This is a genomic window from Bittarella sp. HCP28S3_D9 (assembly GCF_052065655.1).
GTDB lineage: Bacteria > Bacillota > Clostridia > Oscillospirales > Ruminococcaceae > Bittarella > Bittarella massiliensis.
Genome location: NZ_JBQHTP010000017.1, coordinates 1 through 56,830 on the forward strand (window position 1 = coordinate 1; position 56,830 = coordinate 56,830).

Annotated in this window: 50 protein-coding genes, 2 tRNA genes and 1 pseudogene (1 of these 53 cut by a window edge); 22 read left to right on the top strand and 31 right to left on the bottom strand. The window is 63.2% G+C overall.

The window, feature by feature from the left end; genetic code table 11:
- Positions 1-459 precede the first annotated feature (459 nt).
- Positions 460-1,389, top strand: coding sequence for a homoserine O-acetyltransferase MetA (gene metA, locus ACTNAU_RS09480; protein ID WP_441098270.1), 930 nt, complete (start codon positions 460-462; stop codon positions 1,387-1,389).
- An 88-nt stretch (positions 1,390-1,477) separates the two neighbouring features.
- Here the strand turns inward: metA and ACTNAU_RS09485 are convergent, their stop codons facing one another.
- Positions 1,478-1,795: a hypothetical protein gene (locus tag ACTNAU_RS09485; RefSeq protein ID WP_441098271.1), complete on the bottom strand. Its 318-nt coding sequence runs from the start codon at positions 1,793-1,795 to the stop codon at positions 1,478-1,480.
- Positions 1,796-1,970: 175 nt separating this feature from the next.
- Here ACTNAU_RS09485 and ACTNAU_RS09490 point away from each other — a divergent pair, with 175 nt between their 5' ends.
- Both ACTNAU_RS09490 and ACTNAU_RS09495 read left to right on the top strand, forming a co-directional pair.
- A complete protein-coding gene (locus ACTNAU_RS09490) occupies positions 1,971-2,165 on the top strand; it encodes a hypothetical protein (protein WP_441098272.1) in 195 nt (64 codons plus the stop codon).
- Positions 2,166-2,553: 388 nt separating this feature from the next.
- On the top strand, positions 2,554-2,982 hold the full coding sequence (locus ACTNAU_RS09495) for a hypothetical protein (protein WP_441098273.1): 429 nt from the start codon (positions 2,554-2,556) through the stop codon (positions 2,980-2,982).
- Positions 2,983-3,058: 76 nt separating this feature from the next.
- Here ACTNAU_RS09495 and ACTNAU_RS09500 read toward each other — a convergent pair whose 3' ends face one another.
- The 3 genes from ACTNAU_RS09500 to ACTNAU_RS09510 are packed head-to-tail and all read right to left on the bottom strand — an operon-like array spanning position 3,059 to position 4,458.
- Positions 3,059-3,730 (bottom strand): sigma-70 family RNA polymerase sigma factor, encoded by a 672-nt coding sequence (locus ACTNAU_RS09500; RefSeq protein ID WP_192926571.1) that lies wholly within the window; start codon positions 3,728-3,730, stop codon positions 3,059-3,061.
- A complete protein-coding gene (gene spoIIAB, locus ACTNAU_RS09505) occupies positions 3,696-4,136 on the bottom strand; it encodes an anti-sigma F factor (RefSeq protein WP_044993271.1) in 441 nt (146 codons plus the stop codon). Before spoIIAB ends, ACTNAU_RS09500 begins: the two co-directional genes overlap by 35 nt.
- Positions 4,137-4,152: 16 nt before the next feature.
- On the bottom strand, positions 4,153-4,458 hold the full coding sequence (locus tag ACTNAU_RS09510; RefSeq protein ID WP_185916636.1) for an STAS domain-containing protein: 306 nt from the start codon (positions 4,456-4,458) through the stop codon (positions 4,153-4,155).
- 324 nt (positions 4,459-4,782) lie between these two features.
- On the opposite strand from ACTNAU_RS09510, the gene ACTNAU_RS09515 reads away from it, so the two are divergent.
- On the top strand, positions 4,783-5,640 hold the full coding sequence (locus tag ACTNAU_RS09515) for an effector binding domain-containing protein (protein ID WP_441098275.1): 858 nt from the start codon (positions 4,783-4,785) through the stop codon (positions 5,638-5,640).
- A 431-nt stretch (positions 5,641-6,071) separates the two neighbouring features.
- Here the strand turns inward: ACTNAU_RS09515 and ACTNAU_RS09520 are convergent, their stop codons facing one another.
- The 3 genes from ACTNAU_RS09520 to ACTNAU_RS09530 all read right to left on the bottom strand — a co-directional run bounded on the left by ACTNAU_RS09520 (position 6,072) and on the right by ACTNAU_RS09530 (position 11,771).
- Positions 6,072-7,373 carry a bifunctional folylpolyglutamate synthase/dihydrofolate synthase gene (locus ACTNAU_RS09520; RefSeq protein ID WP_441098276.1) on the bottom strand — a complete coding sequence of 434 codons (1,302 nt, stop codon included), beginning with the start codon at positions 7,371-7,373 and terminating at the stop codon, positions 6,072-6,074.
- A 126-nt stretch (positions 7,374-7,499) separates the two neighbouring features.
- Complete coding sequence (locus tag ACTNAU_RS09525; protein ID WP_441098277.1) at positions 7,500-10,115, bottom strand: valine--tRNA ligase; 2,616 nt, start codon at positions 10,113-10,115, stop codon at positions 7,500-7,502.
- Positions 10,116-10,265: 150 nt separating this feature from the next.
- Complete coding sequence (locus tag ACTNAU_RS09530) at positions 10,266-11,771, bottom strand: FAD-dependent oxidoreductase (RefSeq protein WP_441098279.1); 1,506 nt, start codon at positions 11,769-11,771, stop codon at positions 10,266-10,268.
- 409 nt (positions 11,772-12,180) lie between these two features.
- Between ACTNAU_RS09530 and ACTNAU_RS09535 the strand changes: the two genes are divergently transcribed.
- The 18 genes and pseudogenes from ACTNAU_RS09535 to ACTNAU_RS09620 all read left to right on the top strand — a co-directional run bounded on the left by ACTNAU_RS09535 (position 12,181) and on the right by ACTNAU_RS09620 (position 32,035).
- Positions 12,181-12,257: transfer RNA gene (locus ACTNAU_RS09535), tRNA-Pro, on the top strand.
- Positions 12,258-12,754: 497 nt separating this feature from the next.
- The gene (locus tag ACTNAU_RS09540) at positions 12,755-13,213 is read left to right on the top strand and encodes a MarR family winged helix-turn-helix transcriptional regulator (protein WP_441098280.1); all 459 of its coding nucleotides are present in this window, start codon (positions 12,755-12,757) and stop codon (positions 13,211-13,213) included.
- Between the two features lie 23 nt (positions 13,214-13,236).
- Positions 13,237-13,872 (top strand): nitroreductase family protein, encoded by a 636-nt coding sequence (locus ACTNAU_RS09545; RefSeq protein ID WP_441098281.1) that lies wholly within the window; start codon positions 13,237-13,239, stop codon positions 13,870-13,872.
- 12 nt (positions 13,873-13,884) lie between these two features.
- A complete protein-coding gene (locus ACTNAU_RS09550; RefSeq protein WP_185916628.1) occupies positions 13,885-14,484 on the top strand; it encodes a nitroreductase family protein in 600 nt (199 codons plus the stop codon).
- Positions 14,485-14,507: 23 nt separating this feature from the next.
- Entirely contained in the window at positions 14,508-15,398 is an 891-nt protein-coding gene (locus tag ACTNAU_RS09555) for a radical SAM mobile pair protein B (protein ID WP_441098282.1), read from the top strand.
- A pseudogene (locus ACTNAU_RS09560) lies at positions 15,391-15,584 on the top strand (DNA-formamidopyrimidine glycosylase family protein); the annotation flags it as partial. The gene ACTNAU_RS09555 and the pseudogene ACTNAU_RS09560, both read left to right, overlap by 8 nt.
- Positions 15,585-15,621: 37 nt before the next feature.
- On the top strand, positions 15,622-16,146 hold the full coding sequence (locus ACTNAU_RS09565) for a zinc finger domain-containing protein (protein ID WP_441098284.1): 525 nt from the start codon (positions 15,622-15,624) through the stop codon (positions 16,144-16,146).
- 873 nt (positions 16,147-17,019) lie between these two features.
- The gene (locus ACTNAU_RS09570; RefSeq protein WP_441098286.1) at positions 17,020-17,616 is read left to right on the top strand and encodes a TetR/AcrR family transcriptional regulator C-terminal domain-containing protein; all 597 of its coding nucleotides are present in this window, start codon (positions 17,020-17,022) and stop codon (positions 17,614-17,616) included.
- 138 nt (positions 17,617-17,754) lie between these two features.
- Positions 17,755-18,900 (top strand): lactaldehyde reductase, encoded by a 1,146-nt coding sequence (gene fucO / locus ACTNAU_RS09575; RefSeq protein ID WP_256136207.1) that lies wholly within the window; start codon positions 17,755-17,757, stop codon positions 18,898-18,900.
- A 201-nt stretch (positions 18,901-19,101) separates the two neighbouring features.
- Positions 19,102-21,798 (top strand): EAL domain-containing protein, encoded by a 2,697-nt coding sequence (locus ACTNAU_RS09580; RefSeq protein ID WP_441098288.1) that lies wholly within the window; start codon positions 19,102-19,104, stop codon positions 21,796-21,798.
- 248 nt (positions 21,799-22,046) lie between these two features.
- Entirely contained in the window at positions 22,047-22,826 is a 780-nt protein-coding gene (locus ACTNAU_RS09585) for an SDR family NAD(P)-dependent oxidoreductase (protein WP_044992937.1), read from the top strand.
- Positions 22,827-23,553: 727 nt separating this feature from the next.
- Positions 23,554-23,841, top strand: a complete 288-nt coding sequence (locus tag ACTNAU_RS09590; protein WP_216402108.1) for a hypothetical protein — start codon at positions 23,554-23,556, stop codon at positions 23,839-23,841.
- Complete coding sequence (locus ACTNAU_RS09595) at positions 23,838-25,535, top strand: sulfatase-like hydrolase/transferase (protein WP_185916619.1); 1,698 nt, start codon at positions 23,838-23,840, stop codon at positions 25,533-25,535. Before ACTNAU_RS09590 ends, ACTNAU_RS09595 begins: the two co-directional genes overlap by 4 nt.
- Before the next feature lie 86 nt (positions 25,536-25,621).
- Positions 25,622-27,691 (top strand): membrane protein insertase YidC, encoded by a 2,070-nt coding sequence (yidC, locus tag ACTNAU_RS09600; RefSeq protein WP_441098290.1) that lies wholly within the window; start codon positions 25,622-25,624, stop codon positions 27,689-27,691.
- A gap of 190 nt (positions 27,692-27,881) precedes the next feature.
- Positions 27,882-28,475: a DUF308 domain-containing protein gene (locus tag ACTNAU_RS09605; RefSeq protein ID WP_441098292.1), complete on the top strand. Its 594-nt coding sequence runs from the start codon at positions 27,882-27,884 to the stop codon at positions 28,473-28,475.
- Between the two features lie 172 nt (positions 28,476-28,647).
- On the top strand, positions 28,648-29,361 hold the full coding sequence (locus tag ACTNAU_RS09610) for a DUF2461 domain-containing protein (protein ID WP_256136210.1): 714 nt from the start codon (positions 28,648-28,650) through the stop codon (positions 29,359-29,361).
- Between the two features lie 51 nt (positions 29,362-29,412).
- Entirely contained in the window at positions 29,413-30,237 is an 825-nt protein-coding gene (locus tag ACTNAU_RS09615) for an MBL fold metallo-hydrolase (protein WP_441098294.1), read from the top strand.
- Positions 30,238-30,400: 163 nt separating this feature from the next.
- Positions 30,401-32,035, top strand: a complete 1,635-nt coding sequence (locus ACTNAU_RS09620) for a putative polysaccharide biosynthesis protein (protein ID WP_185916614.1) — start codon at positions 30,401-30,403, stop codon at positions 32,033-32,035.
- Positions 32,036-32,208: 173 nt separating this feature from the next.
- On the opposite strand, the gene ACTNAU_RS09625 is transcribed toward ACTNAU_RS09620, so the two are convergent.
- The 24 genes from ACTNAU_RS09625 to trmD all read right to left on the bottom strand — a co-directional run.
- Positions 32,209-33,156, bottom strand: coding sequence for a nucleoside hydrolase (locus ACTNAU_RS09625; protein WP_441098296.1), 948 nt, complete (start codon positions 33,154-33,156; stop codon positions 32,209-32,211).
- Positions 33,157-33,587: 431 nt separating this feature from the next.
- Positions 33,588-33,663 (bottom strand) — tRNA-Gln (locus ACTNAU_RS09630).
- Positions 33,664-33,859: 196 nt separating this feature from the next.
- Entirely contained in the window at positions 33,860-34,051 is a 192-nt protein-coding gene (locus ACTNAU_RS09635; protein WP_059003892.1) for an alpha/beta-type small acid-soluble spore protein, read from the bottom strand.
- 105 nt (positions 34,052-34,156) lie between these two features.
- Complete coding sequence (locus ACTNAU_RS09640) at positions 34,157-34,690, bottom strand: hypothetical protein (RefSeq protein ID WP_216402102.1); 534 nt, start codon at positions 34,688-34,690, stop codon at positions 34,157-34,159.
- Between the two features lie 194 nt (positions 34,691-34,884).
- Positions 34,885-35,748 carry a hypothetical protein gene (locus tag ACTNAU_RS09645; protein WP_441098298.1) on the bottom strand — a complete coding sequence of 288 codons (864 nt, stop codon included), beginning with the start codon at positions 35,746-35,748 and terminating at the stop codon, positions 34,885-34,887.
- Positions 35,749-35,886: 138 nt separating this feature from the next.
- Complete coding sequence (ftsZ, locus tag ACTNAU_RS09650; protein ID WP_021658878.1) at positions 35,887-36,951, bottom strand: cell division protein FtsZ; 1,065 nt, start codon at positions 36,949-36,951, stop codon at positions 35,887-35,889.
- Positions 36,952-37,156: 205 nt separating this feature from the next.
- Positions 37,157-38,227, bottom strand: coding sequence for a cell division protein FtsQ/DivIB (locus ACTNAU_RS09655; protein ID WP_441098299.1), 1,071 nt, complete (start codon positions 38,225-38,227; stop codon positions 37,157-37,159).
- Between the two features lie 3 nt (positions 38,228-38,230).
- Positions 38,231-39,472, bottom strand: coding sequence for a UDP-N-acetylglucosamine 1-carboxyvinyltransferase (locus ACTNAU_RS09660; protein WP_243164532.1), 1,242 nt, complete (start codon positions 39,470-39,472; stop codon positions 38,231-38,233).
- Positions 39,473-39,618: 146 nt separating this feature from the next.
- Positions 39,619-40,740, bottom strand: a complete 1,122-nt coding sequence (murG, locus tag ACTNAU_RS09665) for an undecaprenyldiphospho-muramoylpentapeptide beta-N-acetylglucosaminyltransferase (protein WP_185916608.1) — start codon at positions 40,738-40,740, stop codon at positions 39,619-39,621.
- A 142-nt stretch (positions 40,741-40,882) separates the two neighbouring features.
- Positions 40,883-42,055 carry a putative lipid II flippase FtsW gene (ftsW, locus tag ACTNAU_RS09670; RefSeq protein WP_353653972.1) on the bottom strand — a complete coding sequence of 391 codons (1,173 nt, stop codon included), beginning with the start codon at positions 42,053-42,055 and terminating at the stop codon, positions 40,883-40,885.
- 63 nt (positions 42,056-42,118) lie between these two features.
- Positions 42,119-43,129: a phospho-N-acetylmuramoyl-pentapeptide-transferase gene (gene mraY / locus ACTNAU_RS09675; protein WP_185916607.1), complete on the bottom strand. Its 1,011-nt coding sequence runs from the start codon at positions 43,127-43,129 to the stop codon at positions 42,119-42,121.
- Between the two features lie 81 nt (positions 43,130-43,210).
- Positions 43,211-44,584, bottom strand: a complete 1,374-nt coding sequence (locus ACTNAU_RS09680; RefSeq protein ID WP_441098302.1) for a UDP-N-acetylmuramoyl-tripeptide--D-alanyl-D-alanine ligase — start codon at positions 44,582-44,584, stop codon at positions 43,211-43,213.
- The gene (locus ACTNAU_RS09685) at positions 44,581-46,026 is read right to left on the bottom strand and encodes a UDP-N-acetylmuramoyl-L-alanyl-D-glutamate--2,6-diaminopimelate ligase (RefSeq protein WP_185916605.1); all 1,446 of its coding nucleotides are present in this window, start codon (positions 46,024-46,026) and stop codon (positions 44,581-44,583) included. Before ACTNAU_RS09685 ends, ACTNAU_RS09680 begins: the two co-directional genes overlap by 4 nt.
- Positions 46,027-46,197: 171 nt before the next feature.
- Entirely contained in the window at positions 46,198-48,411 is a 2,214-nt protein-coding gene (locus ACTNAU_RS09690; RefSeq protein ID WP_185916604.1) for a penicillin-binding transpeptidase domain-containing protein, read from the bottom strand.
- Between the two features lie 76 nt (positions 48,412-48,487).
- The gene (locus ACTNAU_RS09695) at positions 48,488-48,958 is read right to left on the bottom strand and encodes a hypothetical protein (RefSeq protein ID WP_185916603.1); all 471 of its coding nucleotides are present in this window, start codon (positions 48,956-48,958) and stop codon (positions 48,488-48,490) included.
- 1 nt (position 48,959) lies between these two features.
- Positions 48,960-49,922: a 16S rRNA (cytosine(1402)-N(4))-methyltransferase RsmH gene (gene rsmH, locus ACTNAU_RS09700; RefSeq protein WP_256136220.1), complete on the bottom strand. Its 963-nt coding sequence runs from the start codon at positions 49,920-49,922 to the stop codon at positions 48,960-48,962.
- A 23-nt stretch (positions 49,923-49,945) separates the two neighbouring features.
- Positions 49,946-50,368, bottom strand: coding sequence for a division/cell wall cluster transcriptional repressor MraZ (mraZ, locus tag ACTNAU_RS09705; RefSeq protein ID WP_021661164.1), 423 nt, complete (start codon positions 50,366-50,368; stop codon positions 49,946-49,948).
- Between the two features lie 1,067 nt (positions 50,369-51,435).
- Positions 51,436-51,888, bottom strand: coding sequence for a hypothetical protein (locus tag ACTNAU_RS09710; protein WP_021661161.1), 453 nt, complete (start codon positions 51,886-51,888; stop codon positions 51,436-51,438).
- The gene (coaD, locus tag ACTNAU_RS09715; RefSeq protein ID WP_021661160.1) at positions 51,885-52,376 is read right to left on the bottom strand and encodes a pantetheine-phosphate adenylyltransferase; all 492 of its coding nucleotides are present in this window, start codon (positions 52,374-52,376) and stop codon (positions 51,885-51,887) included. The genes ACTNAU_RS09710 and coaD overlap by 4 nt, the downstream gene beginning before the upstream one ends.
- Entirely contained in the window at positions 52,377-52,919 is a 543-nt protein-coding gene (rsmD, locus tag ACTNAU_RS09720; protein ID WP_441098306.1) for a 16S rRNA (guanine(966)-N(2))-methyltransferase RsmD, read from the bottom strand.
- Between the two features lie 151 nt (positions 52,920-53,070).
- Positions 53,071-54,891 carry an excinuclease ABC subunit UvrC gene (uvrC, locus tag ACTNAU_RS09725; RefSeq protein WP_441098308.1) on the bottom strand — a complete coding sequence of 607 codons (1,821 nt, stop codon included), beginning with the start codon at positions 54,889-54,891 and terminating at the stop codon, positions 53,071-53,073.
- 84 nt (positions 54,892-54,975) lie between these two features.
- Entirely contained in the window at positions 54,976-55,239 is a 264-nt protein-coding gene (locus tag ACTNAU_RS09730) for an HPr family phosphocarrier protein (protein ID WP_021661156.1), read from the bottom strand.
- A 216-nt stretch (positions 55,240-55,455) separates the two neighbouring features.
- Positions 55,456-56,172: a DUF554 domain-containing protein gene (locus ACTNAU_RS09735; RefSeq protein WP_216402093.1), complete on the bottom strand. Its 717-nt coding sequence runs from the start codon at positions 56,170-56,172 to the stop codon at positions 55,456-55,458.
- A protein-coding gene (gene trmD / locus ACTNAU_RS09740; RefSeq protein ID WP_441098320.1) for a tRNA (guanosine(37)-N1)-methyltransferase TrmD crosses the window boundary here: on the bottom strand, positions 56,169-56,830 show its 3' portion. It continues 94 nt past the right edge of the window; only the last 662 of its 756 coding nucleotides appear in the window; its start codon lies beyond the right edge, outside the window; it ends in the stop codon at positions 56,169-56,171. The genes ACTNAU_RS09735 and trmD overlap by 4 nt, the downstream gene beginning before the upstream one ends.

Here is a 56,830-nt window from a genome sequence, read left to right on the forward strand (position 1 = left end):
GGATTTTTAGGTCCGTTCAAGCTTCAGTATTGTTCAATTTTCAAGGTCCGTTCGGCATCTCGCCGTGCCTTTTATTATATCTCGCTGCCTTCTTTTTGTCAACCCCTTTTTCTCCCCTCTCGGTTCGAAATCTGGGGCTCACTCCTCGGAAACCGCACTCCCGTGCGCTTCCCTCGCGGACAGCTTTTGTATAATACCATGACCGCCTCCTGCTGTCAATAGATTTTCGCCAGCTTTTTTCACTTTTTTGCGGGGTTATACACAAGGTAATCATTTTCCCCTTTTTGCACCGGGATTCGGGGGGATTTTCTACCGTTCGTCAACTTTCTCTCCCCTCTTCCCCTTTCCTGCCCCGGCGGCAAATCGCGCTTTGCAATCGGGGCGGAGCTGTGCTATACTTTTCCCATTCGCTCAAAGGGGGCCTTCGCCCCTACTATATAAGAGAAAGGAGAGCGGCTCATGCCCATCAACATACCCGCCAGCCTGCCGGCGGCGGAAACCCTCATTTCGGAGAACATCTTCATCATGACCCAGGAGCGGGCGGTGAGCCAGGACATCCGCCCCCTGCGCATCGCGATCCTCAACCTGATGCCCAAGAAGATCGAGACCGAGACCCAGCTGCTGCGGGTGCTCTCCAACTCGCCCATCCAGGTGGATGTGGAGTTGGTGCAGACGGTGACCCACGTCTCCAAAAACACCCCGGGGGATCACCTGCTGAAATTCTACAAGAGCTTTGACGATATTCGGGACGAGCGCTTCGACGGGATGATCATCACCGGGGCCCCGGTGGAGCAGCTCCCATTTGAAGAGGTGGACTACTGGGAGGAGCTCTGCGAGATGATGGAGTGGAGCAAGTCCCACGTCTACTCCACCTTTCACATCTGCTGGGGGGCGCAGGCGGGGCTCTACTACCACTACGGCATCGACAAGGTGCCCCTGGCGCAGAAGCAGTTCGGCCTCTTTCACCACCGGGTGCTGCGGCCGGAGCACCCGCTGCTGACCGGCTTTGACGAGTGCTTCCTGGCCCCCCACTCCCGCCACACCGGGCTGCGGCGGGAGGACATTCTGTCGCGGGCGGAGCTGGAGCTGCTCACCGACTCGGAGGAGGCGGGGGTGCACATCATCGCCAGCAAAAACGGGCGGCAGTTCTTTGTCACCGGCCACTCGGAGTACGACCGCTACACCCTGCGGGGTGAGTACCTGCGGGACCGGGAGGCAGGGCTGCCCACCGCGCCCCCCTGCAACTACTTCGCCGGGGACGACCCGGCGGGCGAGGTGCCCTTTGTCTGGCGCTCCCACGGGAGCCTGCTCTACACCAACTGGCTCAACTACTTTGTCTACCAGCGCACCCCCTACCACCTGGAGGAGTTGCGGCAGCTGGAAATCTAGACGGTCACAGCAAAACAGCGCCCTCTCCCGGCCGCAGCAGTGCGGCGGGAGGAGGGTGCTTTTCTGTAAAGCAGAGGGCGCAGGCCCCTCACAGGTAGGAGAGGTCGTCGATTTGGTCGAAGAGTTGGCACTCGAGCGCTTTGAGGGCCTTGATCCCCTCCTGCCGGCCCTGCCAGTGCCCCTCGGCCACCCCCTCCTCGAAGGCGTGGAGGTACTCCTGCTCCTCGCAGACGAGGAGGACGTGCACCAACTGCTCGTAGAGGCGGGCGGGCTCGCCCCCTATCCGGTTGAAGGCCCGCTCGATTTCGTTCCACTGGGCGACGGCCCGCCGGTAGCTGGGGGAGTGCCGCCGCCGCCCCTCGAAAAAGGGCCGACTCTGCCGGTACGCCTTTTTGATGCTGTTCATCCCCATCCCCTCCCCCCACAGGATAGCGCGGCGGGAAGGGGGCGTCCAGTGTCGCGGCTGCACCCGCCCGTGTCGTCAAATATGATACTACTTTTGATTATAGAAATCTCACTCCATTTTGAATATGATAAAACCATGGCATGAAACGGACAGGATGGAGAGGGGACGGTGGGCGATGGGCTTTGAACCCAAGGCAATCAGTTATAAGCGGGCGGATATTCCCCTGACCACCCGCTTTACAGAACCCCTCTACGAACAGCTCTGCGCCCTCAAAAAGCACACCGGCGTCCCCCTCAACTCCATTGTTCTACAAGCCTGTAAGTATGCCCTCAAAGACCTGCCGGCGGAAATCAAGACGCCCCACAAGTAGGGGGTAAGCCCATCAGAGAGACCGCACCGCCGTGGAGTGGCAGCGATGGACGGTGGATTTTGAGCACATGGCGGTCCGTTACGGAGGAACAGACCGCCCCCCCCCGACCACCCACTTTACAGGGCCCCTCTACGGCCTACCGGCAACTCTGTGCCCTCAAAAGGTGTACCGACATCTCCCCTCCCCGTCGTCCCGCAAGCCCGCGAGTATGCCCTCAAAGACCTGCCGGAGGAAATCAAGATGCCCTACAAATAGGGGGTAGAGCCACCAAAGAGACCGCACCGCCGAAACTGGCGGCTTCTTTTTTGGGAAAAACGCCCCCTTGTGAAAACGGGGGGAGGGGGGTATAATGGGGACAAACTTGTCCTTGCAAGAGGGGGAAAAGAGGATGGACAACGAACAACTGCTCCAGCAGATCGGCGGCATGTTCGGCCAGGTCAACCAGCAGATGGGGGAGCTGGCCGGTCAGATGGGCCAGTTGAGCCGGCGGATGGACGCCATGGAGACCCAGCTCAACAAGCGCCTCGACGGTATCGACGAACGGCTGGACGGCATCGACGAGCGCCTCGACCGGGTAGAAATCCGGCTTGATAGCGTAGAGGGTCGGCTCGACCAGGTGGAGGAGACCTTGACCCGGGTGGCGGTGACCCAGGAGAACGTGGTCCTGCCCGCCCTGAAACAGCTGGCGGAGGGGCACGAGGAACTCACCCGGCAGATCGGCGTGGTGTCCACCCAGGTGGAGAGAAACACCGAGACCATCGAACTGCACACAGTGCAGATCGCGGGGTTACAGGAAAAGGTGAAGGCCCTGGCCTAGCGCTCCCCCTCCATTAAAATACATACAAAGCGCTCCGACAGACGGTCTGGTCTGCCGGGGCGCTCTTTTTTTGCAGTCATTCGGCGAGCATCTCCCGCAGGCGGGAGAGGATCTTCTTCTCCCTGCGGGAGACCTGCACCTGGGTCATGGAGAGGGCCTTCCCCACGTCGGCCTGGGTCTTTTCCTGGAAGTAGCGCAGCACCACGATCTGCCGCTCCACCGGTTCCAGGCGGCCCACCACCTCCCGCAGGGAGAGGCTGTCGGTGATCTTCTCCTCGCAGCAGGGGACCGGGATGTCGATGGTCTGGCCGGTCTCGTCCCCGGCGGTGAGGGAGACGGTGGGGTTGTAGATGCCGATGGCCTCGACGATCTTCTCCTCCTCGATCCCCAGGGCCTGGGAGAGCTCGGCGATGGTGGGCTCCTCCCCCCGCTGGTGGGTCATGAGTTCCCGCTGGCGGGCCACCTTGAGGGAGACCTCTTTGAGGCTGCGGGAGACCTTGACGGCCCCCCCGTCCCGAAAGAGCCGCTTGATCTCCCCCAAAATCACCGGGACGGCATAGGTGGAGAACTTGTACCCCAGGCTGGGGTCAAAGCCGTCGCAGGCCTTGATGAGCCCCATGCACCCGGCCTGGTAGAGGTCGTCGTACTCCACCCCCCGCCCCCGGAACCTGCCCGCACAGGCGTGGACGAGGCCGAGGTTTTCCTCTACGAACTTATCTCGCTGCTTTGCTGGCGATGCGCTTTTCAAGATAGACGCTGGTCCCCTTTCCGGACGTACTTCTCACCTGCAGACGGTCGGTGAACGCCTCCATAACCGCAAAGCCCATCCCCGCGCGCTCCCCGGTGTCGCAGGTGGTGTAGAGGGGCTCCATGGCCCGCTCGATGTCGGGGATGCCGCAGCCGGCGTCCCGGATGATAATGCGCACCCGGTTGTCGGGATAGATTTTTGCCGTTATGTAGATTTTGCCGATGCAGTCTTTGTACCCGTGGACCACGCAGTTGGTCACCGCCTCGGAGACGGCGGTCTTGATGTCGCTGATCTCCTCCACCGTGGGGTCGAGCTGGGCGATGAAGGCCGCCACCGCCACCCGGGCAAAGGACTCGTTCTGGGAGCGGCTCTCAAAGGCCAGCTTCATTTCATTTGTCGGTTTCACTTCCTGGTTTCCTCCTCTATTCGATTCTGACGAGCTTGTCCAACCCCGAGAGGAGTAGGATCCGCCGGATGGACCCCTTGGCCCCCTGCACCCGCAGCTCGCCCCCCTGTTGCTGCATGGTCCGGTAGCGACCCATGACCAGGCCGACCCCCGAGGAGTCCATAAAGGTGATGCCGGAGAAGTCCAGCACCAGCAGTTTGGGGCCGAGGGACGCCACCCGCTCGTCGATGGAGTCGCGAAAGGACCGGGCGGAGTGGTGGTCGATCTCCCCCTCCAAAAAGGCGGTGAGGGCCTCCCGGTCCCCCTGCAAGTTCACATTCATCTGCGCACCTCCCGCGCGTGTTCTCCGGGCGCGGCGCCCGGGCAGGGCCTGTCCCCCTTTGGGATTTGGCAAAAAAAGAGAGGACATCCCCTGGAATACCTCTATCCTACGGGATGTCCTCTGCAATTTTTGCCGAAACGGGGGCCTCTGCCCCGGTTTCCATTTTTCCCCGCCCACTGCCGCCGCAGGGACCGGGAGATGTGGTAGAATGGTGTCGACAGACATCCCCCAGCCGCCGGGCGGACAGAAGAGGGCAGGTCCTGTCGGGTCTCTCCCCCAGCGATGCGGTATGATGGGGACACACAGACAGAGGAGGCGGTTTTAGTGGACTGGGTCGCGGGGATCAGCAGGGCCATCGACTACATCGAGGGCCATCTCGACGGCGAACTCACAATGGAGGAGATCGCGGGGCAGGCGCTGCTCTCCCCCTTTTACTTTCAGCGGGGGTTCTGCATGCTCTGCGGCTTTTCGGTGGGCGAGTACATCCGGCTGCGGCGGCTCTCCCTGGCCGGGAGCGAGCTGGCCTCCACCGACGCCCGGGTCATCGACCTGGCCCTCAAGTACGGCTACGAGTCCCCAGACAGCTTTGCCAAGGCCTTTGCCCGGTTTCACGGTGCCACCCCCACGGCTGTGCGCAGGGGCGGGGCGACGGTCCGGACCTTTGCCCCGCTAAAACTCAAATTTTCACTGAAAGGCGGTCCCAGCATGGAGTACAAAATTGTCGACAGAGATTCCTTTCCCGTTTTGGGGGTGTCGGAGACCTTCTCCTACGAGGGGGCGGACCGGGCCATCCCGCAGTTTTGGACGGAGCACTTTGCCAGTGGCAGGGGGGCGGTGGTGCAGGGCACCTACGGCATCTGCATTGACGAGCCGATGGAGGGCGACCGGTTTGAATACCTGATTGCGGACGACTGCCCGCCAAACACCGCCGCGCCGGAGGGGTTTGTGGTCCGGGAGATACCGGCCCACCGCTGGGCGGTGTTCCCCTGCAAGGGGGCGATGCCCCAGGCCCTGCACCGGGTGCACGAACAGGTCTTTTCGGAGTGGCTGCCCACCTGCGGGGACTACGAGATCGCCGCGGGCTACAACATCGAGTGGTACAGCGACCCCGCGCAGTTCCCCAAGGGGATGGACGACGAAGCCTACCTCAGCGAAATCTGGATCCCCGTCAGGCGAAAGTAGGGACTTTGCCAAAGGGGCGAGGGGGAGAGCAGCAACTGCTCTCCCCCTCGCCCCTTTTTTGCTGTCTCCCCCGCCGCCAAAGCGGCCGGTCCCGCTCCCCCTGGACCGGGTCGCACTCTCCCCCTCTGCCACAGGGGCACTCGCCTCTGTGGGCAGGTGGAGAGGTGCCGTCCAGGCGGGAAGGGGATTTCTCATCACCCCTTGCCCCAGGTCTCACGCGCCTCTCTCAAACGGCGCGCCCCCCAGGCAGAGGGAGCAGGTCCTCTTCCCTGCACGCACCGCGCGAGGCGGCAGGACAGCACAGCTTCAGAAGAGCTACCAGGTAGAGCCGAACAGATGAACGCCGGAACGGGGTGACCTCCACCTCTTCCCGGCCGCCCCGCCAAAACTCGCGCCGCTTTCCTCCGCCGCCCAAGCGGCGAAGCAGTCTTCTACCTGTCGGGCGTCCTCTCTCCCCTTCCCATGGCCAGGAGGAGGGGCCGCGCCTCGCTCGCCAGGTAGAGGGAGCCGCAGACGGCCAGCAATCCCTCGGGCGGCAGCTCGGCGCGGGCGGCGGCCAGGGCCTCTTCCAGCGAGGCGCAAGGGGTGGCGGGCAGCCCCTGGGCGGCAAAGGCGGCGGCCAGTTGGGCGGGGTCGGCCGCCCGCTCGCTGGGGGGCGCCACCAGGTAGAGGGCGTCGAAGGCCCCGGCCAGCCAGCGGCCGATCTCCGGCGCGTCCTTGTCCCGCAAAAGGCCGGTGACCGCCACCTTGCGGGGGGCATTCTGGGCGGCGACCACCCGGCAGAAGGCCGCCATCCCCGCCGGGTTGTGGGCCCCGTCGAGCAGGAGGGTGGGCCGCTCTCCCAGCCGCTCGCAGCGGGCGGGGAAGCGGACAGCGGCCAGCCCCGCCCGGATCGCCGTCTGGGAGATCGCCAGCCCCTGGGCGGCGAGGACGCGCAGCACCTCGATGGCGGTGAGGGCGTTTTGCAGCTGGTACTCCCCCGCCAGGGAGAGGGCGTAGGGCAGCCCCCGGTAGGCAAAGGTGCTGCCGGAGAGGCCGATTCTCGCCACCCGGAGGGCTTCCGGGTCCGGGAGGAAGAGGGGGGATCCCCGCCGGGCGCACTGCGCGCGGATGACGGCCAGGGCCGCCGCGTCCTGTCCGGCACAGCAGACCACCGGCGCGCCCCCCTTGATGATGCCGCACTTGCGCTCGGCAATGGCGGCGGTGGTGGGGCCGAGGGCGGCGGTGTGGTCCAGGCTGATGGGGGTGATGACACAGCAGAGGGGGGCGGGGATGACGTTGGTGGCGTCGGTGTCGCCCCCCATCCCCACCTCCAGGCAGACTAAATCCACCCCCTCGGCGGCAAACCACAAAAAGGCGATGGCGGTGTCGATTTCAAACTCGCTGGCGTAGAGGCCTTCCCCCTCCATCGCGTCGCAGACGGCCTTCACCCGCTCGGTGAGGGCGGCCAGGGCGGCGGTGGGGATCATCTCCCCGTCGATCTGAAAGCGTTCGCGAAATTCGAGGACAAAGGGGGAGACAGTTCGCCCCACCCGGTAGCCGGCGGCCTGCAGGGCGGCGGCCACCATAGCGGTGGTGGAGCCCTTGCCGTTGGTGCCGGTGACATGGACGCAGCGCAGCCGGTCCTGGGGGTCGCCCAGCCGGCACATCAGCTCCCGCATCCGCGCGAGGCCGGGTTTGGGCAGGCCCCGGCGGCGGCCGTGGATGTAGGCGAGGGCCTGTTCATAGGTCATGGTGTACCTCCCTTTCTCCGCCCCCGGGGGGCGGTAAAAAAATGGGGGGGCGGGGGGACGCCCCGCCCCCCCCACAGGGCAATTTGGTAATTTGGCAGTTTGGCAGTTTGGGCGCGGAGAGGGGTGCTAGAGGGCGGCCAAGCTCTCCTCCACCTTTTTGAGCCGCTCCTGGGCGCGGGCCAACTTCTCGCGCTCGGCGTCCACCACGTTCTGGGGGGCGCGGCTGACAAACTTCTCATTTTGCAGCTTGCCGGTGAGGCTGGCGATCTCCTTCTCGCAGCCCAGCTTCTCCTTCTCCAGGCGCTGGCGCTCCTTCTCCCGGTCCACCAGGTCGTCCATCGGCATCCCGATCTTGGCCTCGGCGGTGATGGCCATCACCATCCCCTCCAATTCCAGCTGGGGGGCGACGGCCACCTCGCTGGCGGAGGCCAGGCGCTTGATGAACTCCTCCCCCTGGGAGAAGACCTCGACCCGCTCGGTCTCGATAAAGACCTTGGCCTTTTTGGAGGGGGGGACCTGCAGTTCGCTGCGGCGGTTGCGGATGGCGCGGATGGCCTTCATGATGATCTCGAATTGCTCCTCCTCCCTGGCAAAGGAGAGGGCGGGGTCGTAGACCGGCCAGGGGGCGGTCATGATGCTCTCCCCCTGGTGGGGCAGGGCCTGCCAGATCTCCTCGGTGATGAAGGGGGCAAAGGGGTGCAGCAGCTTCATGGTGCCCTCAAAGAGGGTGCAGAGGACCCGCAGGGCGTTTTTCTTCTGCTCGCCGCCGGCCTGCAGTCGCAGCTTGACGATTTCGATATACCAGTCGCAGACAATGTCCCAGACGAACTCGTTGACCTTGCCCAGGGCGATGCCCAGCTCGAACTTGTCGATGTTCTGGGTCACCTGGCGGACGATCTCGTTGTACTTGCTCAACACCCACTTGTCCTCGATCTCCAGCTCGCTGGGGAGGCCGGGTTCCAGCTCCTCGTCGCCCAGGTTCATGAGGATGAAGCGGGCGGCGTTCCAGATTTTATTGCAGAAGTTGCGGCTGGCCATGATCTTGTCGTCGGAGAAGCGCATGTCGTTTCCGGGGCTGTTGCCGGTGGCCAGGGTGAGGCGGAGGGCGTCGGCCCCGTACTGGGCAATGACCTCCAGCGGGTCGATGCCGTTGCCCAGGGACTTGGACATCTTGCGGCCCTGGGCGTCGCGCACCAGGCCGTGGATGAAGACGGTCTTAAAGGGGACCTCCCCCATCTGCTCGATGGAGCTGAAGATCATCCGGGCCACCCAGAAGAAGATGATGTCGTAGCCGGTGACCAGGGTGTCGGTGGGGAAGAAGTAGTCCAGCTCGGGGGTCCTGTCCGGCCAGCCCAGGGTGGAAAACGGCCAGAGGGCGGAGGAGAACCAGGTGTCCAGGGTGTCCTCGTCCTGCCGGAGCTTGCCGCCGCAGTGGGGGCAGCAGGCGGGCTCTTCCCGGGCGACGATGGTCTCGCCGCAGCCGTCGCAGTAATAGGCGGGGATGCGGTGGCCCCACCACAGCTGGCGGGAGATGCACCAGTCGCGGATGTTCTCCATCCAGTTGTAATAGGTCTTGTCAAAGCGGGCGGGGACAAACTGGGTCTCCCCCTCCCGCACGGCCTTGATGGCGGGGGCGGCCAGCTCCTCCATCTTCACGAACCACTGCTTGCTGACCATCGGCTCGACGGTGGTGCCGCAGCGGTAGCAGGTGCCCACGTTGTGGGTGTGGTCCTCGATGCGCACCAGGTAGCTGCCGGCTTCCAGGTCGGCGACAATGGCCTTGCGGGCCTCGTATCGGTCCATCCCGGCATACTTGCCAGCGCACTCGGCCATGTGGCCGTCCTCGGTCATGACGTTGATGATGGGCAGGTCGTGGCGGGCGCCCACCTCAAAGTCGTTGGGGTCGTGGGCGGGGGTGATCTTCACCACGCCGGTGCCGAACTCCCGGTCGACGTACTCGTCGGCCACCACCGGGATCTCCTTGTCCACCAGGGGGAGGATGACCGATTTGCCCACGCAGTCGCGGTAGCGCTCGTCCTCGGGGTGGACGGCCAGGGCGGTGTCGCCGAGCATGGTCTCGGGGCGGGTGGTGGCGATCTCCATGTAGCCGCTGCTGTCGGCAAAGGGGTAGCGGATGTGCCAGAAGTGGCCTGCCTGCTCCTCGTACTCCACCTCCGCGTCGGAGATGGAGGTCTTGCAGTGGGGGCACCAGTTGATGATCCGCTCCCCCTGGTAGATGAGCCCCTTCTCGTAGAGGCGGCAGAACACCTCGCGCACCGCCTTGGAGCAGCCCTCGTCGAGGGTGAAGCGCTCGCGCTCCCAGTCGCAGGAGGAGCCGAGCTTTTTCAGCTGCTCGATGATGCGGCTGCCGAACTTCTCCTTCCACTCCCAGGCGCGCGCCAAAAAGCCCTCGCGGCCCAGATCCTCCTTGGTCAGCCCCTCCTGGCGCATGGCCTCGACGATCTTGGCCTCGGTGGCGATGGAGGCGTGGTCGGTCCCCGGCAGCCAGAGCGCCTCGTACCCCTGCATCCGCTTGTAGCGAATGAGGATGTCCTGGAAGGTCTCGTCCAGGGCGTGGCCCATGTGGAGCTGCCCGGTGATGTTCGGCGGGGGGATGACGATGGTGTACGGCTTTTTATCGGGATCGGGTTCGGCGTGGAAATACCCGCCGGAGAGCCAGAAGTCGTAAATGCGGTCCTCGACCTGCCCCGGGTCGTATTTCTTGTCGAGCTCTTTACGCATGGCGCAGATGCCTCCTCAATTCTCTAATAGTCTTATTATGAGTGCGCGGCCCTGCCTTGTCAATAGCCGACAAAAGATTGCGGCGGGTTTTGTCGATTCGGTGAAAAAGAGGGGGAAAGGCCGGCTCCCCGCAGGGGCAGGATCTCCCCTCTATTCCCCCTTTTCGGGGGGCAGCTCCACCCGGGCGAGGGGGGTGTCGGCAGGGCCGCAGAGGACCTCGCCGTCCACCGAGAAGCGGGAGCCGTGGCAGGGGCAGTCCCAGCTGGTCTCGGCGGCGTTCCAGCGGAGGGCACAGCCCAGGTGGGTGCAGGTGAGGGAGACCAGGTGCAGCTCCCCCTCCTCATCCCGATAGGCCCCGCATCGGCGGCCGCCGCTGCGCACCACCGCCGCCTGGCCGGGGCGGGTGGGAAGTTCGCCAGTGGGGCGCAGCCGCTCCCCCACCCAGTAGGCGGCGGTGACCGCCCCCTCCTTTATATAGGGAAAGGAGCAGATGTCGCTGTGGCGGGCCGGGTCGTAGAGGGGCGAGGGGGCCCCGGACGGTTCGAGACAGCGCCCGGCCAGATAGAGGCCGGCGGCGGTGCCGGCGGTCATCCCCCACTTGCCAAAGCCCGCGCAGAAGAGGACCCGGGGATCGCCCCTGTCCACCTCTCCGGCGTAGGGCAGCTCGTCGGGGGTGCGGTAGTCCTGGGCGGCCCAGCGCCAGACAAATTTCCCCAGGGGAAAGTGGCGCAGGCCGTAGAGCTGCAGGGTGGAGAACTCGTCCCCCGCCGTCCGCCCGGTGCGGCAGGTCTCCCCCGCCACCACCAGCACCGGGCGGTCCTCCCGGTCGCGGCAGACCGCCAGCGAGCGCACCGGCTCCTCGGCACTGATGTACTGGCCCCAAAAGGGCTCGCCCTCGAGCTGGGCGGCCACGGCGTAGGAGCGCGTCGGGTAGAGCCGGGTGAAGTAGAGCCCCTTCCCCTCGTACAGGGGGTAGTGGGTGCAGAGGAGCACCTGCCCGGCGCGGATGCGGCTGCCGTTTTCCGCCGTGAGGGTGACGCCGCCGGCCCGCTTTTCCAGCTTGGCCACAGGGGTCTGTTCGCAGATGGTGCAGCCCGCTTTGGCCGCGCTGGCAGCCATTCCCTCCAGGTAGCGCACCGGGTTGAGGGTGGCCTCGCCGTCGGCGCGCAGGGCCAGCTCCACCCGCAGGGGGGCGGGCAGGCAGTTGACCGCGGCCAGGGGGAAGTCCAGACGCTGGGCGAGGGCGGCCAGCCGCTGCAGTTCGTCCACCGTGGCGGGGGTCTGGCTGTACAGATAGGAGGGGGCCTCGCTCAGGCGGCAGGGGATCTGGTGCTCCGCCACCATCCGGCGGACAAAGGCGGCCCCCCGCTTGTTCTCCGCCAGGTAGGCGGCGGCCATCTTCGCGCCGTAGCGGTCAGAGACGGTGAGCAGCCGGGTGCCGTGCAGACAGCTGAGCTTGCCGGTGTTGTGGCCGCTGGTGCCGCCGCCGGTCCGCCCCCTCTCCAGCAGCGCCACCGACCGGCCCGCCCGGGCCAGTTGATAGGCGGCGGTGACCCCCGCAACGCCGGCCCCCACCACGGCAAACTCCACCTCGATGTCCCGATCCAGGGGCGGATAGGCCGTCCCCCGGGGAAGGTCGCTCCAAAATGCCTGCAAACCGATCACTCCTTTTTCTCTCACTCTCAGCCCCGCGCAGGGGCTTTTTTAGGAGTGTGGACCGGGCAGGGGAAAAATACACCGGCAAAGGGAGAAAAGTGTCAAAGGGCAGTTTGTTTCTGTGCCGGCACAGCGGACCCGTCTCCCCTCCCCGCGATCTGCTTTAAAAGCGGAAAGGGCAGGGACAGCCGCCCCGACACACTTGGACGCGCAGCGATGGGGCAGGGCATCGCGGTGGCAGAAAAGGGAGCGCCAGGGGCCGTTGGCGCCCGCTGGGGCAAAGGGCCCGCTGCAAATGGGACGGGGGCGGGCGCTCCGCCCTGCAAAGCGGCAGAAAAGAGGGCGGCTGCCTGCAAAAAAGGGGTTGCTTTTTTGGCGGGAACGAGTATAATATTGTAGGTAACAGTATCGAGGTGTGGCTCAGTTTGGTAGAGCGCTGCGTTCGGGACGCAGAGGCCGCAGGTTCAAGTCCTGTCACCTCGACCAGCAATACAGACCTGTTTTTTATTGAGAGATAAAAAACAGGTCTGTTGCTATTTTACGACACTGTTCCGGTAAAACCGCAGCATATAATCGCACTTTATCACATGTGAAAACACTTTATTTTACTTTTGAATTCGACCACCATTTGATTTGCCCTTTTTTTCATATAGTGCTTGAGTGTTTCCAAACACGCAGATAAGGGAAAATGCAGCAATATGGACGAAGATGCAGGTAAACGAAAGGCCGCTCGGTACAGTTCGCAGAACGCACTAAGGGGCCTTTTGGTTTGTGCACAGCGTGGCGCCAACTATCGGCGCATCACCCGCCCTTCCAGTGAAATCGTTTGGCGCCGCGCAAATCGCGTGGAACACGGCAAGCGGATGTGCAATATTCGCCTTCCACAGGAGAAATTCCAGTCATGGAGGACTTGACAGTCCAATGCTCATTTGATACAGTAAAGTCAAATATTAGACTGTCAAATATCGTATGGAGGTGCTTTTGTGGACCATGAAGAAGTGAGGGAATACGTCAATCAATATTGCGCATTGCGAGATGTTCAATATGCCGCCTATGAATTGTATGCGAGGAAGCACGGCTTGACCGCAAAAGAGTTGTTCGTCCTGGACATCATCTGGTTTGCGCCGGACGGCTGCCTGCAATCTGACATTTGCGAACGGCTGTCCGCGACAAAGCAGACCGTCAGCGCAATTATCAAAAAGTTCTTGAAACAGGGCCATGTATCACTGACCGAATCGGAGACGGATCGCCGAAATAAGATCGTCCGCTTTACAAAAGCGGGGATCGAGTACACGCAGAAAATCATACCGCCCGCCGCTCATGCGGAAATAGACGCCATGAGCGAACTATCCGGGGAAGATATTGCCGAGCTGGTGCGCCTGACCACGCTTTTTTCTCGCTGCATGAGGGAAAAGTTTGAATCGATCCAGGCGCAATCGTAGCCAGGCAGAGGAGAGATAGCGAGATGGAATTTGATGAAGTCATCAACAGGAGAAGAACCCGTCGAGAATGGACGGACAGAGAGGTAGACTTTGAAGCGATAAAAAGGATCATTGGAGCCGGCATGAAAGCGCCCTCTTGGGATCACTGCCGAAGCTGGCAGTTCATCGTCCTCCATACCAAAGAGGAAAAGGAGCATGCGTTCAGCTTCGCAAAATTAGTCGCACGGAAATTCGATCCTACGCGATACGAGGGCCGAACGCTCAATTTATCTCAGGAGATGTATCTTTACGCCATGCCGCGGCAGCACACCATGCTGATTGATTGCCCCTATGTGATCGTTCCGCTGTTCCCATGTAAACGGCTCAACGCCGAGTGGGTGAGCAAACTCAACCCGCTCGCCACTGCATGGTGCGTGGCAGAGAACATCATGCTGGCCGCCATCAACGAGGGCTTGGGGTATTCCCTCCGCATCCCCCTGAACCGAGAGCACGATGTGGTGTTGGAAAAGCTGGGTGTTCCCGATGGATGGATGACCCCTTGTTTCATCGGTGTGGGCCATCCCAAAGAGGACGAGCGTGTGCTGGGGCAGTACAGCACCGACCCCAGCGGTCACATACACATGGGCGGCTGGCACATCCAAGAAACAGTGAACCTGTAAAGGAGAATGGACATGGAATTTTACGAAGTGATCGAAAAGAGAAGGAGCATTCGTCAGTTTGAGGACAAGGCCATACCCACGGATATGTTGGAGCGGATTTTAGCCGCCGGCCTGCAGGCCCCCTCGTCCAACCACCAGCGGCAATGGCAGCTGGTGACGCTGACAGACAAGGCCGTCATCAGGGAGCTGGCAAAGTTCATCAAACCCTATCCCTGCCGCATCACCGAGCCCAAAACGCCCCAGCAGGAGATGTTCAAAATCGCCTACCCCCGTCAGCGGACGATGGTGGAGGAGGCTGCCTGCGTGATCCTGCCCTATTTCAAGTGCAAGTACGACATGAAGAGCACCACCAACGACTACGGCTTGATGGACTATGGAGCGGCCTGGGCGCTGGTGGAGAACATTTTGCTGGCCGCCACCGCCGAGGGACTGGGCTCTGTGGTCCATATCCCGGTGAAGAAAGAGCCGGAGCAGATCAAGGCGTTTATGAATATCCCGGACGGGTATATCCTCCCGACGCTTATCATGCTGGGCTATTCCAGCAAGGATGCGTTGATCCCCGCTCAGGTCAAGGCCACGGTGGAAAACAGGGTTCACTGGAACAAGTGGTAAAGGAGAAATGCGGAGGCGGTCCTATGACAGTCAAAGAAATCGAAGCGAAAAGTGTCCTTACCAAATCAAACCTGCCTGTCAGCGACTATTCCGTGAACCCCTATGGAGGGTGCGCCCACGCCTGCAAATACTGCTACGCCAGCTTTATGAAGCGGTTTACAGGCCACACCGAGCCGTGGGGCGAGTTTGTGGACGTAAAGCACTGGCCCGCCATCCGGCACCCGGAACGGTATGCGGGAAAGGAGCTGTTTATCGGCTCCGTGACCGACCCCTATCAGCCGTTGGAGGAGACCTATGGTCGCACCAGGGCGCTTTTGGAACAAATGCAGGGCAGCGGGTGCAAAATCAGTATTGCCACCAAATCCGACCTCGTTTTGCGCGACCTTGACTTGATCAAGACCTTTCCAAACGCCCGCGTGTCCTGGTCGATCAACACCTTGGATGAGGACTTTCGCAAGGAGATGGACGAGGCGGCGAGCATCGAGCGCCGTCTTGCCGCCATGAAAGCCTTTCACGATGCCGGCGTGCGGACGACCTGTTTCATCTCCCCCATCTTCCCCGGCATCACCGACGTGCCCGCCATCATCTGCAGGGCCAAGGCCCAGTGCAATCTCGTATGGCTGGAAAACCTGAACCTGCGGGGGAGCTACAAGGCAGTCATCCTGGACTACATCAAGGAAAAGCACCCCGGCCTTCTGCCGCTGTATCAGGCGATCTACCAGCAAAATGACCGCGCCTATTGGGCCACTCTGGATGAAGAAATGCGGGAGTTCACTGCGGCGGAGGGCCTCACCTATGTCCGGGACGACGACTCCATGAACCGCCCCTTCGAGGCTCCGCCCATTGTGGTCAACTTCTTTTTTCACGAGGAAATCAAGAAGTCGGCAAAGAAGGACATGGCCAAAAATGCCTGACCTGCCGGAGGTGGAGACCGTCAGGCGCACCTTAAAATCTCAGCTCGCGGGCAGAGCGGTCAAAACTGCGGGAGTTTGTAGCGGGCGGAGTTGTTTTCGGCGCTCCCACAAGGGCAGATGATCCAAAATATCAGTCGCCGGGGAAAGTTTCTCACCCTCCATTTTGAGAGCGGAGACAGGCTCTCCCTGCACCTGCGGGTGACGGGGCGCCTCCTCCCTGGGCATGCCCAGGGAGGAGGCGCTGGGGCCGGGGCCAACAGACCCAACTTTGACCGCAGAGTATCTCAAATTGAAACTCGGCAAATGGAAGAAAGCCATCAAAGAAACGCTTCACGACCAGACGGTGGTGGCCGGGGTCGGCAACATCCATTCCGATAAAATGCTGTCTATTGCAGGCGTCTGTCCGGGGGCAGGGCGCGACGCCCTCAGTGATGCCGACTGGGGGCGGTTGGCGAATGCCATTCCGAAAGTCGTCTTATGGGGCGACGCCGATCAAATGACCCCGGAGGAGCACCTGCGTGGCAAAGGCAAAGCGCACCAAAACGCGGTGTATTTGCCGGTTTATGGCCGCGATGGACAGCCCTGCCCGACCTGTGGAGACGCCCTCTGCCGCAAGGCAACCGGCGGCAGAAGCAGCACATATTGCCCAAATTGTCAAAAGGCTTACCAAGTCGGGGCGGTTTTTTGCGGGCAAAAGTCAAAGCGACACTCGGGCCTTTTCAACGCCACGGTTTTTACAGCTCTTTAAATCATAGCCGCACCCATTGTAAAAGGCGAAAACAGAGAATGGCACTGCCTCTTAGCCAGGCGAAGTGTTTGTTGTTTTGGGGTCGTGCCCCTGCGCAGGGTCCCGTCCCGGGGATGCCGCCCGTGAACAGCGGAACGGAAATATCGATTTTACATGGCAGTCCGAGTGTCCGCACGGGCACTCGGCTTTTTTATCGGCCGCGATTGTGAACCATCCCGCCAGCGGCAGGTCGCCCTTACCCATTCCCCTCCCCCCCTTGTGGGGGCGCTTTTTGCACCTCTGCACAGGGTTCTCCCGTCAGCTCTCCCCACTGGCGAATTCCAGTGACCTGCCCTCTTTTGCACCCTCGCCTTTTTGGGCGGGCCTGCCAATCGCCGGTCTGCCATCCCCCGCCTGCCGCGCTGCTATGCCCCAACTTCACGGGCGAGGTACGGTTTTGTGAAGTGGGCACTGCTGTGGCGCCCAAAAGCACTCCAAGTGCAACCAGGACAAGGCGGTGGGGCCGCCACCTCTCAGCAGGAAGGGCTGAACCCCAAGGAAATTGTCCGCCCGGTGAGGGGCCGCTTCACACCCTGGCCGTCGTCGGCCCGGTAACTGGCCCCTACTCCTGGAAAAAAAGTGCCCCTCGCCGTCTGCCGCGCGCTGGGGGAGCAGCTGGCCGGCACCGCGCAGGATGAAAAAGAGGGGACCCTCGAGCCCACCGGCAGGCGCCGCAATGTCTGGGGGGCCTCTTTAAAGGGCTGCGCCTCTACGCCTGGTCTGCCCCATTTTGCCCTCCCTTGCGCATCGTCCTCCCCTTTTCAAAGGGGTTTGAAAACCCGCTGCCGCCTTGGTACAATAGAGAAAAGACAGCTGTGGGGAGGGATCACCCTGATGGAGCGACCGGCCAGCCGGCAGGAGGCGACCAAGTACCGCCTCGCCGAGGCGATCAAAGCCTGCATGAAAAACACCCCTGTCGACCGCATCACCGTCTCGCAGATCGCCGAGACCTGCGGCGTCACCCGACAGACATTTTACCGCAATTTTCTCGACAAGTACGACCTGGTCAACTGGTACTTTGACAAGCTGCTGCTGGAATCCTTCGCCCACATGGGCAGCGGCCGCACCGTGCTGGAGGGGTTGGAGCGCAAGTTCGTCTACATCCGGGAGGAGCGGGTGTTCTTCACCGGCGCCTTCCGTTCAGACGACCAAAACTCCCTCAAGGAGCACGACTTCGCCCTCATCCTGTGCTTTTACACCGAGAAAATCGAGGAGAAGACCGGCCTGCCGCCGGACGAGCAGACCCAGTTCTTGCTGGAGATGTACTGCCGCGGCTCGATCTACATGACGGTGAAGTGGGTGCTCGGGGGGATGCGCGAACCGCCGGAGCAGATGGCCCGGCGGCTGGTGGAGGCGATGCCCGCCAAGCTGGCCCGGCTCTTTGTCAAGCTGGGGCTCCTGCCGCCCGAAGAGTCCCCTCTCCCCAGATGAGGGCCGCCGCCCAAAAAGTCCGCCCCGATGTGACAGCCGGGGCGGTTTGTCACTTTACTTCCCCCCCGTTCCCCCTTACGATGGAGGGGAAGGGGGCCGCCTGGCCCACCGCTGATTCGGAAAAGGAGTAGAGGACTTATGGCAGACAGGATCATGCTCAACCAGACTTCCTACCACGGCACCGACGCGATTTTGGAGATCGCCAACGAGGCAAAGGCACAGGGCTTTCAAAAGGCCCTTGTCTGTTCCGACCCGGACCTGATCGAGTTTGGGGTCACCTCCAAGGTCACCGATGTGCTGGACAAAAACGGTCTTTCCTACGAGGTGTACTCGGACATCAAGGCCAACCCCACCATCGAAAACGTTCAAAACGGCGTGCGGGCCTTCCGCGCTTCGGGGGCCGACTACATCGTCGCCATCGGCGGCGGCTCCTCGATGGACACCGCCAAGGCCATCGGCATCATCGCCGCCAACCCCGAGTTTGCAGACGTGCGCAGCCTGGAGGGGGTCGCCCCCACCAAGCACCCCAGCGTCCCCATCATCGCCGTCCCCACCACCGCCGGCACCGCCGCCGAGGTGACCATCAACTACGTCATCACCGACTTGGAGAAGAAGCGCAAATTCGTCTGTGTCGACCCCCACGACATGCCGATCGTCGCCATCGTCGACCCGCAGATGATGGCCTCGATGCCCAAGGGACTGACCGCTTCCACCGGGATGGACGCCCTGACCCACGCCATCGAGGGCTACACCACCAAGGCCGCCTGGGAGATGACCGACATGTTCCATCTCAAGGCCATCGAGATCATCGCCCGCTCGCTGCGGGGGGCGGTGGCCAACACCCCTGAGGGCCGCAAGGACATGGCCCTGGGCCAGTACATCGCCGGCATGGGCTTTTCCAACGTGGGGCTGGGCATCGCCCACTCGATGGCCCACACCCTGGGCGCGGTCTACGACACCCCCCACGGGGTCGCCTGCGCCATGATGCTCCCCATCGTCATGGAGTACAACGCCGCCTGCACCGGCGAAAAGTACCGGGAGATCGCCCGGGCCATGGGGGTCAAAGGGGTGGACGGAATGTCCCAGGACGAGTACCGCCGGGCCGCCGTCGACGCGGTCAAGCAGCTCTCGGCCGACGTGGGCATCCCCTCCAAGCTGGAGGCCATCCGGGAGGAAGACCTCCCCTTCCTGGCCGAGTCTGCCTTTGCCGATGCCTGCTGCCCCGGCAACCCCAGAGACACCAGCGTGGAAGACCTGAAGGCCCTTTTCCGCAAATTGATGTAATTTTTTGAAATGGCTTTTTGACATCTCTCAAAACCGGTTGCCCTTGTAAGGCAGCCGGTTTTTTTGTATTTTGGGCCGGTTTTGACACCGTGAGCGCGGGATATATCTTTCTCCAAACATCCCCTTTTTGCGGTTGTTCTTTTCGACAGTTTTTGATATAATAAATAAAAGAAATGCGGACCCTCGGTCATGGAGGACAAGATGCACAAACGATTGACGCCGGCTTTGCTGGCCGCTGCGCTGCTTCTCACCGGGCTGCTCTCTGTCCTGTCGATCCGTGGCTTACAGGGGAACGCCAGGGTGATCAACTACGCGGGCGTGGTGCGGGGCGCCACCCAGCGGCTGGTCAAAGAGGAGCTGGCCGGGCACCCCAACGACGCCCTCATCGGGCGAATCGACGGCATTCTCGACGAACTCGCCACCGGCGAGGGGGAAAACAGTCTCGCCCGGCTGGAAGACGCCTCCTTTCAGGACCTCGTCTCCCAGATGCAGGCCGGGTGGGCGGAAATCAAAGGCGCCATTGCCCAGGTGCGCCAGGGGGCTGACGGCGAGGTCCTCTACCGCCTGAGCGAGTCCTATTTTGAACTGGCCGACCACACCGTGTCGGCCGCCGAGATCTACTCCGAGCGGCAGGTGACCAAAGCCCAGCTGGCCCTGCTGATCCTCAGCGCCGTCTTTTTGGTGTTGGCCGCCCTGCTGGCCTGGTATGGGGCGGTACAGGCCCGCCGGCAGCGGGAACTGCAGGCGGCGGAGGAGGCCAACCGCGCCCGGCGGGAGAGCCTCTCGCGGATGTCGGAAGACCTGCGCGCCCCCCTCAACGACATCTCCGAACTGATGTACGTTGCCGATTTGGAGACCCACGAGCTGCTCTTCATCAACGAGACAGGCCGCAAGACCTTTCACCTGGACGAGGCGGCGGGGCAGAAGTGCTATCGGGTGTTGCAGGGCTTTTCGCAGCCCTGCCCCTTCTGCACCAACCGGCAGCTGGTCCCCGGCGAGACCTACACCTGGGAGTACACCAACCCCATCACCCAGCGGCACTACCTGCTCAAAGACCGGCTGCTGGAGTGGGAGGGCCGGGCCGCCCGGCTGGAAATCGCCTTTGACATCACCGAGGCGGAGGCGGAAAAGCAGTCCCTCAAGCGCACCCTCGACGCCGAGCAGATGCTGATGGAGTGCGTGCGCGCCCTCTACCGCGAGCACGACTTAAGGCAGTCCGTTCCCCCGGTGCTCGAACAGCTGGGCCGCTACCTGTCGGCCGACCGCACCTACCTGATTTTCGAGCGGGGCGGTCTGCTCTACAACGACTACGAGTGGTGTGCCGAAGGGGTGGTCCCCCAAAGGGCGCTGCTGCAGGGGATGCCCCTGTCCACCATCGACCGCTGGCTGCCCTTTTTTGACCGCCAGGAGTGCGTGGTCGTGGAAGACATAGAGGAGCTGCGGGAGCGCTCCCCCCTGGAATACGATCTGCTGCGCAAACAGGACATTGCCCGCCTGGTGGTGGCCCCCCTGGAGCAGGACGGCCAGCTGCGGGGCTGTGTGGGGGTGGACAACCCCCTCGCCCAGAACATGCGCACCATCCCCTCGGTGCTCCAGACCCTGGGCTACTTTCTCATGCTCGCCTATCGCCGCGCCGAGAGCGAGCGGGAACTCTCCCGCTTGAGTTACTACGACACCCTGACCTCCTTTTTCAACCGCAACCGCTTTATGGAAGACACCGAGACCCTCTCCGCCCAAATGGGGCCGGTAGGGATCGTCTACCTGGACGTCAACGGCCTCAAGGACATCAACGACCGGCACGGCCACGCCTTTGGCGACAAGGTGTTGGTCGAGTGCGCCCAGCAGATGCAGGAGGTCTTCGAGGGGGCCAACTTCTACCGCATCGGCGGGGACGAATTTGTCATCATCTGCCCGGGGACGGCGCGGGGCGATTTCGAGGCGCAGGTGAGGGCGCTGCGGCAGCGCTTCCAGGCCAAGGCCAGCTGCCGGGCCGCCATCGGCGCCCGCTGGACCCCACAGTTGGAGGACCTGCAACAGGTCATCGCCAACGCCGACGCTGAGATGTACGAGGACAAAAAGGAGTTTTACCGCCAAAACCCCGCCTCCAACCGCTACCGCCACCACAGCGACGAGGTGCTGCACCTCTCCGACCCGCAGGTGCTGCAGAGGGAGATCTTGCAAAACCGCTTTGTGGTCTACCTGCAGCCCAAAATCTCCTCCAGCGACCGCACCGCCGTGGGGGCCGAGGCCCTGGTGCGCTACCAGCCCCGCTCTGGCTCCCTGGTGCTGCCGGGCAACTTTCTCCCCCTGCTGGAGGAGAGCCAGACGGTCAGCCAAATCGACTTTTACGTCTTTCAGTTCGCCTGCTCCCGCCTTAAGGAGTGGGCCGACCAGGGGAAACAGGCCATGCCGGTGTCGGTCAACTTCTCCCGCTGCTCCCTGGCGCAGCCGGATTTTGTGCAGCGGCTCGACGGCCTCTGCCGGCAGTACGGGGTGGAGAAAAAGTACTTGGAAATCGAGATCACCGAGACGGCGCGGGAGTCCGACGGGGTGGACTTAAAGGCGCTGATCGGCGATTTGCGGCGGGCGGGCTTCATCGTCTCCATCGACGACTTCGGCACCGAGTACGCCAACCTGGCCCTCCTCTCCTCGGTGGAGTTCGACGTGCTCAAACTGGACAAGACCCTGGTGGACGACCTGGCCGGCAACCACCGCGCCCGCACCGTGGTGGAGTCGATCGTGGACATCTGCAAAAAGATGGGCATTCAGGTGGTGGCCGAGGGGATCGAGACCGAGGAACAGCTCTCGGTGCTGCGCGACTGCGGGGTGGAACTGGCCCAGGGCTTTTTGTTCAGCCGCCCCATCCCCATCGAGGAGTACGAAGAAAAATACCTGTAAAATCTGCCCGACAAGGCCGACCGGCCTTGTCGGGTCTCTTTTTCTCCTGAAATTTGTGCAATATCCGCTGTTTTAAGGAAAAAATAGCCCTGGGCGGCAACCTGCTTCCCAGGCCGACGGTTCGTGAGAGCAGAGGAGGAAAAGGTGCCGAATTTCTGATTGACAATGTTTTAACAAAGGAGTACAATGCTCTTTGGAAACCCCAGCATAGAAGGACGTATTTTATTGATTTTAAGGAGATGGGCAGAATGGGGATCTTTGACGGAAAGGTCGCAATCATTACCGGCGGGGGCAAGGCCAAGTCGATCGGCTACGGCATTGCCGTGGCCTATGCCAAGGAGGGGGCCAACCTGGTCCTGACCGGCAGAAACGAGCAGAAACTGTTGGACGCCAAGGAGGAGCTGGAGCGTCTCTACGGCATCAAGGTGCTGCCGCTGGCGGTGGACGTCACCCCCAGCGACGAGTCGGAGGACCGGGTCAAGGAGGCCGTGCAGAAGGTCATCGCCGAGTTCGGCCGCATTGACGTGCTGATCAACAACGCCCAGGCGTCGGCCTCGGGCATCCCCCTGTCCATGCAGACCAAGGACCACTTTGACCTGGGCATCTACTCCGGGCTCTACGCCACCTTCTACTATATGAGGGAGTGCTACCCCTACCTGAAGGAGACCCAGGGCTCGGTCATCAACTTCGCCTCCGGAGCCGGCCTCTTCGGCAACGTGGGCCAGTGCTCCTACGCCGCCGCCAAAGAGGGCATCCGCGGCCTCTCCCGCGTCGCGGCCACCGAGTGGGGCAAGGACAACATCAACGTCAACGTGGTCTGCCCCCTGGCCATGACCGCCCAGCTGGAAAACTTCAAGCTCTCCTACCCCGAGGCCTACGAGAAAAACCTCAGAGGGGTGCCCATGGGCCGCTTCGGCGACCCCGAGCTGGACATCGGCCGGGTCTGCGTGCAGCTCGGCTCCCCCGACTTCAAGTACATGTCCGGCGAGACCCTCACCCTGGAAGGCGGCATGGGCCAGCGCCCCTAACCGCCCACACTTCTCCCTTTTCCCTACACATACAAATAGGCCGCCGGCGTCTGCCGGCGGCCTATTTGTATCTCACAGCCAGTCTGTCTTGCATCTGCAAAGGCGGTGGTTGCCTCATCACCCGAAGTGCTGGCCACATCGATTGTCCGACAGCGGCGCAGGTCCAATCGTCTCGCCGCGCCGCTTCCTCCCCGTTGGCATCTCTACTCCTTTTTAAAGGGCACACAAAACTTCTCCCCTTTTTAACTTGTCGCCCGCCTCGCCGGCACAGGACCCGAACCGCTGCCACACGCCGATCAACTCCAAACCGCCATAAATGGGTCGAAAATCCCCTTTGCCATAGGCGCACTGGTCCTGCTACATACAAGAAAGAAGGGCCAATAAGCCCCGTGGCGGCAGAGCGATTCCCGTGCGCAGATATTTGCCTGTTCGCCGAATGGCAAATTGGCGCCTTTCCCTCTGCGATCTGCCTCTTGGGGAAAGAGAGGGAAGTAGGCCCTTTTACACGGCTTTTTTTGTCAATGGACTGGAAAATTACACCTTTTCTTTCATCTAAAAAACTGTCTAAATGCTACAAAAGAAGCAATCTCATTTTAAAAAGAATCGGGCTGTCTCGACACAGTTTTTCGTTCAAATTTACAAGGGCGATAATTTATGCTATAATACAAAAAGTTTTGCAAACTTTGCAGGTTTTTGTAAAAATCAGGAAAGCGGAGGAGTTATCATTATGCTTTTGTACATTGACCCGGCGGCCACCTCTTACATCATCCAGGTCATTGCGGGATTGGTCATCACCTTGAGTGTATCGGTGGGTATTTTCTGGAAAAAAATTCGCCTGTTCTTTTTAAATCGGAAGATGAAAAAGGTGGAGCAACAGCTGAAAGCCCAGACCGGCGCCGAGGAAACAGAGTCGGCCAGTCAGGCTGTCGCGGGGCAGTCCGCCTTTGCGCAGGACATGACCGAAGAGGACGGGGTCGTTGAGATCAAATTGGACGAGGAGGACGCCATCCGATGAAATCGGGAAGATGGTCTGCCCTGGTGCGCGATGATCGGCCCCTGAAAAAGCGCCTTCCCCCCGCTCTGCTGGTCAGCGGCGCCATCTCGTTTACCTTTGTTGTCTTTGGCATCTTGGACCTCTATGTGGGAAATAGCGATATCTTCCCCTTTCTCTTAAAGGATATTCTGCTGCCGGTTTTGCTGGCCGGACTCCTCTGCTTTGCGGCGCTCGCCGCCATCCTGCTGCTGTTGCGGGGAAAACTCTTTGACGTCGCCCTCTCTCTGGGCCTTGGAGTCTTGCTGGCCGGGTATTTGCAGGGGAACTTTTTAAACCTGAACCTGGGGCAGCTCACCGGCGACCGCATCGCCTGGGAGGACTACGCCGTCCACAGTCTGCTCAACGCCCTGTTGTGGGTGGCCATCGTCTGCGCCCCCCTGGTCCTGCGGTATTTCAGCCAGAAAATCTGGCGGAGCGCCACCGTCTTTGTGCCGGTGCTGCTCATCGGGATGCAGCTGGTGGGGCTTACGACCTCTGTCTTTACCAGCGGGGTATTGGAGCAGAAGAGTGCCAACCGCTACCTCTCCACCCGGGGACTCTATGAGGTCTCCTCCCAGAAGAATGTCATCGTCATCATCCTCGACCGGTTGGACGGAAAATACGTGGATGCTGTCCGCAAAGATGACCCGACATTTTTCGACGGGATGGACGGCTTCACCTACTACGGCAACAACACTTCGCAGTACGGCCGCACCTTCCCCTCCGTGACCACAATGCTCACCGGCAAACCCTCCTTCTATCAGGAGCCCGCCAGCGAGTACTTTGACGAGGCGTGGGGAAATGCCACCTTCCTGCCCACCCTCAAAGAAAACAATTTTACCACAAAACTATATATCGAAAAGGGGTATACCTACTCCAACATCGAGCAGCTGGACGGCCAGGTCGACAACATCGACGCTGGCGAGATGACTGCACAGACCCTTCCCCTCATGCGGAGGATGGCGGTCCTCTCTGCCTATCGGTATGCGCCGCACGCCCTAAAGCCCAGCTTCTGGATGCCCACCAGCGTGTTCAACGACTACGTGGAGGCAAATGCGGAGATCGGCGCCTACAAAACCGACGACGTAGCCTTCTACAAGGGGCTAAAAGCAGAGGGGTTGACGGTGCAAAACACCCAGAACAACTTTGCCTTCTACCACCTGCACGGCTGCCACGACCCCATCTACAACGAAAAGGTCGAGTACGTCCCAGAGGACCAGACCTCCCTGCTCCAGCAGACCAAAGGCGCCTTTAAAATCGCCTTTGAGTACATGGATCAGCTCAAAAAGCTGGGGCTCTACGACGACGCCACCATCATCATCACCGGCGACCACGGGAAATCGGGCGATTGGATGCGGCTGGACATGTACAAGACCACCGGTCTGTTCTACAAGCCTAGCGGCAGCTCCGGCACTCCGCTGGCCAATTCGGACGCCCCCACTTCCCTCGCCAATTTCGAGGCCACTGTGTTGCAACAGGCTGGCATTGACTACGCCGACTACGGCAGCGCCATCTCCGACATCCCGGAGGGTGCAGATGTCACCCGGAAGTTCTACTATCGGATGAACAATGAGACCGAGGATGTGCTGGAGGAGTTTGAAATCAAAGGCGACGCCAGAAAGTTCTCTAACTGGCACAAGGTGGGCGAGACGGTCAACAAATACCCCCACGGGTGATCTCCCCCCTTTTTGTAAGCCCATATCTCTGTCCCCCGCCCTCCGGCGGGGGACTACTACGACACGAGGATGTGTAGCTTCTTATGATGGACATCATCAATACCGTCCTGGGGATCCCCCTGGGCTATATCATGTACTTTTGTTACTGGCTGGTGCGGGACTACGGCTGGGCGATCATACTCTTTACCGTGCTGGCCAAGGTGGTCATGTTCCCCATCTCCCTGAGCGCGCAGAAAAACTCCATCAAGATGGTCAAACTGCAGCCCCAGTTGGAGGAGATCAAGGTCAACTGCGCCGGCAACGCCGACATGGCGGCCGAGGAGCAGATGCGGCTGTTCAAAAAAGAAAAGTACAGCCCTTTTGTGAGCATGGTCCCCACCCTGCTGCAGATCCCCATCATCCTGGGGCTGATCAACGTGGTCTACAACCCCCTGCAGCACCTCTTCCACCTCAGCCAGGAGACCATCACCATGCTGGCTGGCTGCGTGGGCATCACCGACATCGGCTCGGGCGCCCAACTGCAGGTGCTCAACGCCATGCAGCAGACCCCCGGCGCCTTCTCCTCCCTGCAGGGGGCCATTCCGGGGTTTGACCAGCTCTTTGCCAACGTCTCAAAGATCAACCTGCACTTCATGGGGTTCGACCTGTCCCAGACCCCGTCCATCACCGATCTCTCCATCCTGATCTGGATCCCCATCCTCTCCGGGTTGAGCGCGCTGCTGATGTGCATTGTGCAGAACAAAATCAATGTCCTGCAGCGGGAACAGGGCTTTCTCGGCAAGTGGGGGATGACCATCTTCCTGGTGATCTTCTCCACCTACTTTGCCTTTGTCGTGCCCGCCGGGATCGGCCTGTACTGGATCGTGGGCAACCTGCTCGCCATTGCGGTCATGTACATCTGCAACCTGGTCTACAACCCCCGCAAGTACATCGACTACGAAAACCGCTCCGCCAAGCCCAAGCTCTCCAAAGAGGAGAAGGCCGCCATGCGCCGCGCCGCCAAGGAGAACCGCGAGCGCTCCAAGGCCGATGAAAAGCGCTTTTTCGCCGAGCCGGACAAGCAGCTCGTCTTCTACTCGGAATCCAGCGGCTTCTACAAGTACTTCGAGCGGTTCATCGACTATATCACCGCCCACTCCGACATCGTCATCCACTACGTCACCAGCGACCCGAACGACCAGATCTTTCAGAGCTCCAACGACCACATCCGCCCCTACTTCATCGACAACCGGGACATGATGACCTTTATGATGAAGATGGATGCAGACATGGTGGTCATGACCATGCCCGACTTGGAAAACTACTACATCAAGCGCTCCCTGGTGCGCAAAGACATCGAATACCTCTACCTGGACCACGCCATGGCCAGCTTCCACCTGACCCTGCGGGAGGGGGCGCTGGACCACTACGACACCATCTTCTGCTACGGGCCCAACCACGTGGCCGAGATCCGCGCCATTGAAAAGGAGTACGGCCTGCCCGCCAAACGGCTGGTCAAGACCGGCTACGGCCTGCTGGACTCGATGCTGGAAAACTACAGTGCCCAGGAGCACCGGGAGAATCCGGTCAAAGAGGTGTTGATCGCCCCCTCTTGGCAGAAGGACAACCTGCTCGACCTCTGTCTGGACCCCATTATGGAGCAGCTGTTGGGGAAGGGATACCACCTGACCATCCGCCCCCACCCCGAGTATGTCAAGCGCTTCCCCGCCAAGATGAAGCGGATCACCGAAAAGTACCAGGACAAGCTGGGGCAGGAGCTGGAGATCCAGACCGACTTCTCCTCCAACAGCACCGTCTATGACGCCGACCTGATCATCACCGACTGGTCGGCCATCGCCCAGGAGTTCTCCTTTACCACCAAAAAGCCCTCGCTCTTCATCAACACCCCCATGAAGGTGATGAACGCCGAGTACAAGCGCATCCCCCTGGAGCCGCTGGACATCTCGCTGCGGGACCGCATCGGCGTGTCGGTGGACGTGGACAAGCTGGACACCCTCGGCGAAGTGGTGGGCGACCTGCTCTCCCACACCGAGGACTACCGCGAAAAGGTCACCGCCGTGGTGGAGGAGACCGTCTACAACATCGGCCACAGCGCCGAGGCGGGCGGAAAGTACATCCTCGCCTCCCTGGCACAGAAAAAACAGGCGCGACACTGACCCGTCAAACAGGCGGCTGCCCAGGGGGCGGCCGCCTGTTTTCTCGTCTGGACACCTTCCCCCGCCTGTCCAAACTTTGGACACTTTGCCCCCTCTGTCTATGTTCATCTCCCCCGCCAGGCGCTACAATAGAGGTGTCAAGGGGGCACCGCCCCCGGCAGTCAGACGAAACAGAAAGGGGAGGATCGCTTTGATCCGAATAGACGCTGACTTTGACTACACCAACGCCCTGGTAGAGGGGTGGAACCGCAAGCTGCGCTCGGTCCGCATCGCCAGTTTCATCATCAGCATCCTGCTGGTGGTCTGCGCCCTCCTCTGCGCCTTTTTCCCGGTGCAGAGCGCCGGGGTGATGGGCACCCTGGCCGCCGTCCTCATCCTCGCCCTGGGGGTCTATCAGCTCATCGACTACTTCTGTGCACCTCCCTTCCTGCGGGAGGCCGGCGGGCTGGTCAGCAGCGTCCTCAACCTCCTCATCGGGGCGCTGCTCCTCGCCGCCCCCACCGAGGTCACCCTCTCCACCTTCGCCTTTCTCCTGGGGCTCTTGATGCTGGTCTTCGGGGTCAACAAGCTCTCCTTTTCCAGCAAGCTGGGCTACTTCGGGGTGTCCGGCTACGGCTGGGTGGTGGTCAGCGGGGTGCTGAACCTCCTGGCCGCCCTCTCCTTCCTCCTGCTGCCCCTCTTCTCCGCCCTGGTGCTCAACTACCTGGTGGCCGGCTACCTGCTGGTGGGCGGGGTGACCCTCTTCATCGAGGCCATCGCCATGAGAGACTTGAAAGTCCGCTGACAAAACCCGCTGCAAAGCCCTCGGCCGCCCGGCCGGGGGCTTTGCACTGTCCGCTTTCAAAAAGAGGGGGATGGCAAGGCCCCAACATTCGACTTTTTCCCCGATTCGTGGTATCCTGTTGCTGTGAAATCGTGCGGCCGCCGGGCGGTCCGCAGAGCAGGAGGTCTTTTTTATGCCCTTTTCCGCTGACACCCTGGACTTCTTATTTGAAAACCGAATGCACGACAGCCGGGAGTGGTTTGCCGAGCACCACGACCGCTACCGCAAGAGCGTTCTGGAGCCGCTGCGCCAACTGGTGGTGGCACTGACCCCCAGCATGCTCTCCATCGACGGGGAGCTGGGGTGTGAGCCCAAGGTGGACCGCACCATCTGCCGCATCTGGCGGGACACCCGCTACACCCACGACCCCTCCCTCTACCGGGACAACATGTGGATCATCTTCAAGCGGGGCGGGCGGATGCACGGAACCGACTACCCCGGCTTCTACTTCGACCTGTCGGGGAGCGGCTTTGGCTACGGCTGCGGGTTCTACGCCGCCTCCACCGGGTATATGAATACCCTGCGCGGCCTGATTTTGGAGGGCGACCCCGACTACCGCCGGGCGCAGAGATCCCTCGCCAAGTGCAAACAGTACGAGATGGACGGCGATTTCTACAAGCGCCCCCACTACCCCGACCGCCCGGCCGCGGAGCGCCAGTGGCTGGAGCGCCGCAACATCGGCTTCAACGCCTTCAGCAAGGACTTTGAGCTGCTCTTCTCCGACCGGTTGGCGGCCTTTTTGGAGGGGGAGCTGCTCCAACTGGCCCCCGTCTACCGCTTCCTGCTCAAGGCCGCCAAGTTGGAGCAGCAGCGGTTGGCCGCCCTGGACGGCGCACAGCGCCAGTAGCGGCGGCCCGGCCCACAACTCGCCCCAGAGGCGCAGAAAGGGAGGTTGGCAATGCTCCTCACCGTCCTGTCGGAAAACCGCTCAGACAGCCCGTTTTTGGGCGCTGAACACGGCTTGAGCATCTATTTGGAGGCCGGCGGCCGCCGCCTCCTCTTCGACATGGGGGCCAGCGGCCTCTTCTGGGAAAACGCCCGGAAGTTGGGGATCGACCTGTCGTCGGTGGAGATGGCCTTTCTCTCCCACGGGCACGACGACCACAGCGGCGGGCTGCCCACCTTTTTAAAGGGCAACGCCCGCGCCCCCGTCTACCTGCGGGAGGGGTGCTTTGCCCCCCTCTTCTCCCGCTCCGGCGACGGCTGCCGGCCCATCGGGCCCGACCCCGCCCTCGCCGCCTCCCCCCGGCTGGTGTTCACCGGCGCGCAGGAGCGCCCCGCAGAGGGGCTGCTCCTCTTTTCCGACCTGTGTCGGCGGGAGCACTGGCCCTCCACCAACCGAAACCTGCTGCTGGAAGAGGGCGGCGTTTTGGGCCCCGATCCCTTTTTGCACGAGCAGTACCTGCTGGTGCAGGAGGGGGGGACCGCCCTTCTCCTCTCGGGCTGCGCCCACCGGGGGATCGAAAATATCGTGGCCCGCTGTGCCCAGCACCTGGGCCGGGCCCCGGATGCGGTGGTGAGCGGCTTTCACCTGACCAGCCCCCGCAGCGGCCAGGCGGCCGACGCGGCGGAAGTGCAGGCGGTGGGACGGGCCCTGGCCGCCTATCCCCGCACCCGCTACTACACCTGCCACTGCACCGGGGAAGGGCCCTTTGCCCAGCTGCGGGGGGAGTTGGGCGACCGCCTGTTCCCCCTGCACGCGGGGCAGCGCCTCGCCCTGTGATCCCTCGCCGGCAGCCCGGCAGAGGCGCGGTCTCGGAATTTCAGAAAACCCGAGAAATGGGCGGCGTTTTGTGGTAAACTAGATAGGAACTTTTGGCGGCCAAACCGCATTTTTCCAGGGGACAGTCTGCCTGGCCCCAGCCGCCGATAAAAGGGGGAAGCCCATGGCATCCAAACGAAAGCAGAACTTTCTGGTACAGGGGACCATCCTGGCGGTGGCCGGGATCCTGGTCCGCCTCATCGGAATGGTCTACCGCATCCCCATGGCCAACATCCTGGGGGAAGACGGAAACGGCATCTATTCGGTGGCCTTCGGCATCTACAACATCGCCCTCACCCTCTCGTCCTACGCCCTGCCGCTGGCCCTCTCTCGGCTGGTGAGCCAGCGGATCGTCCAAAAGCAGTACCGCAATGCCCACAACGTCTTTCAAAAGACCCTCCTGCTGGGGCTGGCCACCAGCACCGCCGTCTCCCTGGTCCTCTACTTCGGCGCCGGCTGGCTGGAAAACCTCTACGCCAGGGACGGGCTGGCCGCCCCCCTGAGGGTGTTGGCGGTCACCACCTTCATCATGTCGATGGTGGGCACCCTGCGCGGCTTCTTCCAGGGGCGGGGAACCATGATGCCCACCGCCCTCTCGCAGATCTTTGAGCAGATCGTCAACGCGGTGGTGAGCGTGTGGGCGGCCTACGCCTTTGTCACCTCCAGCCCCAGCCTCTCGCAGACCGCTTCGCGCGGGGCGGCGGGGGGCACGGTGGGCACCCTGGCCGGCGCCGCCACCGCCCTGCTGCTGCTGGTCGTCGTCTACGCCCTCTACCGGCCCACCGTCATGCGCCAGATCCGCCGTGACCGCACCGAGGTGGAGGAGAGCGGCGGCCAGGTCTTTCGCATCCTGCTGCTGACCATCCTCCCGGTGATCCTCAGCCAGACGGTCTACCAGCTGGGGAACACCGCCGACGACCTGATTTTCGGCAACATCATGCAGGCCAAGGGGATGGCCGCCACCGCCGTCAGCTCGCTGCAGGGGGTCTTCAACTCCCAGTACGTGCTGCTCATCAACGTGCCGGTGGCCATCGCCTCGGCCATGGCGGCCTCGGTCATCCCCAGCATCGTCGCCTCCCAGACCCTGGGAGACCACCGCGAGGTCTGCCGCAAGGCCGACTCGGTGATCAAGTTCAACACGGTCATCGTTCTGCCCTGTGCGGTGGGGCTGGCGGTGTTGGCCCGGCCGATCATCACCCTGCTCTTCCCCAGCCTGGTCACCTACCGGGACCTGGCGGTGCGCCTGCTGGAGGTGGGGTCCTCGGCCGCGGTCTTCTACGTCCTCTCCACCATCACCAGCGCCATCCTGCAGGGGCTGGGCTTTATGCGCACCCCGGTCAAGCACTCCGCCATCGCCCTGGCCATCCACCTGGTGCTGATTCTGGGGCTGCTCTGGTTCACCGACCTGGGGGTGTACGCCCTGGTCATCGGCAACATCACCTTCCCCATGACCACCTGCCTGCTCAACTGGCGGTTTTTGCGGGCCCGCCTCCCCCACCGGCAGAACCTGAAAAGGATCTTCCTGGTCCCCCTCCTCTCCTCCGCCCTCATGGGGCTTGTGGCCTGGGGCGGGTACCACCTGCTGCACCTGCTGGTCAAGAGCAACCTGGTCTGCACCCTGGTGGCCATCCTGCTGGCCGCCGGCTGCTACTTTGTGTTGGTGCTGGCCCTGCGGTGCTTCTCCAAAAAAGAGCTCTACGAGCTCCCCCTGGGCCGCACCATCGCCACCCTGGCGGGCCGGTTGGGGCTGCTGAAGTAAACGGCTCTATAAAAAAGTGCTGTCCATTCGGACAGCACTTTTTTTGGTCGCACCCCCACACGGGCGGGTGGATGGAAATTATCTGAAGGCCGGTCTTTTTTGCCCCGACGACTGGCGCACCCCACACGGGCGGGCAGATCGAAATTTTGCAGACTTTCAGGGATCGGGCAAAACTACTCCATCTCCCGGTAGTACCGGCACATCTGCAGCAGGAGTGCCTTGTAGCGGGCGGTGTCGGTGGTCATGGCCACCTGGGCATTGGCGGGAGCCGTTCCCACCGGATCTGCCACCGTCTCGCCGTCCCGGTCGCCCGCGTCGTCCCGCACCCAGACATGGCGCTCTTCCCCGCCGCAGACGGCGTCGTCCATTGCCCAGGCCACGGCGATGGCGTCGTGGATGATGTTGGAGTCCTGCCCTTTGACAAAGGCGTTGTGGCGGGAATAGGCGAAGAGCTCCTTGAGCAGCGCGGCCCTGGGGCCGTCGCCGCAGGCGGCGATGAGCTCGTTTAGGTCCGCCTCGCTCAGGGCGCCGTCGCAGGTGGCGTTGAGCCCCACCATGTGGGTGGGCAGCTTTTCAAAGCAGATGCGGGCGGCGGTGGGGTCTTTAAAGATGTTTGCCTCGGCATAGGGGCTCTGGTTGCCCATCTCAATGCCGCCGCCCATGATGTAGAAGCGGGAGATGAGACCCGGCAGGTCGGGGTAGCGCATCAGGGCCTTGGCCACGTTGGTCAGGGGGCCGACGGCAAAGAGGAGCAGCTCGCCCCCTGCCCGCACCGCCTCGCGGTAGATGACGTCGCAGGCCTCGCCCTCGTCCAGGGGCTGACGGCCCTCCGGCAGGAGGATACTGGCGATGCCGGTGCTGCCGTGGACCGGGCTCACGTAGTCGTCGCCCCGGTCGTACTTTTTGAAAAAGGGCTCTTTGGCCCCTGCCGCCACCTGGGCGCCGATGGCCAGCACCTCGTTGAGGGCGCGGGCGTTGTAGAGGGTCTTTTTCAGGGGCATGTTGCCGTAGACCGCCGTGATGGCCCGGATGTCGAAATGGGGGCAGCTCTGGGCGAGGGCCAGGGCAAAGGCGTCGTCCACGCCGGGGTCGCAGTCGATGAGTACGGGAATGCGCGTCACAGGGATCGCCTCCAAACAATTTGATCTTGTCTCTATCATACCAGATGACAGCGGACGGGCAAAGGACAAAAGACCTGTCCGGTGGGAGAGAAGCCGACCCTCTCCCCGCTGGGGTGCAGAGGGCCCTTGCCGGCCACTGAAAAATCAAAACCGCCAGCAAAACGGATGGCATGCGCTGATCCCACTGAGCACCATACGGGGTCCGTCCCCCGAGGGACATCAAATTTCACACTCGCACCGACGCCAGTAAACCGGTGATATGGAATACCACTTTGCGCCATCTATGCCCAAGCCGTTCTCTTTGCGCCTTTGGCGCCCTCCCATTCAGGAAGGCCTGTGCCAAGGCGATTTGTCCCACCCAGCCAAACCAAGAGTTTTGGGCGCCAAAGCTACAACAAGAAAAGAGCCACATCGATCGATGTGGCTCTTTTTGGCTGGGGTAGAAGGATTCGAACCTTCGGAATGACGGAGTCAGAGTCCGTTGCCTTACCGCTTGGCGATACCCCAATATTTTCTTGGCGTCAGCAGTATTTATTATACCCCAAAAAGGGGAAAAGTCAACCTGTTTTCGCATTTCTTTTTTTATTTTTTCTGGAAATAAACGGGGGGACAAAATGGCTCCCTCTTCCTTTTTATTCGACAGGAAAAACGCCCCGCCGATTGGCGGAGCGCTCCCTGCAAGAGAAAAAAGTGAGAGTCGAAGTTACTTCGCGGAGTTCTCGTAAGCCTCGATCATCTTTTTGACCATCTGGCCGCCCACGGAACCGGCCTGCTTGGAGGTCAGGTCGCCGTTGTAGCCCTGTTTCAGGTTCACGCCAACCTCGTTGGCAGCTTCCATTTTGAACTTGTCCATCGCTTCGCGAGCTTCGGGAACAACAATTTTATTGCTAGACATGGTACATACACTCCTTAAAAATAGATGTTATTTGCGTTTGCAATAGTAGTATGGCCGTGCCCGTCAACACTATGACTGGAAATGTTTTCTCATTTTTTCTGCATTTTAAAAGGCGTTCGGCGACGGCGGAAGCCCGAGGAAGAGGGAGACGGCCGCCGCCGCCAACAGGGTGTACCCGCCGCTGATCCCCGGCGGCAGAGGCAGGTCCTGGGGGTCGGCCAGCCGCCCGAAGGGGCCGTGGATGGGCCGCAGCAGGCTCACCACCGGCTGGCCGTCCTGACAGCTGGAATAGGTCAGGGTGTCCCGCAGGGACATGCCGCAGCTGACGACCTGCCCCCGCACCTCCCCCTTCTGGTGGAGCCAGGGGGCGTCCTCCTGCCGCACCACAAACCCGCCGGCAAGGGCATTGGGCGGGAGGGAGACATCCCTCGCCCCCTCTTTGATGACCACCAGGCCCTGCCGCCAGCGCAGGGCGTCCCAGCCCTCGCTCTCAAACAGGCCGTAGAGCCGCCCTTCCCGGGAAAACACGGCGGTCTGCCCGCTGCGGCAGAGGAGGGCTTCCCCCCGAAAGAGGAGCTTTTCCACCGCCCGGGGGATCCGCCTGTCCCCGCTGGGCCCCAAAAACAAAATCGGGATCAATCGCTCATCACCACTTTGCCTTTTCTGCCGCCGGGTGGCGGCCATTCCCCCTTATTCTGCCCAGGATTTGCCGCCGCCACACTTTTGCGCAAAAAAAGAGACCGCCTCCCAGAGGCGATCTCTCGTTTGAGCGATTTGATTGCTTTGGCGCGCGCAAATTTTCAAGGGGTCTGCGGCCATCCCCCGTCTGCCCGTCAGCGGCCGCCCAACAGCTTGGCGATGGTCTTGAGCAGCCCGCCCGCCTGGCCGCCAGCGCTCACCAAGACGGGGCGCTCCCGGCAGAGGGGCGGTTCCGGCTGGACCGGCGCCGCCTTTTTGGGCGGGGGCTCCTCCCCTTTGGCAGGGGCGGGGATCGCCTCTTTGGGGGGCGGCGGGGCGGCGGCGGGGACCTTGCCGCCGCCGAGCTGGGCGCGCATCTCCCCCAGCCGCAGCTGGTAGAGTTCGACGGTGTCCTCCATCCGGCGGAGGTTGCCCTGCATCTGCGCCGCGGCCGCCCGCAGGGTCTCGCTCAGCCCGGCCACCTGGTCCCCCAGCTGGCCCATGTCCCGGGAGAGGGACTCCAGCTCCGAAAAGGCCCGGTCCCGCTCCTCCCGGCCCTGGCGCTTGCCCTGGCGCACCAGGTCGGCGGCCATCCGCTTGGCCTCCACCAGTGCGCCCGAAATCTCGCCCTGGCGCTCCTCATAGCCCTTGAGCTTCTCCTGGTACTGGCGCACCATCTCCTGCAGCTCGTCCCGCTCGGAGTGGAGGCCGTGGATCTCCAGGTCGCTGCGGCTGAGCTTGTCCCGCTGGGCGTTGATCTGGGAGTTGAGAAAGACCACCTTTTCCCCCAGTTCTTTGGCGCCCTCCTTCTCCTGCTCCAACAGCCCGTCCAGGCTGTCGATCCGCTCCCGCAGGGCGGCGTTTTCGTCGCGCAGGGCGTGGGTCTCCCCCTCCAGCTCGTCGATGCGGCTCAGCAGCTCGCTGCTGGCCTTTTGGTTTTCGGCGTTGAGCTGCTCGATATAGGCCAGCACGTCCGCCTTGCGGAAGCCGCCGATCGCGCTCTTAAACAATCCGTCCATGACACCCACCCTCTGCTCGGTTTCGATGTTGCCAGTATACCACGCCCGCCCTCAAAAAACAATCGAATTGCCCCTGCAGGCAGCAAAAAGGGAACCGTTCCCTCTCGGGGCCGGTTCCCACTCTCGCAGGGGCGACGATCAGTTGCCCTTGTTTTTGAAGATGTTCATGATGGAGTCGATGTCCTCCTCCATCGAGTCGTCCCGGGACTTGAAGGTGTAGTCGGGAATGCCGAAATCGGCCTTGTTCTTCTCGTCAAAGCCGGTGGCGATGACGGTGATCTGCATCTCGTCCTGGTAGCTCTCGTCAAAGGCGGCGCCCCAGATGATGGTGGCGTTGGGGTCGGCGGCCTTGGTGATCTCGTTGGAGGCGATGGACACCTCGTCCAGGCTGATGTCGGGGGAGGCGGTGATGTTGATGATGACCCCCTTGGCCCCGGAGATCGAGGTCTCCAGCAGGGGGCTGGAGATGGCGGCAGCCGCCGCGTCGACAGCCTTGTCCTTCCCGCTGGCGCGGCCGACGCCCATGTGGGCGAGCCCCGCGTCCTTCATGACGGTGGTGACGTCGGCGAAGTCCAGGTTGACCAGGCCGGGGACGTTGATCAGGTCGGTGATGGACTGCACGCCCTGTTTGAGGACGTTGTCCGCCGCCGCAAAGGCGTTGATGAGGGTGATGGGGGTCTCGGAGATGAGGCTGAGCCGCTCGTTGGGGATGACCACCAGCGAGTCCACGTGCTCGCGCAGGGCGGCGATCCCCTCTTCGGCCTGCTCCATCCGCCGCTTGCCCTCAAAGGGGAAGGGCTTGGTGACGATGCCCACCGTGAGGATGCCCTGCTCTTTTGCCACTTCGGCCACCACCGGCGCCGCGCCGGTGCCGGTGCCGCCGCCCATCCCGGCGGCGATGAACACCATCTGGGTGCCCTTGAGGGCAGAGGCGATGGTCTCGCGGCTCTCCTCGGCCGCCTTCTGCCCCTTTTCGGGGAAGCCGCCGGCGCCGCGGCCCTGGGTCAGCTTGTCGCCGATCTGGATCTTCTGGGTGGCCACCGAGCGGTTGAGGGCCTGGCGGTCGGTGTTGACAGAGATGAATTCCACGCCCTTCATCCCGTCGTTGATCATCCGGTTGACGGCGTTGCCGCCGCCGCCGCCCACGCCAACTACGCGGATGGAAGCGACCTGGTCGAAATCGTCATCGAGAATAAAGCTCACTGTTTTCGTCCCCCTAAAATGTTTGTATCACAAGGCACAGCGCGGGGTGAAAGGGTTTTCATCTCCGCCGTGACGGCATTTTCAAAAAAATGTTTACCTACTCTTAAATTTAACAGATGTCACGAAAAATAGCAAGGGTTTTTTACACTTTCACACAGGAAACCGGGCTGCTCGCCGCCGGTTTTCGTCTCTTTTGCCACCCCTGTCACTGGGCGGCCCCCTCGTCCCCCTCGCCGGCGTCCTCCGGCTGTTGGGCGGGGATCTCCCCCTCTTGCGGGGCCTCCTCCCCGCCCTCGTCGGCCGGCTCCTCGGCGGGCGGCTGCTGCTCTCCCCCAGCCGCGCCGTTGGCCGCCTCCAGCGCCTGCACGGCGGCGGTGCCGGTCTTGGCCGTCACCTTGCCGGGGATGGAGGCGTCGAGGATGGTGGGCTCGGGCGAGAGGTCCTTTTGCACAATGATCTCGCGCACCAGCTGCAGCTTGTACTCCAGCTGGTAGTCCGACCCCAGCTTGACCAGGAAGTACTTTCCGACCCGCAGGGAGATGTTCTGGGTGTCGCTGAGGTCCACCGACTGCAGCCCTTCCAGCCCCACCGCGCTCACCGCCTGGTGGATGCCCTCCAGCAGGGGGAGCTTGTCCGGGTCGTCAAACTGCAGCGTCTCCCCCAGCTCGCCCTGCTTGGCCTTGACCCCGGAGATGACATAGACCCCCTCGGGCAGGGAGGCCTGGTTTTGGGCCATGATCCGCCCCGACTCGGAGAGGAGGGTGTAGCCGCCCCCCTCCTGCTTGACGGCGGTGCGGGCCACCGCGTCCTTGGCGGTGATGGTCACGGTGGTGGGGAGGGTGCGCCCCACCTGAATGTCGTCGAGGAGGGGGAACTTGCGGTAGAGGGCCTCCTGCACCTCCCCCGCCTTGAAGCGAAAGAGGTTTTCCCCAACGCTCACCGGGCAGCCGCCCTCGATCTGCTGGGCGGTGTAGGCGGTGATCTCCCCCTCAAAGCGGATGGTGTCGATTTTGAAGAAGATGGAGACGGCCACCGTCGCCCCCACCACCAGCAGGCAGCAAAACAGCAGGAAAAAGCGGAACGCCGCCTTCTTGCGGCGCCGCTTCTGCCGCTTTTGGGCGATCGTCCGCTTGATCCGCTCCCGCTCCTCCAACTCCTCCTGGGTCATGGCGACGGCCCGGTAAAAGCCCTCTTCGGTGTACCCGGTGTTGTGGGTGCGCGGGATGTCCCGGCGCTGTGCCTGTTTTTTGACCTGTTTTTTTGGCTTCTTTTTCATCTGCTAAACCTTTTCCATCCGTCCGCCCAGTGCCTGGACGGCTCTGTCCAACTGTTCATATCCCCGCAGGATGTGTTCGATGCCGCCGATCTCGCTCTGCCCTGCCCGCAGGGCGGCGATGCAGAGGGCCGCGCCCCCCCGCAGGTCCACCGCCTCGGCCCGCCCGCCGGTGTAGCGGCTGCCGCCGGGGATGCGGGCCAGCCTCGGGCTCTTGAGCTCCACCTCGGCGCCCAGCTTGCGCAGCTGGGGCAGGTAGGCAAAGCGGTTTTCAAAGACCGTCTCTCTCATTTCGGTCTCCCCCTGGGCGGCGGCCAGCACCGCCGTCAGCAGGGGCTGGATGTCGGTGGGCAGCCCCGGGTGGGGGGCGGTCACCAGCCCGCCCAGCCCCCGCAGCTTCCCCGTGGAGCGCAGGCCCACCCGGTCGTAGCGCAGGGCCAGCTCGCAGCCCATCTTCTGAAAGAGGGGGAGGATGTTGTAGAGGGTCATGGGAGTGGTGTTGGTGAGGGCGATCTCCCCCCCGCAGAGGGCGCCCATGCAGAGGTAGGTGGCGGCGGCGATGCGGTCCACCATCACCGTGTACTCGCAGCCGTGGAGGGGGCGCCCCCCCTGGATCTTCAGCTCCCCGGTCCCCATCCCCGCGATCTGGGCCCCACAGGCGGTGAGGAACTGGATCAGGTCCACCACCTCCGGCTCCCGCGCCGCGCCGCGCAAGACCGTCTCCCCCTGGGCGGCCACCGCCGCCAGCAGCAGGTTTTGGGTGGCCCCCACGCTGGGGAAGGGCAGCTCGATGACCGCCCCGGCCAGCCGCGGCCCCTCGATTTCAATGGAGCCGTTTGCCCGGCAGACCGCCCCCAGCCGCTCAAAGCCGGAGAGGTGGTAGTCCAGCGGGCGGCGGCCCAGGTCGCACCCGCCGGGATAGGCGGCCTTCACCCGGCCAAAGCGGCCCAGCAGCGCCCCCATAAAGATGGAGGAGGAGCGCAGCGAGTGGGTGAGCGCCGCGGGGAGGGGCCGGTAGTAGGCGCAGGAGGTGTCCACCTCCCACTCCCCTCCCGACCGCAGGACCCGGCAGCCCAGGTACTCGAGGATCGCCGCCATGCTGCGGGTGTCCGCCAGGTCGGGACAGCGGTGGAGGACCACCTTCCCCCCCACCAGAAGGGCTGCCGCCAAGATGGGCAGACAGCTGTTTTTAGACCCTTGCACGGCCAGTTCTCCCCGCAGGGGACGGCCCCCTTCCAATCGGTACATCGCCACAAAACCATCCCTTTCCGCCAGTGCTGTCCCCCTCTTGCAGGGGGTATGCACCAGGGTATGCCCGGGGTGGATTTTGTGTGATTTCGCCGTTTGGGCGGCTCATTTTCGCAAAAAGCGGGGCAAAAACGGCGGGCGGGATGCTACCGGGCCAGCAGCTCCGCCAGCTCCCGGTAGATGCGCTCGTTTGCGTCGACAATGGCCAGCTTGCTGCTGGCCCGGCCCCAGGCCTCGATGGTCTCGGGGTGCTCGATGAGGGAGCGCACCTTGGCGATGAGGGCCGGGCCGGTCAGGTCCTTCTCCTCAATGATGGCGGCGGCGCCCGCCCGCTCCAGCACCTGGGCGTTTTTGAACTGGTGGTTCTCGGCCACGTAGGGGGAGGGGATGAGGATGGCCGCCTTCCCCGCCGCCTCGATCTCCGAGAGGGTGATGGCCCCTGCCCGGGAGATGACGATGTCCGCCGCCGCCAGGCAGCGGTCCATGTCCTCTATGTACTCCCGGCAGTCCAGCCCCGGCCGGGGCAGTTCGACCCCGCCCGCCCGCAGCCGGGCGACAAAGGCGTCCCGCCCGCTCCCGCCGTAGGCGTGGATGTGGCAGACGTTGGGGCAGTGCTTCTGGGTGTAGGCCATCAAGTCGGCCACCACCTCGTTGAGGGGGCGGGCCCCCAGGCTGCCGCCGAAGGAGAGGATGCAAATCTTCCCCTCCAGCTGGTAGTGGGCCCGGCTCTCCTTGGGCATGGCCAGCAGCACGCTCTCCCGGATGGGGTTGCCGGTGACCACGCAGTCCCCCTTGGGCTGCAAAAACCGCTGGGCCTCGGGCACTGCCAGCAGGACCTTGTCCACCTCTTTGGCCAACAGCTTGTTGGTGATGCCGGGGAAGGCGTTTTGCTCGTGGATGGCCGTCTTGATCCCCCGCTTGGCCGCCGCCTGCAGGATGGGGCCGGCCACATAGCCGCCGGTGCCCACCACCAGGTCGGGGGCAAAGTCCTTGAGGATCTTTTTGCAGCGGCCGGGCGAGGCCGCCAGGCAGCCCAGGGCCTGCAGGTTGTGGGCGATGTTGCCCGGCGAGAAGGAGCGCCGGAAGCCCAGCACCTTCATGGTGTAGAGGGGGTAGCCCTCCCTGCCCACCAGCCGCTCCTCCATCGAGCCCTTGTTGCCCACAAAGGCGATCTCGGCGTCGGGGTGGTGCTTTTTGATGGTGTTGGCGATGGCGATGGCCGGGTTGATGTGCCCGGCGGTGCCGCCGCCCGCTAAGAGTACGCGCATAGCTTCACTTTCTCCACTTTCTGCCGCCCCAGACGGCGGCTTTTCGCGGCCCGGTGAAAAGGGCCTTTGAAAATGCCAAAGCGCGAAAGGCGCTGGGCGGGCCCCAGACAGCGGGGCCCGCCGCCCCTTTCGCGGCAAACGGCTATTTTTTCTCGATGTTGGCGTGCCGGGAGACCGAGAGGACGATCCCCATCTCCCCCAGCAGCATCAGCAGCGAGGTGCCCCCGTAGCTGAAGAAGGGCAGGGAGATGCCGGTGTTGGGCACGGTGTTGGTGACCACGGCGATGTTGAGCAGCGCCTGCAGCCCCACCTGGAAGGTCAGCCCCAGCGCCAGCATGCTGCCGAATTTGTCCTTGGCCTTCATGGCGATGGCAAAGCCCCGCACCACCAGCAGGATGAAGAGGATGATGACGATCAGCCCCCCCACCAGCCCCAACTCCTCGCAGAGGATGGAGAAGATGAAGTCGTTGTGGGGCTCCGGCACGTAGAGGTGCTTCTGGCGGGAGTTGCCCAGCCCCAGCCCGAACACCCCGCCCGAGCCGATGGCCAGCAGCGACTGCACCGTCTGCCAGCCGTCGCCCTGCTTGTCGATGAAGGGGTTTTGCCACATCTCCAGCCGGGGGATGGCGTGTTCCAGCAGCGGGGTGAAGAGGAGGAGGAAGGCCAGCGCACCGACGATGGCCACCCCGCCCATGACGAACCACTTGGTGCCGGTGCCGCCGACAAACATCATGGTGAAGCCGATGGTGACGATGAGGATGGTGCCCGACAGGTGGGGCTCCAGCACCATCAGCCCGCAGATGACCGCCAGCACCGCCATAAAGGGCAGCACCCCGTAGCGGAAGGTCTGCAGCCGCTTGTAGTTGACGTTGATCAGGTGGGCAAAGAGGACGATGACGGCGAACTTGGCCACCTCCGAGGGCTGAAAGGTGGTGAAGCCCAGGTTGATCCAGCGGCGGGCGTTGTTGAGGGGCTCCATAAAGAGCACCACGATCAGGAGCACCACCGAGAGGCCGATGAGGATGTAGCTGAACTTCTCGTAGATGTGGTAGTCGATCTTGGAGATGGCCAGCATCATGGTGACCCCGCCCACGGCGAAGATGCCCTGGCGGAGGATGAAGTGAAAGGAGTTGCCGTAGTTGTAGTAGGCAAAGGCGTAGCTGGCCGAGAACAGCATCACCAGCCCAAAGACCACCAGCACCAGCACCAACACCAAAAAGGTGGTGTCCATCTGGCCGGATTTCCGGACGGCCTGGCCGCCGCTCCCCCGCTCCTCGCGAATTTGCTTGCGCAGTTCCCGGTTCCGCTTTTTCACCCGCGATCACCCCATTTCTCACACCGGCGGGCAACGCCGCCGCTCACACTGTCCGCTCTTCTCTCACATCCCCAGCACCCAGAAGACCGCCAGCACACAGCCGGCCAGGGCCACCAGGGAAAAGACCGTCACGATCTTGACCTCGCTCCACCCGCTCATCTCGAAGTGGTGGTGGATGGGGGCCATCTTGAAGACCCGCTTGTGGGTCAGTTTGTAGCAGCCGATCTGGATGATGTCCGAGAGGGTCTCGCAGATGTAGACGATCCCGGTGAAGACCAGCACCACCGGCAGCCCGATGCCAAAGGCCATGGCCACCACGATGCCCCCCAAAAAGAGGGAGCCGGTGTCCCCCATAAAGACCTTGGCGGGGTGGAAGTTGTAGAGCAGGTAGCCGATGCAGCCGCCGGCCACCGCCGCGGCCAGCAGGGTGAACCCGGCATAGCCCAAGATCCCCGAGAGGACCAGGAAGCCCAGGGCCACCACAAAGGTCACCGAGCCCGAGAGCCCGTCGATACCATCGGTGAGGTTGACGGCGTTGACCGTACCCACAATGATGAAGAGGGCCACCGGCCAGTAGAGCCAACCCAGTTCCACCGCGCCGAAGAAGGGGACGCGCAGGGCGGTGGAGCGGCTGCCGGAGAAGTAGAGGGCCATCAGGTAGACCGCGCCGATGAGCAGCTGCAGCAGGAACTTCTCCCGCGCCCGCAGCCCCATGTTGCGCTTTTTCACCACCGAGATGTAGTCGTCCAAAAAGCCGACGAACCCAAAGCCCAGGGCCATCAAAATGCCGTAGATCAGCCGGCTCCACTGCTGGGCGCCCACCGTCTGCAGGGCGGTCTTATCCCCCCAAAACAGGGTGCAGGCCCCCAGGGCGGTGGCCACCACGATGCCGATGATGAACATGATGCCCCCCATGGTGGGGGTGCCGCCCTTGTCCTTGTGCCAGGTGGGGCCGATCTCCTTGATGGTCTGGCCGTAGTGCAGCCGCTTTAAAAAGGGGATCAAAAAATACCCGGTGACGGCGGTGATGACAAAGGCGGACACCGCCGCCAATACCACTGGTAGTTGACTCATTGCTTCCCTCCCGGCAGCGCCCAGGGCGCCGCCTTCTCCTCTCTTTTTGCCCGTTTTTTCCGGCTTCTATTCCAAATCAGCTCACTCCATCGCCCCGTAGACGATCTCCAGCACCTCTTCCAGCTTCATCCCCCGGCTGCCCTTGACCAAAACGCAGTCCCCGGGGGCCAGCCAGCGGCAGAGCTCCTCGGCCAGCCGGTCCTTTTCGTCAAAGCAGAAAACCGCCTTGCAGCCGGCCTCCCTCGCCCCTTCGGCGATCAGCCGGGCCTGCTCCCCGTAGCAAAACAGGGCGTCGATCCCCTCGGCCGCCGCGTCCCTGCCCACCTGCCGGTGCATCTGGGCCGAGCGCTCGCCCAGCTCCAGCATGTCGGCCAGGACGGCGGCCTTGCGGGCGCCGCCGAAATTCTGCCCCAGCAGGGCGAGGCTGGCCCGCATCGAGTCAGGGCTGGCGTTGTAACAGTCCTCGATGACGGTGATGCCCGCCAGCTTCTTCACCCGCTGGCGCATGCCGGCGGTCTGGTAGTCCTCCAGCCCCGCCACCGCCGCCGCCCGCTCAAAGCCAAAGGCCTCGGCCGCCCCCAGGGCCAGCAGGGCGTCGTAGACGTTGTGCTGCCCCAGGCAGGGGATGCAGGCGGGGTAGGCCGCGCCATCGGCATAGTGTACCACAAAGTGGGTGCGGTCGGTGTCGGAAGAGAGGGCGTCGGCCCAGATGTCGGCGTCCCGGTCGCACAGGGAGATGCGGATGATCCGCCGGGCGCCGTCGGCCCGCTCCACGGTGGAGAGCAGGTCGTTGTCCTCGTTGAGGACCAGGGTGCGCACCCCCTGCAGCCCCCGGGTGATGCTCAATTTCTCGGCGAGGATGTTCTCCCGGGTGCCCAGCTTCTCCAGGTGGGAGACGCCGATGTTGGTGAGCACCGCCACCTCGGGGCGCACCGCCCGGGTCATGGGCTCGATCTCGCCAAAGCCGCTCATCCCCATCTCGATGACCGCCAGCCGGGTGTCGTCCGTCAGCCCAAAGAGGGTGCAGGGCATCCCGATCTCGTTGTTCTGGTTGCCCTCGGTCTTGAGGGTCTTGCCAAAGGGGGAGAGGGCGGCGTAGAGCATCTCCTTGGTGGTGGTCTTGCCCACGCTGCCGGTGACCCCCACGCAGCGCACGTCAAAGAGCTGGCGGTAGAGCCCGCCGATCTGGATCATGGCGTCCAGGGTGTTGGGGCAGACCAGGCAGGGTCTGCCCTCCACGGCAAAGGCCGGGTCGGAGAGGACGGCGGCCGCCGCCCCCTTTTCGAATGCCTGGGCCACAAAGGCGTGGCCGTCAAAGCGCTCCCCCCGGATGGCCACGAAGAGGCTCCCCTCCCCGATGGCGCGGGTGTCGCTGCTGATGTCGGAGACCGTCAGCTCCCCGGTGTACGAGGCGCCGATGGCCTCGGCGATGGCCTGCAGGCGCAGTGGTTTCATGGGCGCTCCCTCCTCTCTTCCAGGGCCCGCTTGACGATCTCGTGCTCGTCGAAGTAGACGGTGCAGGTGTCAATGGCCTGGTAGTTCTCGTGTCCCTTCCCGCAGAGGACCACCACGTCCCCCGGCCCGGCCTCGTCGATGGCCCAGCGGATGGCGTAGTAGCGGTCCACCTCCAGGTGGTAGGGGACGCCCCGGTCCCGCACCCCGGCGACGGTGTCCTCCAAAATCACATAGGGGTCCTCGTCCCGGGGATTGTCCGAGGAGATGACCATCAAGTCGGCGAAGTCGGCCACCGTGTTCGCCATCTTGGGGCGCTTGGTGCGGTCGCGCTTGCCCGCGCAGCCGAAGAGGACGATCAGCCGCCGCTTGACAAAGGGCTTGATGGTCTCCAGCAGGTTTTGCAGGGCGTCGGGGGTGTGGGCGAAGTCGCAGATGACGGTGAAGTCGCCGCTGTAGAGCACCTCCGCCCGGCCGTAGACCCCCTTGCAGTGGCACAGGCCCTTGGCCACCACCGCCAGGGGCAGCCCCAGGGAGAGGCAGACCCCGGCCACGCTCAGGACGTTGTAGACGGAAAAGAGGCCGGGCATCTTGATGTCCACCGGGCAGCGCTCCCCCCGGTAGCAGAGGGTGAAGGAGACCCCGTCGGCCCGCTGGCAGACGTCGCTGGCCGTCAAATCGGCCTCCCCCTGGGCCGAGCAGGTCAGCACCGGGATGTCGGTCAGCTGAGGGATGCGGCGGCCGTAGGGGCAGTCGAGGTTGGTGACCGCCCGCCGGCACTGGGCGAAGAGTTTGGCCTTGGCCTGAAAGTAGTTTTCCAGGGTGCCGTGGTAGTCCAGGTGGTCCTGGGAGAGGTTGGTGAAGGCCCCCACCTGAAAGGTGACCCCGGCCAGCCGGTTTTGGTCCAGCGCCTGGGAGCTGGCCTCCATCACCGCGTACTCGCACCCCGCCCGGCACATGTTGGCCAGCAGGCCGTGCAGGTCGTCGGGCTCGGGGGTGGTGAATTTGGCCGGCAGCTTCACCTCGCCGATCTCGTTTTGAATGGTGCCGATGAGCCCCACCTTGGCGCCGGTGTACTCCAGCACCTGCTTGATGAGGGTGGTGACGGTGGTCTTGCCGTTGGTGCCGGTGACGGCGATCATCTTCAGCCGGTCAGCGGGGAAGCCGTTGAAGGCCGCGCAGAGGGCGCCGTAGACCGCGCGGGTGTCCTCCACCAGCAGCTGGCAGGGCAGCCCCAGATCCCGCTGGGCCACCACGCAGACCGCCCCCTTCTCCACCGCCTGGGCGGCAAAGTCGTGGCCGTCGGCGCTGCCGCCGACGATGCAGCAAAAGACGCTGCCCTCCACCGCCTTGCGGGAGTTGGACACCACCGACGCCACCTGGGCGTCGCCGGCAGCGGCCGGGGCGGGCAGCCCCGCCGCCTGTAAGAGTTCTGCTAAAACCATTGCGCTACTGCCTCCAACCGTTTTGGATTTCCGGGTCTGGCCGCCCCCGCCCGGCCCCGCCAAGCGGGGGGCGGAGAGGCCGGCCTTTGGGGGGGCGAAAAGGCCCCTCTAAAAGTAAATAGTATACTCCATTTTGCCCGCCAATGCAAAGCGGGCCGTCTTTTTTGGGGGCTAGTCGCCGGTGTCGTCGCTGACGGTCTTATCCCGCAGCTCCACCGTGACCACCGTGCCGATGGGCACTTCCTCCCCCTCGGCCACCGACTGGGCCACCGAGACCGAGCCGGTGTTGTCCGAGCCGCCGCCGGAAAATTTGATGTTGATCTTGGCGTTGGTGGCCACCTGGTTGACGGTGGAGGCCGACATCCCCACCAGGTTGGGCACCCGGGTCATGGTCTGCTCGGCGTCCTCCTCGGTGTAGAGGGTGATGGTGGAGCCCGCCGGGATGGCGGTGCCGGCCGCCGGGTACTGCTTGACGACCGAGTCGCCATTCCCGACCTTGTTGTACTTGAAGCCCTTGGCCCGCAGGTCGGTCTCGGCCGCCTCCACCGTCTTGTCGGTGACCTTGGGGGCCGACACCATGGCCGCGGCGTCCCCCTCCTCGTACTGGGGGTCGATGCCGATGTAAGGCAGGATGTCCGCCATCAGCTTGCCCACCGACGGCGCCACCAGCGAGGAGCCGTAGATGCTGTAGGAGTGGGCCTCGTCCAGGAACATCAGCACCAGGATCTGGGGGTCGTCCACCGGGGCAAAGGCCAGGAAGGAGGCCACGTAGGACGACTCCTGCCCGGAGCTCAACTTCTGGGAGGTGCCGGACTTGCCGCCGATGCGAAAGCCCTTGACATAGGCGTTTTTGCCCGAGGCGTTGGGGTCGGCGATGACGTGTTCCATAATCTCGGCGATCTGCTTGGAGGTGGACTCGCTGATGACCTGGCGCACCTCGGTGGGCTCGTAGTTTTCCACCACGTTGCCATCTTTGTCCTGGATCTGCTTGACCACGTGGGGCTGGTAGAGGTGCCCGCCGTTGACCACGGCGCACATGGCGGTGGCCATCTGCAGCGGGGTCACCGAGTTGGTCTGGCCAAAGGAGCTGGAGGCCAGATCCACGGCGCTGAAGGTCTCGTGGTAGATGCTCTGCGCCTCGCCGGGCAGGTCGATGCCGGTCTTTTCGGTGAAGCCGAAGGCCTTGAAGTAGGTGGCGAACTTCTCCGCCCCCAGCTTTTCGGCGGTCATCATGAAGCCGGGGTTGCAGGAGTTCTTCATGATCTCCATGAAGTTCTGCTGCCCGTGGCCGCCCTTGGCGTAGCTGGCGCACTTGATCATCCGCCCGGCGACCATGTAGTAGCCCGGGCAGTAAAAGCTGCTGTTCTGGTCCACGACCCCCTCTTCCAGGGCGGCGGAGGCGGTGATGGGTTTAAAGACCGAGCCGGGCTCGTAGAGGTCGTTGAGGACCTTGTTGCGCCACTGGCGGGAGCGCTCGTTGGCGAGGGCGGTCTTGAGTTCGTCCCCCTCCAAATTGGCCACCCGCTCCTGGGCGGCCGGGTCGTAGAGCTCCATCGGCTCGTTGGGGTCAAAGTCGGGCTTGGTGGCCATGGCGAGGATCTCGCCGGTCTTGACGTTCATGACGATGCCGCCGCCCCGCTCGGAGGCGTGGTGTTCGTCCACCGCCTCCTGGAGGTATTTCTCCAGATAGTGCTGAATGACCTCGTCGATGGTGAGGACCACCGTGTTGCCCTGCACCGCGTCGTAGATCTTCTCGTACTCGAAATCCATCTCGGTGCCGCGGGCGTTCTTGGCCGAGACCACCCGCCCCGGGGTGCCGGTGAGGAATTTGTCGTAGTAGCTCTCGACCCCGGCCAGGCCCTGGTTGTCGCTGCCGACAAAGCCCAGCACGGTGGAGCAGAAGTTGCCGTAGGGGTAGTAGCGCTTGGTGTCCTCGGCGGTGTAGATGGCGCCGATCTTGTTGTCGCTGGCAAACTGGAGCACCTTGTCGACAGTCTCTTTGTCCACCTTTTTCTTGAGGTACTCGTGGAAGTTGCTCTTGTGGCTCTTCTCGAGGATCTCGTCCTTCTCGACCTCTAAAATGGCAGAGAGCCCGGAGGCGATCAGTTCCCTCTGGGCGTCGTCTTTGATGTCGTTGGGGGAGAGGATGACGTTCCACACCGTGTTGGAGGTGGCCAGGACGTTGCCGTTGCGGTCGGTGATGTCGCCCCGGGTGGGGTTGATGACCGTGTCGCGCAGCTGCTGTTCGCTGGCCAGGTCGCGGTACTCCTTCCCCTTGAAGATCTGTATATTCACCAGGCTGCCGAACACGGTGCCAAAGCCGATGATCACCACCAAAAAGAGGATGATATAGACCCGCATGTGCATCTTTTTCGTCGGTTTCATAGTGCAGCTCTCTGCCCCCTTTGCCAAAAAAAGGGTCAAGATTTTCTCTCAACCCTCTCAACTCATTCCTATTGGATTAAAGGCCCAGGTATTCCTTTATTTTGCTGCCGATGGTCCCCAGGATGCCCTTGGCCGGGGAGTCGTTTTTGGCCACATAGACCTTGTTCTCCTGGTTGAGACTGACGTACTCGACCTGCTGGTTGTCCACCTTGACCAGCCCCAGGGTGTTCTGGGCGTATTCCTCCACGTGGGCGAGGGACATCTTGCTCTCCACCTGCATGTTCAGCCGGGTGGTCTCGCTCCGGGTGCTCTCCAGTTCGGTCTTGGCCGCCCGCAGGTCGTCCCCCAGCTCCACCAACTGCACCCGGGAGTAGAGCATCATCCCCGCGAGGATGACGATCACCGCTGCCAGCAGGATCTTGGCCGCCGGGGTGCTCTTTTTCTGGGGCAGGGGCTTCTCGTTCTTGATGACCCGCATCCGGGGCTCCCGGTTTTCAAAGAGCGACAGGTCGTAGGCCTGCGCCTCGCTGGTATTTCGCACGATCACTTCATCCTCTCTCTGTGGGAATGGGCCCGCCCGCCTCCGGCAGCTTTTCGATGACCCGCAACTTGGCGCTGTGGCTGCGCGGGTTCTCGGCCAGCTCCTCCGGGGTGGCGGTGATGGGTTTCTTGCAAATCAGCCTGCCCCGCGGCTTCTTGCCGCAGACGCAGACGGGAAAGTCGGGCGGGCAGGTACAGCCCACCGTCCAACTGGCAAACTGGCGCTTCACCATCCGGTCCTCCAGGGAGTGGAAGGTGATGACGCAGAAGCGCCCGCCCGGGGCCAGCCGGTCAAAGATGGCCTCCATCCCGGCGGCCAGGCTCTCAAACTCCCCGTTGACCTCGATGCGGATGGCCTGAAAGGTCTGCCGGGCAGGGTTTTTCTCTTTTCGCCGCACCGCGGGTGGAAGGGCCGACTTGACCGCTTCCACCAGCTGGGCGGTGGTTTCAATGGGGTGCTGTTCCCGGAGCCGCTCGATCTTGCGGGCGATCTGCCGGGCGTACTTCTCCTCGCCGTAGGCGAAGAGGATGCGGGTCAGTTCTTCGGGGGAATAGCCGTTGACCACGTCGTAGGCCGAGAGGCCGGACTGGCTCATCCGCATGTCCAGCGGGGCGTCCGCCCGGTAGGAAAACCCCCGAGCGGGGGTGTCCAGCTGGTGGGAGGAGACCCCCAGGTCCAGCAGGGCGCCGTCGATGGCCTTGATGCCCAGCTCGTCCAGGGCGGGGGCGGCGTTTTTAAAGTCCTCCTGCACCACCTGGGCGCAGGGGTAGGGGGCCAGCCGCGCACTGGCGGTCTTGACCGCGTCGGGGTCCTTGTCCAGGGCGATGAGCCGGCCGGTCGTGAGCCGCTTGGCGATCTCCTGCGAGTGGCCGGCGCCGCCGGCTGTGCCGTCCAGGTAGATGCCGGCGGGGTCGATGGCCAGGTTTTCCAGGCACTCCCCCAGCAGCACCGGCTTGTGGGAAAATTCCACCGGCTCTCTCCCCCCTCTGCGGGCTAGAAGCCCAGCTCGTCCATGATCCCGGCGATGTCGTCGGAATCGAGTTTGGCGCACTCCGCATCCCAGCGGGACTTGTCCCAGATCTCGGCGTGGTTGGAGGCGCCGACCACCACCACGTCCTTTTCCAGCCCGGCGTATTCCCGCAAGGCCGCGGGCAGGAGGATCCGCCCCTGCTTGTCCGGCTCGCACTCCACCGCGCCCGCAAAGAGGATGCGCTGGAAGGGCCGGGCCTTGGACATGGGCAGACCCTTGATCTTTTCGGCGAGGAGGTTCCACTCTTCGTAGGAATAGGCGGCCAGACAGGCGTCGCCCAGGCTCTTGGTCACCACAAAGCGCACCCCCAGATCGTCCCGCAGCCGGGCCGGAAAGATCATCCGCCCCTTGGGATCGATGTTGTGGCTGTACTCCCCGATGAGCATCTCCTCACCCCCTTTGTGGTGTTTCGTGCCTTTTTCCACCACTTTTCACCACTTGAACCTATTATAGGGCCCGTCCCCTCAAAAATCAAGGGCCGGGCTCGTTTTTTTGGAATGTTTACATTTCCAATTGTTTCCTTAACCGCCGTTTTTTCAGGTTGTTTTTCACAAAAACGACAGAACAACTTCTCTTTTTTGTGCGCGCTTTTCCAGTCCTTTCCTCTCTCCCTCGGGCGGTGGGGGAAAGTGGGGAGCAGGGTCGCCGGTGGAAGGAGGGAGAGGTCTCTCCTCTTTTAGAGAGGCAAAGGGGGCATTGAGCGCCCCCTTTGCCGGGAGAGAGCGTCCCCTTTGCCAGGACTGAGCGTTCCCTTTGTCAGGATTGTGCACACCCCTTTGCCAGGAGAGAGCACTTCCTTTGCCAGGAGAGAGCACTTCCTTTGTCAGGAGAGAGCGCCCCCTTTGTCAGGAGAGAGCGCCCCCTTTGTCAGGAGAGAGCGCCCCCTTTGTCAGGAGAGAGCGCCCCCTTTGTCAGGAGAGAGCGCCCCCTTGCCGGGATTGTGCGCCCTCTTGCCGGGATTGTGCGCCCTCTTTGCCAGGAGAGAGCGCGCCCCTTCGCTAGGAGAGAGCGCCTCCTTTGCCGGGAGAGAGGGGGCTGCGCGGGCACCCGAGAGCTGCCCCCTTTTTTTCTGGCCGGGCGTGCCCGGAAAACACAGGGCATATTTCTCCCCCTGGACCGCCTTCTCCCCCCAAAGCGGTTTACCGCAAAAGCGCGCAAAGACGGCCGTTCAGAGGTGACTTCCCCCCCTCCTCTCCACCCCACTGCCCGGTACCGGCGAGATGCCCTCCGCACGGCGGCGGCGCTCCGCCCCCTTCCCCGTGGGTGGGATCGAAAAAGCGGGAACGGCTCCCTCTCCAAATGGGGGTTTACCACCCGGCAGAAGTTGCCGCAGGCGGAAAGGGCGATTGCCTGCAAAGCCCCCCCTCCTCTCCTCCCTCTCCCGACCACAGCGGGGCAGGGCGGCTGGTACCGGCAGGCCGCCCCTCCCGCGCGACCGCGGGCAGAACAGGCGCTATTTCTTGCGGCCCCGCAGCTTGGTGCGGGTCTCCTTGACCTCCTCCATCGAGGCCACCAGGAACTGCTCGGTGCTCTTCATCAGGTTGTCGGCAAACTCGGTGGCGGCCTGCCGCATCTCCCGGGCCTGCATCTGGGCCTGGCTGATGATCTCGGCCGCCTTCTGCTGGGCGGCCTTGGTCAGGTCGTCCTGGTTGACGATGGCGCGGGCCTTGTCCTCGGCCTTTTTGACGATGGAGGCCGCCTCCTTCTTGGCGGTGGAGATGATCTCGGCCCGGTCGTTGACAATGGCCTTGGCCTGGCGCACCTCGGCCGGCAGGTTGAGGCGGATGTCGTCGGTCAGCTCCCGCATCTTCTCAATGTCCACCACCCGGCGGCCGCCGGAGAGGGGCAGGGTCCAGGCATCCTCCAGGGCCTCGTCCAGCAAATCCAAAATCTCGTCGATGTTCATTTTGACACTCCTTTACTCAACCGCTGTTTGATGGGCTCGATGATCGCCTGGGGGACAAAGTCGTCGATGTCGCCGCCAAAGGCCGCGATCTGCTTGACCAGGCTGGAACTGAGGTACATGTACTTGGAATTGGTGTTGAGGAAGATGGTCTCCAGCTGGGGGTCGAGCTTTTTGTTGGCCAGGGCCATCTGAAATTCGTACTCAAAGTCGCTGACGGCCCGCAGGCCGCGGATGGAGGCGGTGGCCCCCACCTGCCGGGCGTAGTCCACCAGTAGCCCCTGGTAGGCGTCCACCTCGACATTTGCCAGGTCGCCGGTGACCGCCCGGATCAGCTCCACCCGCTCCTCCACCGAGAAGGCGGTGCGCTTGTCGGGGTTGACCGAGACCAGCACCACCACCCGGTCAAAGAGGCGGGAGGCCCGCAGGATGATGTCCAGGTGGCCCTTGGTGATGGGGTCGAAACTGCCGGGGCAGAGGGCGGTGCGCATCTACTCCTCCCCCTTCTGGTAGAGGGAGATGACCGTCTTGCCGTAGCGGTAGCTCTTCTGTTTGAGGAGGAGGCCGTAGCTCTCCTCCAAGGGCAGGTCCCGCTCGCCCTCCACCAGCACCTTGCCGCCGGGGGCCAGCACCGGCGCCAGGGCGGCGAGGATCTCGCCGTACTGGCCGCAGTGGTAGGGGGGGTCGACAAAGACGAAGTCAAAGCGCTCCCGGCAGCGGGCCAGATAGGCCAGGGCGTCGGCCTGGATGACGCGGGCCCGCTCGGCCACCTTGGCGGCCTGGACGTTGCGCTTGATCACCTCTTGGCTGCGGCGGTCCTGGTCCACAAAGACGCAGAGGCTGGCCCCCCGGCTGAGGGCCTCGATCCCCAGCTGGCCAGAGCCGGCAAAGAGGTCGAGGGCGGTGCGGCCGGGCAGCTCAAAGTGGATGGCGCTGAACAGCCCCTCCTTCACCCGGTCGGCGGTGGGGCGGACATCCTGCCCGGGGACCGTCTCCAGCTTGACGCCCCGGGCCGTTCCGGTAATGACTCTCATGGCAGATTCCTCGTGGCGGGGGGGGGGGGGGGGGGGGGGGGGGCGCGGCCGCCCCCGCCCCCCCCGTCCGCTCTCTCCTGTTACTGTTCATATTATCCCGAATGGGAAAGGGGTTGTCAAGTTTTTTCGACAGCCTTTGCAGGGGCTGGCACTACTTCCCATTGAAGTAGTTGTAGACGGCCAGGGCGGCGCTCTTGGGCAGCTTGCCCCGGTCCATCAGCACCTGCACCGGCGCCAGGGAGATCTCCTCCAGCGACTGAAAGGCCCCCAGCAGCTGTTTGGCCCGCTTTTCCCCCACCCCGGGGATGTTGGTCAGCTCCGACTTGAGGGCCGAGTTCTTGTGCAGCTTGCGCTGGTAGGAGATGGCGTAGCGGTGCACCTCGTCCTGGATGGTGGTGACCAGCTTGAAGGCCGCCTTGAAGGAGGAGAGGGCCACCTCCGAACCGTCCAGGGCGATGGCCCGGGTGCGGTGCTTCTGGTCCTTGACCATCCCGAACACCGGGATCTGCAGCCCCATCTCGGCCACCAGGGGGCGGATGGCCGAGACGTGCCCCTTGCCGCCGTCGAGGAGGATCAGGTCGGGGGTGGTGGCAAAGCCCTCGTCGGCGTCGCCGTTTTTCAGCCGGGTCAGCCGGCGGGTGAGGGCCTCTTTCATGGAGGAGTAGTCGTCCTGCCCCACCACCGTCTGGATCTTGAAGCGCTTGTAGGCCCGGCGGTAGGGGCGGCCGTCCTTGAAGACCACCATCCCGCACACCTTGTAGCTTTCCCCCAGATTGGAGATGTCATAACTCTCGATATAGGCGGGGGGTTCTTCCAGCCCCAGCAGCTTGGCCAGCTCGTCCAGGGCGGCAATCTCCCGCGCCGGGCGGCGACTGCGGTAGGAGATGCCGGTGACCGCGTTGTCGTAGGCCATCTTCACCAGCCGCAGCTTCTCCCCCCGCTGGGGGATCAGCAGTTCGGCCTTGCTCCCCCGCCGCTCGCTCAGCAGCTGCTCGATGAGAGGGCGGTCGGGCAGTTCCAGCTCCAGCAGCACCTCCTTGGGCAGGTCGGCGCGGGTTGTGTAGTAGCGGGCCACAAATTCGTTGAGGATGTCGGCGGGGGCGCCGTCGTCCTTTAATAGATACTCGTCCTTGTCGGAGAGGCGGCCCTGGCGGAACTTGAGGACCACCACGCAGACCTTTCCCTCCCCCTTGGCCAGGGCGATGGCGTCCATGTCCACCTTGCTCTCAAAGACCACCTTCTGCCGCTCGTTTAGCCGCTGCAGCGACTGCAGCTGGTCCCGCACGGCGGCGGCCTTCTCGAATTCCAGGTTCTCGCTGTATCGCTGCATCTCCGCCTGCAGGTCTTTGATGATCTTGTCGGCCCCGGTGGTGATGTAGGCGATGGCCCGGTCCACCATCTCCCGGTACTGGGCCTGGCTGATCTTGCCGGTGCAGACCCCGCAGCACTGCTTGATGTGGTAGTTGAGACAGGGACGCTCCCGGCCGATGTCCTGGGGGAAGCGCTTTTTGCAGCTGGGCAGCAGAAAGGCCTTTTTGGCCAGCTCCACGCTCTGGGTGACGATGAAGGAGCTGGTGTAGGGGCCGATATAGGTGCTGCCGTCGTCGATCTTCTGCTTGGCGGCCTGGATGTCGGGCCAGTCGCCGGGGGTGATCTTGATGTAGTGGTAGCCCTTGTCGTCCTTCAAGAGGATGTTGTACTTGGGGCTGTACTGCTTGATGAGGCTGCACTCCAGCACCAGGGCCTCGAACTCGCTCTGGGTGACGATGAAGTCGAAGTCGTTGACGTGCATCACCATCTGGTAGACCTTGGGCAGGTGGCTCTCCACCGCCATGAAGTAGCTGGAAACCCGGTTTTTCAGCTTTTTGGCCTTGCCCACATAGATGACCTTGCCGGTCTTGTCCTTCATGATGTAGACCCCCGGCTCCAGGGGCAGCTGATGGGATTTCTGCCGCAGCTGTTCCAGTGTCATGGCGCTCCTCCTCCCGCTCTGCAAAGACGCAAAAAAGGCGCAGCCGGAAAGGCCCGGCGGCGCCCGATCGCATATCCCAAATGCCTACTCTTTAAAGCCAGACTCCACCAGGGCCACCAGGGCCTCAACGGCCTGCTGCTCGTCGCTGCCGTCGGCCAGGATGCGGATGGCGGTGTCCCCCACGATCCCCAGGGAGAGGACGCCCAGCAGGCTTTTGGCGTTGACCCGGCGCTCGTCCTTCTCGACCCAGATGGAGGACTTGAACTCGTTGGCCTTCTGAATAAAGAAGGTGGCCGGGCGGGCGTGCAGACCGACCTGGTTTTCTACAACAACATCTTTCACAAACATAGCGATAGACTCCTTGTCCGTAAATTCTGCCCCCGCTTGTCTTGGGGCGGTGTGGCTGACTTCCCCCGGCCGTGTGCCGGGACATTTTGGATACACTGCGATTTTCAAACGACCTCATTATAGCAATCCCCATGGGATTTGTCAGCAGCTAGAGGGGATTTTCTGCTTTTGCGATAATACCGCCACTTTCCCGGCGACGGGCTTTGTACAACATTTCTACATTTTTATAAACATCATCAGCAGGTTGTACAGTGGCGGTACAAAGATGGCGGGCAGCAAATTGGCCGTTTTGATCCGCTCGCCAAAGAGGAAGTTGATGCCGATGACCAGGATGATGGCGTTGCCCACCATGGAGATCTGCCCCATGAGGGCGTCGGTCATCAGGGGGGCCAGGGCCCCGGCCCCCAGGGTCAGCGCCCCCTGGTAGAGGAGGACCGCCAGGGCGGCAAAGCCCACGCTGGGCCCCAGGGAGGCGGTGAGGACCGCCGCCGAGACCAGGTCGAGGGTGCTCTTGACCAAGAGGATGCTGTAGTCGCCGGTGAGCCCCTCCTCCAGCGCCCCGAGGATGGCCATGGCCCCCACGCAGAAGATGACCGCCGCCGGCACGAACCCCTGGGCAAAGCCCTTGATCTTGAGTTTGCGCTCCACAAAGCCGCCGAACCGGCCCAGCCGGTCGTCGATCTTCAGCAGTTCCCCCGCCAACACCCCCAGCACCAGGCTGACTAGGAGGAGCAGCCCCCCGTCGAAGGAGACCGCGCCCCCCTCCACCCGGCCCATGGCGCCCAGGGTGCCGGTGAGGCCGATGAGGACGACCGCCAGCCCCATGGTCTTCATCACCGCGTCCTCGATGCGCTGGGGGATCCCCTTTTTGCAGAGGAAGCCGACGCCGGTGCCCAGCAGCACCGTGCCCACGTTGATCAGGGTGCCGATCATACCGTCTCCTCCCACTCCCCGCCGGGCGCTTCCAGGGCCTCTAAAAAGGCCCGATCCGCCCCGTCCAAGGGGGCTTTTTGCAGCATGTCGGGGCGCTTTTCCCAGGTGTTGCGCAGGGCCTCTTCCCGCCGGTAGCGCTGGATGTTGGCGTGGTGCCCCGAGAGGAGGACCGGCGGCACCTCCCTGCCCTGCCAGACTGGCGGGCGGGTGTACTGGGGGTACTCCAGCAGCCCGTTCCAGTGGCTCTCCTCGGTGAAGCAGTCCTCGCTGGAGAGGACCCCCGGGCACAGCCGCACCACCGAGTCCACAAAGGCCATGGCGGCGATCTCCCCCCCGGTGAGGACAAAGTCCCCCAGGGAGATCTCCTCGTCGACGATCTCGTCGAGGACCCGCTGGTCCACCCCCTCGTAGTGCCCGCAGAGGACAAAGAGGGACCCCTCCCCCGCGTACTCCCGGCTCACCTGCTGGGTGAGGACCCGCCCCTGGGGCGACATGTAGACCGCCTTGGGCCGCCCCCCCCGCTGGGCGCAGACCGCCTCAAAGCAGCGGAAGATGGGCTCGGGCTGCATCACCATCCCCATCCCCCCGCCGTAGGGGTAGTCGTCCACCCGGCCGTGCTTGTCCAGGGTGTAGTCGCGGATGTTGTGGCAGCGGATGT

Coding starts and splice junctions, on each gene's coding strand:
- ACTNAU_RS09585 (WP_044992937.1), top strand. CDS start 22,047: ATGGGGATCTTTGACGGAAAGGTCGCAATCATTACCGGCGGGGGCAAG.
- ACTNAU_RS09735 (WP_216402093.1), bottom strand. CDS start 56,172: ATGATCGGCACCCTGATCAACGTGGGCACGGTGCTGCTGGGCACCGGC.
- ACTNAU_RS09520 (WP_441098276.1), bottom strand. CDS start 7,373: ATGACCTATGAACAGGCCCTCGCCTACATCCACGGCCGCCGCCGGGGC.
- ACTNAU_RS09570 (WP_441098286.1), top strand. CDS start 17,020: ATGGAGCGACCGGCCAGCCGGCAGGAGGCGACCAAGTACCGCCTCGCC.
- ACTNAU_RS09555 (WP_441098282.1), top strand. CDS start 14,508: ATGACAGTCAAAGAAATCGAAGCGAAAAGTGTCCTTACCAAATCAAAC.
- ACTNAU_RS09545 (WP_441098281.1), top strand. CDS start 13,237: ATGGAATTTGATGAAGTCATCAACAGGAGAAGAACCCGTCGAGAATGG.
- ACTNAU_RS09660 (WP_243164532.1), bottom strand. CDS start 39,472: ATGTACCGATTGGAAGGGGGCCGTCCCCTGCGGGGAGAACTGGCCGTG.
- ACTNAU_RS09655 (WP_441098299.1), bottom strand. CDS start 38,227: ATGAAAAAGAAGCCAAAAAAACAGGTCAAAAAACAGGCACAGCGCCGG.
- ACTNAU_RS09485 (WP_441098271.1), bottom strand. CDS start 1,795: ATGAACAGCATCAAAAAGGCGTACCGGCAGAGTCGGCCCTTTTTCGAG.
- ACTNAU_RS09490 (WP_441098272.1), top strand. CDS start 1,971: ATGGGCTTTGAACCCAAGGCAATCAGTTATAAGCGGGCGGATATTCCC.
- ACTNAU_RS09580 (WP_441098288.1), top strand. CDS start 19,102: ATGCACAAACGATTGACGCCGGCTTTGCTGGCCGCTGCGCTGCTTCTC.
- fucO (WP_256136207.1), top strand. CDS start 17,755: ATGGCAGACAGGATCATGCTCAACCAGACTTCCTACCACGGCACCGAC.
- mraZ (WP_021661164.1), bottom strand. CDS start 50,368: ATGCTCATCGGGGAGTACAGCCACAACATCGATCCCAAGGGGCGGATG.
- ACTNAU_RS09525 (WP_441098277.1), bottom strand. CDS start 10,115: ATGCGTAAAGAGCTCGACAAGAAATACGACCCGGGGCAGGTCGAGGAC.
- rsmD (WP_441098306.1), bottom strand. CDS start 52,919: ATGAGAGTCATTACCGGAACGGCCCGGGGCGTCAAGCTGGAGACGGTC.
- ACTNAU_RS09595 (WP_185916619.1), top strand. CDS start 23,838: ATGAAATCGGGAAGATGGTCTGCCCTGGTGCGCGATGATCGGCCCCTG.
- ACTNAU_RS09635 (WP_059003892.1), bottom strand. CDS start 34,051: ATGTCTAGCAATAAAATTGTTGTTCCCGAAGCTCGCGAAGCGATGGAC.
- ACTNAU_RS09685 (WP_185916605.1), bottom strand. CDS start 46,026: ATGGTTTTAGCAGAACTCTTACAGGCGGCGGGGCTGCCCGCCCCGGCC.
- uvrC (WP_441098308.1), bottom strand. CDS start 54,891: ATGACACTGGAACAGCTGCGGCAGAAATCCCATCAGCTGCCCCTGGAG.
- ACTNAU_RS09710 (WP_021661161.1), bottom strand. CDS start 51,888: ATGAACATCGACGAGATTTTGGATTTGCTGGACGAGGCCCTGGAGGAT.
- ACTNAU_RS09620 (WP_185916614.1), top strand. CDS start 30,401: ATGGCATCCAAACGAAAGCAGAACTTTCTGGTACAGGGGACCATCCTG.
- ACTNAU_RS09730 (WP_021661156.1), bottom strand. CDS start 55,239: ATGTTTGTGAAAGATGTTGTTGTAGAAAACCAGGTCGGTCTGCACGCC.
- ACTNAU_RS09565 (WP_441098284.1), top strand. CDS start 15,622: ATGCCCAGGGAGGAGGCGCTGGGGCCGGGGCCAACAGACCCAACTTTG.
- metA (WP_441098270.1), top strand. CDS start 460: ATGCCCATCAACATACCCGCCAGCCTGCCGGCGGCGGAAACCCTCATT.
- ACTNAU_RS09550 (WP_185916628.1), top strand. CDS start 13,885: ATGGAATTTTACGAAGTGATCGAAAAGAGAAGGAGCATTCGTCAGTTT.
- coaD (WP_021661160.1), bottom strand. CDS start 52,376: ATGCGCACCGCCCTCTGCCCCGGCAGTTTCGACCCCATCACCAAGGGC.
- ACTNAU_RS09690 (WP_185916604.1), bottom strand. CDS start 48,411: ATGAAACCGACGAAAAAGATGCACATGCGGGTCTATATCATCCTCTTT.
- murG (WP_185916608.1), bottom strand. CDS start 40,740: ATGCGCGTACTCTTAGCGGGCGGCGGCACCGCCGGGCACATCAACCCG.
- ACTNAU_RS09615 (WP_441098294.1), top strand. CDS start 29,413: ATGCTCCTCACCGTCCTGTCGGAAAACCGCTCAGACAGCCCGTTTTTG.
- mraY (WP_185916607.1), bottom strand. CDS start 43,129: ATGAGTCAACTACCAGTGGTATTGGCGGCGGTGTCCGCCTTTGTCATC.
- ACTNAU_RS09590 (WP_216402108.1), top strand. CDS start 23,554: ATGCTTTTGTACATTGACCCGGCGGCCACCTCTTACATCATCCAGGTC.
- yidC (WP_441098290.1), top strand. CDS start 25,622: ATGGACATCATCAATACCGTCCTGGGGATCCCCCTGGGCTATATCATG.
- ACTNAU_RS09495 (WP_441098273.1), top strand. CDS start 2,554: ATGGACAACGAACAACTGCTCCAGCAGATCGGCGGCATGTTCGGCCAG.
- ACTNAU_RS09680 (WP_441098302.1), bottom strand. CDS start 44,584: ATGAAACCACTGCGCCTGCAGGCCATCGCCGAGGCCATCGGCGCCTCG.
- ACTNAU_RS09510 (WP_185916636.1), bottom strand. CDS start 4,458: ATGAATGTGAACTTGCAGGGGGACCGGGAGGCCCTCACCGCCTTTTTG.
- ACTNAU_RS09645 (WP_441098298.1), bottom strand. CDS start 35,748: ATGGACGGATTGTTTAAGAGCGCGATCGGCGGCTTCCGCAAGGCGGAC.
- ACTNAU_RS09610 (WP_256136210.1), top strand. CDS start 28,648: ATGCCCTTTTCCGCTGACACCCTGGACTTCTTATTTGAAAACCGAATG.